Genomic DNA, 48499 nt, shown 5'->3' with positions numbered 1-48499 from the left:
AGCCCGCGAGGCTACAGATTTCACGTCTGGATGGCCGACTGCGACCACCATGCGATCACCAATGCGGAATTCGTGACCTGACCTGCGACTTCCGGTGAGCACCCGCTACTGGGCGGGGAGCAGATGGACTGCTCCAGGTGTGCATCCCAGGGCGGCGTCCACTGCCTTCGACAGCTGGTCACGCAGAGGCCCGCTCGTGATGAGGGTGACGGCGTCGGACAGGGCCGGCAGAGCGTCCCGCAGGAGGCGGCCCTGGTCGGTCAGGTAGTTGCGCAGAAAGCCCTGCGCCGGAGAAGGAGCAGTGTCAACCACCTGGGCGCTGTAGATGGCGGTGAGGGAAAACGCCCAGCAGGCGTGGAGGAATCCGAATGCGGGACGTATTGTCTTCCGCCATGGCGAATAGAAGGCCGCATTCTCCGGAAATGACACCGATGCCGCAGTCAGGGCGTCGTTGAACCAATGGTGTCCGGCCTCGTGAATAAGGTCCCGCGCGAGAACCTCCGGGGAGTCCACATGGTCGGTGAACACCGTGCCGGGAAGGCGCGTGATGCTCCAGCTGAAAAGGGTGTCGCGCATTTCACGTCGTTCGAGGAGGCAGATGATCGGCGCGTACTGGTCCAACAGGTCACCGAAGCCGTGTTTGTGGGAAGAGCCCAATGCCGCCGCGAGGAGTGCGTGCTTGTCGGGCGCTGCGGGTGAGGTCTGCGGGTTGATCAGGTAGTAGGCGGTGTCCGAGAGCGGTGACTGCAGGAGCTGCTCGTGTGGCGGGTTGAGGAGCAGGTGGGCTGCGCCGGAGGTGTCTGTGGCGGTGAGGTAGCCGAGATCGCGCAGTTCGGTGCGCCGGTACCAGGAGAGCAGTTCGGCATCGCGGTTGTGGGCGGCCTGCTCTGCTCCTTCGAGCAGGTGGTGGGCTACCGCGTGAGTGATGGCGGGCCCTGTCGGGTCCTGGCCGGTGAGGCTGCTGCCGAGGACCTCGGCGATGCGCTGGGTCCGGGCTACCCGTCGCTCGTCGAGGCTGGGCAGGTGGAAGAGCTGGTAGGTCACGGGGTCGGTCATGTTTGCATCTCCTCGGGAGGCGGTGCGTCCGGCGCGGAGCACCGGGTCGTGCCGGACGCACCGGGTCCTTGATGTGCCTACTGCTCGACGTCCGCGGCGGGTGCCTCGGCGATCGCGGCCGATCGGGAGGTGTTCCAGCCGTGGGCGGACGAGTTGGAGGTGTGGGCCGTGATCCCCACGGGGCCGTCGTCGTGCAGGGCTTCGACGGCGCTGACGAATTCGCTGAACGGGTCGTTGTACTCCATGGGTCCTCCATGCAGGTGGATGTGTGGTGGGCGAGGCCGGTGCTTCGGCGGAGGCCCGCGGCTCCGGCGGACCGGGAGGTTCACCGGGAGCCGTGTGCTGCGGGGGTGTCTGCGGTGAGCAGGGTGAGGAATTTCCGTACCCTGCCGGCCTTCACGGGCTCGGTGCCGTGGACGAGCTGGCTGCCAAAGAGGCACAGGGTGCCGACGGCGGGCTGCACGGTCCAGCGGGTGCGCTTCATCGAGGTGAACCAGGCGGAGGAGCCGTCGGTGCCCTCCGAGATGAAGCGCATGCGGGGCGCGTAGCCCGCGGGAGCGTCCAGGGTCGGCGAGGTCCAGGGTGCGTCGCTCCCGCTGGTCTCGACGTAGAAAGCGCCGCTGCTGTCGGGCGCGTCTGCGATCGTGACGCTCGCCGCGGCGATCTGGCGCGGCCAGGCAGCGGGGTCGGGTGCGATGCCGTCGGCGTGGGCGCTGATGTACTGGCCGGCCTGGTACTCCAGGAAGATCCAGGGACGGTGGCCCTCGATCGACGGCATGCCGCGCGTGATCGCGGGGTGGCTGCGCATCATGGCGGCGTCCAGGATGGTCCGGGCCGGGGCCGGTACGTCGGTCATCTCCACACGTCCGGCGGGTTCGTAGAGTGCGCGTGCCTGATTCGCTGTCAGGCCGGGGACTTCGTGGATGGTGGAGGTGCGGGCGAGGTCGAAGGACTCGCGCCCTTGGAGCGCGAGGGTTGCGTCCATGAGTTCGTTGAGCTGGCGTACCTCGTCGGCGTCGAGGAAGTCCTCGACGGTGTGGATGCTCAGTGTCTCGGCGATGTGGATCACCGACGGACCTCCAACGGTTCGAGGGTGCGCGGGCGGGAGGACGGTGGCGGGCAGGCGCAGTGCAACAGGTCGCCGCCGGCCGGGCGGTGGGCGAGGCGCTCGGCGAGTTCGGCGAGGAGCCGGCCGCCGGCGGGGAGGTCGGCGAGGTAGTCGTCGGGGCGGCTTCCGGGTGAGGGCATGAGGCGCACGTCGAGGACCGGGTAGCGGTTTTGGCTGTTGGAACAGGTCAGCAGGCTGCGGCCGACGTCGAGTGTGCAGTGCGCAGGGAGCACCGCGTCGGCGAGTGCGGCGAGGTGGCACAGGCGGGCGGCGATCTCGGCGGCCTCGGTCCGGTCGCGCGGCAGGATACCGATGGCCAGCTCGCGCTGGGGCGCGTCGGGCGTGGCGGGGTGGCCCTGGCAGCTGTCGTACGTGATGTAGCCCCAGCTTTCGGTGACGGCTTGGACGAGTGGGAAGACGGCTGGCTCTATGCCGTCGCGCCACTGTGGGTGCCTGGGGTCGAGGTCGTCCGCTTCGTGGATGCCGGGGAGTCCTACGGTGTTGATGTTGCCGAGCGGGCTGGTGTGGAGGCGGGCCGGGTGCCGGGCAGCGGTTGGGTCGTCCCAGCGGTTCAGGAAAGCGGTGACGTCGTGCATCTGGTTCGGGTGGCGCGGGTGCCAGCGCAGGCGCGTACACCGGATGCCCTCGGGGTGCTCGGGTTGTGCGAGCAGGGCGGCGATGCCGTCGATGAGGCGCATGCGGTGGTCGCAGTAGGCGTCTGCTCGGCCGACCTGCGTGTGGCGCAGGCGGATGGCCATGCACCCTCCGCCGCAGGTCTCGCGGTAGTCGCAGGAGACGCATGGTGAGGTGAGGGTGTGGGCCTGGGCGAGCAGCGGCGAGCGGCCCTGGGCGCGGCGAACCGCCTGTTGCGAGCGGATGAGCGGCAACCGGGCCAACTGCGCCTGCGGCCAGGGGAGTTCGTCGCAGCTGCCGAGGCGTCCGTCGGGGTAGAGCGTGAACACGTGATCGCACTTGAGGTCGTCGAAGTGGCAGGAGCCGGTGCGAAGGCCGCGGAGGCGGCGGATCACGGAGACGACCGGATCCAGTTTGACCGTGCGGAACCAGCCGGCGCGGACCCATTGGACGGCGGCGGCGAGGGTGAAGTCCGTGTACTGCTCGGGGGTGATGGCCCAGGCCGGGCCGGCGGGGCCGAGAGCCTCTGCCTGCAGGGTGCGGCTGGGGCCGGGCCGCCTGGATGCGGCCTTGGTTGGTGCGAGGACGGAGCTGTCGAAGCAGGGGACAAGGTTGACAGCGGTCACGGCAGGGAAGGCGGCGAGGTGGTCGATGACCTCCTCGGCCCGGCCGAGAATCTCCGTAGTGACGACGCAGACCAGCGAGGCGGTCCGGCCGCGGCGCTCCAGCAGCCGCAGCGCGTCGACGATCCTGGGGTAGACGGGAAGGCCGTCGTAGCCGACCCGCCACCTGTTTCCGCGCGCGTCGCCGTCGAGGGAGATGCTGATCTCGAGCCCGGGAAGGTGCTCGTCGAAGAGGTCGAGCCAGGAGTCGTCGAGGAGCAGGCCGTTGGTCTGGAGGCTGACCCGGACCACGTTCGGGTTCGCCGCGAGTGCACGCAGGACGTCGGCGACGGCGTCCTGGCCGGCGGTGAGCGGCTCGCCGCCGTGCAGTTCGACCGCGAGCGGGCGGCCGGCGAAGATCGCCGACAGGTGGTGAACGTCGGCGGCGTCGACGCGGCGTCCACCAGGGGCTTCCTTCCGCTTCTCGAAGCAGTACAGGCAGTCGATGTCGCAGGTTTCGCCGCGCAGTTTGAGGATCACCGATACGGCCGAGGTGACGTCGGCCGTATCGAGGCGCGCGTACAGGGAGTCGAGGTCGTTCGAGGTCGGGGCGGTGGACAAGGCTCACCTCCAGAGGTGCCTCGCGGTGGTCAGGTGGGTTCGCGCTCCAGGCGCTCGGCCCAGGCGAGCAGAGCCGCACCGGTGAGCGGTACGCGGTCGTCGGCACGGCGCAGGAACCAGCCGTCGCTGTAACGCTGGGCCAGCCACGCCGGACCGTCGACCTGTGCCTCGACCGGCACCTCGGCCGATGTGCTTCTGCTGCCGTTGACGAGATGGCAGGACAGCAGGGCGTCGGTCAGGCGCCGCTGGAGCGGGCGGAACCATTCCCAGGTGGTGTCGTGCCACAGTCCGGTCGGAGGCTCGGTGGCCGAGGGCCGGCTGACCATGAGCGGCAGCCACTTCTCCCCGAGCAGGGGCTGGCCGGCTGCGGCGCACTCCGCGGAGGCGAGCGTCAGCACGAGACGATCCAGCACCAGGTCCGCCGAGGCGTACTGCTCGTCGGCGACCAGGCCGAGGAGGTCCTCGGTGAGGCTTGCCACCGTCTCGGCGCGGTCGGCCACAGCCCAGGCACGGTAGACCTCGGCCTCGTCGGAGTCCACGACCGGGATCCACTGGCCTGCCTCGTAGTCCTTCGCGGTGCGCAGGCCGGTCAGCTTGGGCAGCTCCCTACGGACCCGGCGGAATAGGGCGAGATCGTCGGCGCGGATCTCGAAGCCGCGCAGAAGCTCACGCAGGCTGGTCATCTGGTCGGGCGTGGAGACCTGGAGGTCGACCCGCACGCCGTCGCTGAGCCACGAACGGGGCTCGGGCAACGCTCCGTTGCCCACGAGGCGAAGGTCGACGTCACTGGTGGCATGGGCGAGTCCGCATGCCAGGGCTCCTTCGAGCCAAACCGTCGCGCCCGGATGAGCGGCAAGGAGCTCTTCGGCTGCCTGCCCCGCGATGCGCAGTCGGCGTCGAGCCGAGTCCCCGATCACCGGACCTCCAGGAGGGGCGCGTGCTCCGGGGCCGCACTGGAGCCTGTTGTGATCGAGATGATGAGTTGAGTGAGCCAGGTGTCCAGGGCCTGGCGGACATCGGTGCGTTGGGCCCCGATGTGCGGTGTGACCAGCAGGTTCCGCGGGCCGATCGCGGCGTTCACCTGCTCGAGGTGTTCGGGGTCGATCGCGTCGAGGGCCAGGCCGCCGATGCGGCCGTCATCGAGCGCGTGCAGGAACACTCCCGCGTCGAGTGTCTCGATCCGGCCGGCGCAGATCACCAGCGGCCGGCGCTCGGCGACCTCGGTGAGGAACGCCTCGTCGAACAGCCTCCGCGTGTCGGCCCGCAGCGGCACGGCGAGGACGTGGACATCGGCCCGTTCGCGCAGGGCCTGAGCGGGCAGCTGCGGCAGCTCGGGCGGGTTGGACGGCCACTGCGCGAAGACGATCTGGCGGGCGAAGGGTGCAAGGAGGCTGGCGGCCGACCGTCCGACGGGGCCGGCTCCCCAGACGGCGACGTCCAGCTCCGACAGTGCCCTTCCGAGGCAGGCGTCCTTCATGTGCCGGCCGCGGGCGAGGGCGTTGTGGCCCAGGGGAATGCGGCGGGCCAGGTTGAGTGCGGCGACCAGGCACCACTCGGCCACGGCGGTGGCGCTCGCGTGCGCGTTGCGGTGCAAGGTGATGCCGCGGCGGGCGAGTTCGTGGAGATCGATGTTGTCGGTGCCGGAGCCGACGCGGATGACGTGCCGGAGGATCGGCAGCCGGTCGAGCTGTTCGCGGCCCAGTCGGGCTCCCGAGCGCAGGGCGACGACGGTGGTCCGGTGCGCATGGTCGGGTAGGGAGTCGAAGTCGGGGACTTCGGTGATCTCGACGCCGGGAAGTGCCAGGCGCAGAGCGCTCGGGTCGGCCGCGCCCTTGGCGACGAGGACGGTGGCTGTCATCGCCCGGCGCTCTCTCGGGCGGGTGCCATGATCCGGCCGAAGGCGAGGTCTCCGTCGCCGATGACGACCTCGACGGGGGTCGGTGTACCGAAGAAGTCGTCACAGGCGCGCTTGACGCCGGGCAGGCCGTCCCACGCCCTGGGGTTGGCGGTGGTGTCGGCGTAGTCGTCGAGAAGGAGAACGCCGCCGGGGGCGAGGCGCGGTACGCAGCCGCGCAGGCCGGTGAGGGTGGAGGCGTAGAAGTCGCCGTCCAGGTAGGCGAGGGCGATGGCACCGGGCAGGGCGGTGGGGATGGTCTGTTCGAACCAGCCGGGGTGGATCGTCGGTGGCGTGCGGTTCCAGCGGGCGTGGGTGTCGAGGACGGCTTGCGGTGTGGAGCGCAGTTCGCCCTCGGCGAGGTGGTCGGAGTCCTGGATGCCGGGGGCGGGCATGCCGGCGAAGGAGTCGAAGACGTGGATCTCGCGCCGCAGGTCGCCGAGCGTGTCCAGGACGCATCGCATCCACAGGGCCATCGCGCCGCGGTAGCAGCCGAGTTCCACGATCGGCCCGTCGACGCCGCGGTGGACCAGGCCGTTCAGTTCACCTTCGATGACGTTGAGCCGGTCGGCGCAGATCGTGTTCGCGTGTTCGGTGAGGAGCCATTCGCGTACGTCGTCCATCGGGGTCACCACCTGTCGATGAACGGGTCGCGGAGCCGACCGTGCAGGGCGGCGACCAGCGGCTCGCCGATGCGGGGCAGCAGGTACACCTCGGTGAGCCTGTCGACGGGCGTCCACTCGAAGCCGACCTGGATCGGGTCGGGCGGGTCCTGGAACCGCGGAGTGGTGGTGTTGCCCAGCGGGCGGGCGAGGAAGGTGAACTGGGTCTTGTGCACGGTCCCGAACTCGTTGTTCCACGCGGCCGGCACGTACTCGGTCACCAGCAGGAGCCGGTCGGCGGCCACCGCGAGGCCGGTTTCCTGTGCGACCTTGCGGTGAACCGCCGCGCGCAGGTTCTCGCCTTCCTGTGCCTTGCCGCCGGGCAGGTTGTAGTGGAATCCGGAGTGGTCGTCGTAGGAGAGGAGCAGGACCTGGTCGTCGTGCAGGATCGCGGCCTTCACCGACACGCTGATGCGCGGAAGGGTCATCGCGGGGCTCCCTCGGGGCGTGGGGTCAGATGCAGGACAGCGCGTCCGGTTCGCCGATGCGCAGCAGGTCGCCGACGGCCGCGAGCGGGGCCTCGGCGCTGGGGCGGAAGGTGCCCTCGCGGGTGAACTGGCGGGCCGCGGCGCGCATGCCGGCCAGAGCGGCCCGGCTGAACTGGTTGGCGTAGATGCACAGCCGATAGCCGGCTTCGCCCAGTTCCGCGGTGGTGAGCTGCGGGAAGGCGGTGGGGACGGTGACGAGCGGAGCCGGATAGCTCCAGCGGGCCGCGACCTCGCGGGGCTGGTCGCCGCTCTGGTCCTTGGAGTGGATCAGAACGGCCTCCGCGCCGGCCTCGACGAAGCGCGCCGAGCGGCTCATGGCGAGCTCCAGGCTCATCCCGGCGATCAACGACTCGGTCCGGGAGATGACGACCAGGGCGTCGCCGACCGTCTTGCGGATGCGCGCGATCTGCTGGACGACGAGGTCCGCCGAAGCCAGCTGCTGGGAGGAGTGTGCGGCGAAGCTGTTGCACTTGGGGTAGGCGCTGTCCTCCAGGCAGATCGCGGCGGCCCCGGTCCTGACCAGATCGGCCGCGATGCGGGCGGCGCCGTCGACGGTGCCGCCCGCGTTGTCGACGTCGACGATCACCGGGCGCTCTGTGACGCGGCCGAGTGCGGTGACCACGTCGCCGAGGTCGCGTGCGCTGAGCACGTTGGCGTCGGGCAGGCCGAGGGCGGCGGACACTTCCAGACCGCTCACCCACAGGGCGTCGAAGCCCTCCTCCACGGCCAGGCGGGCAGCCATGGCGTTCACAGCCCCTGCCGCGAGCAGCGGCCGGGCCGACGCCGGCGCGGTGAGCGCCAGGCGTAGCCGGGCGGTGGCGTCGGATATGGGCATCAGCTCTCCAACTCGTTGTCGGTCGCAAGACCGGGGATCAGTCCGAGGTGCTCGAGTGCGCTCCACGCGGAGCCGAGGACCTGGGCCGGCGTGGCGGAGGCGTCCAGGCGGACCACGGTGCCGAGCAGCGGAAACGACTGAGGAGAAGCGGTCACGTCCGCGTAGACCTCGTGCACCGCGGACTGCACGTGGTGCACGTCCCAGTCCGCCCGCACAGCGTCACCGGAGCGGCCCTTGGCCCGCTGCATGGAGTCGACCGCAGGGAGCTCGAGCACGAGCGTCACGTCCGGGCCCTCCGACAGGTGGTCGGCCAGCGCCTTGTAGGTGTCCTGGGCGCGGGCGCCGTGCTTGACGGCGAAGAACGCCAGCTCGCTCAGCACCCAGCGGTCCGCGATGACCGGCCGGGCACGCCGCTGCGGCTCCACCAGCTGCCGGAGCGTCGCGTTCTTGTCTGCGGCGATGGCCGACAGGTAGGCGGCGGCGTTCTCCGCCGACGGACGGTACTTGCCGGCGACGATCTGCCCGGCGTGCTCGGCCGACAGGAAGTTCGTGGTCAGCAGGCACAGCGGAGTGATGTCGAACAGGCCCTGCCACAGCCGGAACAGCCCCTTGCGGAGCGTGGTCTTCCCCGTGCCGTCCAGGCCCTCGATGGCAATGAAGGGGTAACGGTGCATCATCACTCGACCTGCCCTGCTCCCGTGCCGCCCGCGTACTTGGTGAACTGGCCTCGCCAGACGACGGTCGTGGCCACGAGGTCGACCAGGCGCAACTCACCCAACTCCTCCAGCAGGGCCGGCAGCGTGCGCTCGATCTCGATGCCCGCCGAGACGGCCTCGCAGTAGGCACCCCGGGCCGACACGTCGTCCCGCGTCTGCAAGGCGGAGGCCAGCAGACGGTCCGCCATGCCGTAGGCCACCGCGCCGGCAGCGCTGTCCAGCACCTGGGCGCGGATCGCCTCCGGATTCGGCTCCAACGTCAGATGCCGCACACCGCGGTGCCTGATGATCGCGAAGAACCCGACCCACCACGCACTCGCCTCGCACACCGCTCTCAGCGCCTCGGCCCACGGCTGTGCCGCGCCCTCGGCCACCAGCCGCTGCCTGGCCTGCTCCGCTGCGCCGAGGATCCGGCCGGAGTCCGGGTCGGCGTCCACGCCGTGGAGCTGCGGAAGCGACCACCAGTACGTCAGACCGGCGCCCGCCAGCACCTCCTGCGCCTGCGGCCCGGGGACGTGGCTGGGACGGGCGGCGAGAGCGGCCACCGGCACGCCGCCGAGGTCGGGCAGGCTCCCCGAGCTCTGTACGAGCTCCCGCCACTCCTGAACGTGCAGGTGCAGCCTCTGGATCAGCAACCCGTCCGCCAGAGTCCGCCACGCCGCTCGAAGAGAGGGCACGGCGGACTCCCCTGCGGGGCTCATCGTTCTCATCACCTGAAGGTCCTTCCTGGCACACGGCCTGTGACGGAGAGGATCACCGAGCGGGCCTGCGTGCGATCCCTCCATGGTGGCGAAGACGTCGGGCTGCGCTTATGGGCGTTTATGCGAGTCGCCCCATGCCGCCGACCTGACGGGTAATCACAGGGAAGAATGCGACGGTGGACAGCAGTCAGCAGCGGCGGTGCACTTCCTGCGGCAACGCCTTGAGCCGCTACAACGCCGAAACCAGGTGCGGCCCCTGCCGTCGCGGGTTACACGTTGCGCCCGAGTTCTGGCAGGACCCGCAGGTGCGGCAAGCCCTGGCGGCATGGGACCTCGGAGCAGTCAGCCGCCTCGTCCGCTCCCACACCGGCTTGTCGCAGACGGCCTTCGCCCGGATCGTCAACAGCGACCAGTCGGAGATCAGCCGATTGGAGCGCGGGCGACGGGCCGTCAAAGACCGCAAGAGGATGACGCAGTGGGCCCAGGCCCTCAACTTTCCCGAGCAGCTGGCCGGCGCGCTCCCCAGCAGCCTCGACGCACCCACCGCACCCACCCTTCGAGCGCCCTCCCCGCCGCTCATCCCCGAACCGGCCGGCCCGCGGCAGCTGCACCTCTCCGTGGGCCAGAACCTGAGCGGCGGTTTTCTGCCCGCCCTGGTACTCGACGCCGACACCTTCCGCGGCAACGAGCTCCACATCAGCCGCAGCCCGGAACTGGACGCCTGGGCGGGCACACCCACCCGCGCCCTCGTGATCGCCACACGCACCATCGACGGAAGCATCCGGCAGTTCGCCGTCGACGCCCGCTACGGAACCCGGACCAAGGACAGTGCAGACGACCGGGGCCGCATCCTGCGAATCCCGTCCGCGTACGAGCTCGACGACCTCACGTACGGGATCCTGTGGGCCGTGGCTGGATTCGATGCCGCCCTCCTCGGCGACGACACCGACCTGCACACCCTCCTGCCCCTGACGAACGGCGCCGATCTCGACCCGCTGGCCGCCGCGGTTCAGGACGAGGATCTGACGGCCGGCTCCCTCATGTTCATCGGCTCCCAAGCCAGCGCCGGCTACATCCTCGACAACCGCGCCGCCCTCGGAGAGTCGCCGATCTTCTGGACCCGCGAGCGGACCGGCGAGGAAGCCGCCACCTGGCTCCTGTTCACGCACAAACTCGCCTACCTCCGCCACACCGCCCCAGGCACGCCGCAGGCGACGACCGCGACCGGCCGCGCCTTCTGCATTCCGTCGGAGGCGGTCACCCGTTCCCCCGCCCACGAGCGGATCCTGCTCCTCCTGGCCATCGCCCTGATGGAATCGCTCGGCATCACCACCTGGATCACCGACAACCCCGACCTCGCGGAGACCGACGGCTTCGTCCTGCTCCCGAGACAGCGCGCCGTCATCGCCAGCTGGGTACGCGCCGAGGCCGTCTCCAAACTCGGCCTCACCACACGACCGGCAGATCTGCACGCCTTCGCCGACGCCGTCGGACACGCCGCCGCACACTCTGTGACCGCGGCCGGCCTCGCCCGCGACCGCCTCGCCGCCACCGCCGACTATCTCGGCCTTGACTGGGCCTGGCTCACCCGACGCTGTCACCAACTCGCCCTGGCGGGAACACGCGCCCTCGCCCGCCCTCGCAGCCGGCTTCTGGGTCTGGCGGGTCTGGACGCCGCATGCCGCTTCGTCGCCTCCCACCGCACCACCTGAACCGGTAGATTGCCCGAAGGCCGCGCGGTGGCACCCCCTCGCGGAAAGCCCGCAGACAGGGAGACAACGGCGTTGCACAAAAGGACAGTTGCGGTCTTCTCGCTCGGCGGGACCATCGCCATGACCGCAGACCCGGCCACCGGCGGAGTCGTCCCTGCCCTGTCCGCGCAGGAACTCCTCGATGCCGTCCCCGCCTTGCAGAGCCTCGACGTCGACCTGCAGGTCCACGACTTCCGCCGGCTGCCCGGCGCCTCCCTCGGCTTCGACGACCTCGCCGCACTGTCCGATGCCGTCGCCGACGCCTTCGGGGCCGGCTGCGACGGAGCGGTGGTCACCCAGGGCACCGACACGATCGAGGAGACCGCCTACCTCCTCGACCTCCTGCACGCGGGCAGCCGGCCGATCGTCGTCACCGGGGCCATGCGCAACCCCACCCAGCCCGGGGCGGACGGCCCGGCGAACATCCACGCCGCCGTCATCGCCGCCGCAGCCCCCGAACTGCACGGCGCCGGCACCGTGGTCGTCCTCGGCGACGAGATCCACGCGGCCCGCACCGTCCGCAAGTCCCACAGCACCAGCCCCGCCGCGTTCACCTCCCCGGCCACCGGCCCCCTGGGGCGCCTCTACGAGGGCCGCGTCCACCTCCACCACCCGCTCGCCGCCCGCACCACGTTCCCCGGACCGCTCACCGAGCCGATGCCGCGCGTCGGCCTGTACACCGCGACCCTCGGCGACGACGGCACCCTGCTCGCCGCCATGGCCGAGGCGTGCGACGGACTCGTCGTCGCCGCGTTCGGCGCCGGCCACGTTCCCCAGAACTTCGTGGCCACTCTGGAGGCGGCCGCCGCCCGGATCCCCGTCGTCCTCACCAGCCGCATTGGCAACGGGCCGGTCCTGGAAGCGACCTACAGCTTCCCCGGCTCGGAGAAGGACCTGCTCGGCCGCGGACTGATCAGTGGCGGCCACCTCGACGCTTACAAGGCCCGGCTGCTCCTGCATGTCCTCCTCACCCAGGGGCGCAAGAGCGATGAGATCGCTGCGGCCTTCAAGACCGTGGCCCTCCGATCCCGCGTTCCGCAACAGCCCCTGACCCAGTGAGGACCTGCTCATGCGTGCCAGTGAACTGACCCTCGGCCGGACGTTCGGCGTCACCTTCGAACACGGTGAGGACTTCTTCGACGCCCTCACGGCCTTCTGCAAGGACAACGACGTCCGGCAGGGCTATATCCCCATGTTCATCGGCGCGTTCTCCGAAGCCGAGATCGTCGGCACCTGCAACGGCCTGACCCACCCCGAACAGCCGCTCTGGGACCGCACCCGCGTCGAATTCGTCGAAGCCCTCGGCGGCGGCACCCTCGCCCACGATCCCGCCACCGGCCTGATCCTCCCGCACATCCACCTCGCCGCCGGCCTCAAGGGCGAAGACGCCGACGGACGCACCAGCCACCTGCTCAACGCCCGCGTCCAGTTCCTCAGCGAGCTCCTCATCATGGAGGTCACCGGGCCCACCATGACCCGCCCCCGCAACCCCGACCTCTATGACGTGCCGCTCCTCACCTTCGGCCCCACTGCCTGAGCCGGCCCAACCAGGCGTGGCCCGGCAGCACCAACTTCAGAGCGCCCATCAACCACGCCCGCTGGTCGGCATCGAGACGGGGAAGCATCCGGTCGAAGTCGAGCTGGTCCTTCTCCCGTACGTTCTTCGCCTTGTAGAACAGCTGCACCTCGGGGCTCAGGTACGCAACACCGGCCGACGTCACCCGGCCGAGCTGCGCGAGAGGGCGCCGAACACGAGCGTCCCGACGCGAGACCCACTCCTCGCCGTCGGCTTCGTCGAACATGAGCTGGATAGACCATGGTTCGTCGGGTGCGCGGCGGCACCACACGTCGTGCACCCGGGCCGGAAGAATTTCGCCCGGCGGCCAGGGACGCAGCAAACCCGCTCCGGGTGGGTCTGCCATGAAGAGGTCCCATCCGTCGAAGAAGCGGCGGACCTCTTGCTGATCGCGGTGAAGCACCAGCACGTCGAGGTCGCCGTGCTCGCGATACGGCTCGCCAACGGCCAGTTCGATCGCGTAGCCGCTGGCGATCCACCAGGGGAAGTCCGCCCCGGCCAACAATCTGGCTACCTCGTGCGGTGCCAGCGGAGCCCACGGGCCCTGCGCCGGCACGGTCGCGTTCTCGTCGATCACAGCATCCATCCTGGTGCCTCCCGAGCGGCGGCAGCGGTAAATCGGTCCGTTTCCCGGGGCCCCACATGGGACGATCGGCGCGCGGCGCCGAATGCCGACCCGGCGCGGTAGCCGCGCGACTCCCGCAGCCCGTCTGCGGATCCGCTCTCTCACAGAAGTGGTCCCTTCTTCCATGGCTACGGTCCTCTCCATCGCCGACGCGCTGCGCGAGCGCTTCGCGCAGGCGATCTCCACTGCGTTCCCCGACGCCGCGGACAGCGACCCCCAGCTGCGACGAAGCGACCGCGCCGACTTCCAGGCCAACGGCATCATGAGCCTCGCCAAGCCCCTGCGGGCCAACCCGCGCGAGGTAGCCGCGCGCGTCCTGGAGAACCTGGCCGCGGACGAGGTGATCGCGAACCTGGAGGTCTCGGGCCCGGGCTTCATCAACGTCTCGATCGCGGATGCCGCGATCCTGGAGCGGCTGGCCGCCCGCGCGGCGGACGCCCGGCTGGGCGTCGGCAGCAGCGCTGCACCTGGCGTCACGGTGATCGACTACAGCCAGCCGAACATCGCCAAGGAGATGCACGTCGGCCACCTGCGCTCGACGATCATCGGCGATGCCCTGGTACGGACCCTGGCCTTCTCCGGGGAGACGGTCATCAAGCGCAACCACCTCGGAGACTGGGGCACCCAGTTCGGCATGCTCATCCAGTACCTCCTCGAGCACCCGACAGGGCTCGACGACGGCACCGAACCGGACGACTCCGGGCCGTCGATGTCCAGGCTGAGCCGCCTGTACAAGGCATCGCGCGCCAAGTTCGACAGCGACGCCGACTTCGCCGACCGCGCCCGGCGGCGCGTCGTCGACCTGCAGGCCGGCCACGCCGAGACCGTCGCCGCCTGGCAGGGCATGGTCGACGAGTCGAAGGCCTACTTCGAAGCGGTCTACGCACGCCTCGGCGTCCTCCTCGAAGGCGCCGACGCCATCGGCGAGAGCTACTACAACCCGATGCTCGCCGACGTGTGCGCCGACCTCGAAGCCTCCGGCGTGGCCGTTCGCTCCGACGGCGCCCTGTGCGTCTTCTTCGACGACGTCAAGGGCCCCGACGGGGAGCCGACCCCGCTCATCGTCCAGAAGAGCGACGGCGGTTACGGCTACGCCACTACCGACCTCGCCGCCATCCGCGACCGCGTCGGCGTGCTCGGCGCCGACCAGCTCCTCTATGTCGTCGACAGCCGCCAGGCCCTTCACTTCCAGATGGTCTTCGCCACCGCCCGCCGCGCCGGCTGGCTCCCCGACAATGTCCGCGCGCTGCACCTCGGCTTCGGCACCGTCCTCGGCAAGGACGGCAAGCCCTTCAAGACCCGCTCCGGCGAGACCGTCCGCCTCATGGACCTCCTCCACGAAGCCGTCGACCGGGCCCACACCGTCGTTGCCGAGAAGAGCCCCCAGCTCCCCGCCGAAGAACTCGAAGACCGGGCCACGCAGGTCGGCATCGGCGCCGTCAAGTACGCCGACCTCTCGACCTCCCGCACCCGCGACTACATCTTCGACGCCGACCGCATGGTCTCCCTCAATGGCGACACCGGCACCTACCTCCAGTACGCCTACGCCCGCATCCAGTCCATCCTGCGCAAGGCCCCCGACGGCGTCACCCCGACCGCCCACCAGGACCTCGCCCTCGAGCCGGCCGAACGTGCCCTAGGCCTCCTCCTCGACGAGTTCGGCGCCACGATCGACCTCGTCGCCGAGACCTTCGAACCCCACCGTCTCTGCGCCTACCTTCACAGCCTCGCGGCGGCGTACACCGCGTTCTACGAGCACTGCCCCGTCCTCAAGGCCCCCAGCCGCGAGGTCATGGAGACCCGGCTGCTGCTGTGCCAGCTCACCGGCCAGACCCTCCGCCAGGGCATGGACCTCCTCGGCATCGGAACGCCCGAGCGGCTGTAGCTGAGGAAGGCCTTCGAGTGGGCCGGCTGTGATCGGCTTGCTCGAAGGCCTTTCGTCCAGTGCCGGGCGAGGTCCGCTGTCTGTACGGGGCGAGCAGCTTCCCGGGATGGCGCGGCGTTACTGACCTCGGCTCGTCAGGGTGAGGGTGGGGTGTCGAGGGTCAGGCCGGTGCCGGCTATGAAGCCGTCGAGGGTGTCGGGGCGGTACTGCAGGCGTTTGAGCCGGTTGCGGACGAGGGCTTCGAGTCGGTCAAGGGCCATGACGGCGAGGTTGGCGAGGCTGTGCTTGACGTGTGCCCAGACCCATTCGACGGGGTTGAGGTCGGGCGAGTAGGCGGGCAGCAGGAACACCGTCAGCCAGGCGCGCTGGTCGACCAACTCGCGCATGGCGCGGGAGACATGGGTGTTCAGGCGGTCCCAGACCAGCACGATCGGCGCCTTGACGAGCTGGTGGACGCCGTCGACCAGGGCGATGAAGTCGCGCTCGCCCATGCTGCGACGCTGGCCCTTGCCTGCGGGGTGGGCGACCAGGCGGTGGCACAACCGGGTGCGCGAGCCCGGCCGCACCGCGATCAGCCCCGCCACTGACAAACGTCCCGAGCGGCGCCCGCTGACGGTCACGACCGGAGTGCGGCCCCGTCGGCCCCAGGTGCGTCCTCGGGGCGGTCGGCGGGTGAAGCCTGCCTCGTCCTCGAAGCAGATGTATCCCCCGCAGGCCGCCCGAGCCGGGGACCTGCGGGCTGAAGCCGAGGCGGTGCATCAGCCTGGTGGCGCCCGAGACGCTGTAGGTGACGTGGAACTTCCGCCCGATGAGCGTGACCACCCGTGCGGCCGTCCAGACCTGGTCCTCCACCCAGCCGTGCGCGGCCGGACCCTCGTCCAGATACGCGGCGAGCTCGGCCAGACAGCGCGGCGACAGGCGGCACCGCGATCCAGCCGGGCCACGCGATGCCAGCGCCTGCACGCCACCGGCGCGCCACAACTGGTGCCACTGATAGGCGGACTTCACACTCACCCTCAGGCGACGGGCCACCTCCGCCGGCTTGACCTCCTGCTCGAACAACTCGGCAGCCTGCACCCGCACCGACTCCCGACGCAGCCGTCCCGCGGCGGTCAGCCCGCCACCATCCGCATATCTCACACACCACCGGTACAGCCACCGCTTCAGACCCATCAGGCACTTCGCACAGATTCACCCTGACGCGCCGAAGTCAGTATCCCGTGGAGCGCATCAAGGTGACGCTGCGGCCCCTGTTCTCGATGCCGACGTAGGCGTTGACGAGGAAGGGGGCCAGCTTCGGGGTTGCCTTGTCAGCGCCGGTGCGTGCGTCGAGGATGACATTGCCGTTGGTCGTCCGGCCGTACACCGCTCCGTGCCACACGGCGGTGACCTCCGGCACGAGTCGTCCTCCTTGGGTCTCCGTGATCGACCAGAGCCATTTCATCGACGTCGCGTCCAAGGCCGCGATCGAGCGCGTCTGGCCGAACAGCTGGTCGTTGCAGACGATGATGGATGTCCCGTCGAAGTCGCAGTGCCAGGGGTGAACGTACGCCCCAGGCCCGGGGTGAGCGCGGACCGTTCCGTCGCGGGCGTCAACGATCGCGAATCCGTCGGAGGCGGACATCGCGAGCAGGCCGGGGCCGGCGGAGGAAGCCACCGCCCGGCTTTCCGTGTGAAGGGCCGTCCACCGGGGGCTGCCGTCTGATGCGCCGTAGCCTGCGAGCTGACGCTCTCCGTAGGTCGGAGCCTCGGCACCGGCCACGATGCCGTCGACGAGCTGCATCGCGTGGAACCCCGCCCTGGTCCATTTCAGCTGCCCGGATCCCGCGTCGACCACGTAGGTCGTCTCGTCATCGGACACGACTACGCTCTGGTCGTCCACCGCCACCACCTGCGCGGCCCTGACGCCGTCGGCGAGCAGCGATTCGTCGCGGGTCACGGCCTGCTGACTCAGTGGCGTTTCCACAAGGTCGACCTGTGCGCTCCAGACGGTCTTGCCCGTCGTGGCGTCGGCGGCCAGGATCTCGATCACGTTCCGGCCCCTGCTGGTCCCGGTGCCCGGGAGGTAGCGGGAGAAGGCCACGAGCACGGCGTCGACGCCGTGGAAGTGGGCGGGCAGCGGCGCGGCCGTCTCGGCACCGAAGCCGCTCTTCGAGGCGGGAATGGTGCTGACCGCACTCCACAGCGTGTTCCTGGTGACGACATCGACAGCTTTCAGCCCGTCCTCGGTGGTCACGAAGGCGGTCGTGTCCTTCAGCGCGATCGCCGGACGCTGCCGCTCGGGGCTCGATGTCGAGGGCTGCACCCCTTCGTCTAGTGCGTCTCCTGTGCCCGGACCATCGCCGAAGTCGAATGCCATCGGCGGATCGAAAGCCTGGAGATGCCGGGAAGCAGCAGGAACAGCCCCCTCCGCGGACAGAGGAGCTGAACTGCTGCAGGCAGACAACGAGCCGACCAGTGCCAAGACAAGGCCGGCAGCACCGACCCATCGGTACTCCCGGCGAGCTGCGAAGATCACCATTCCCCCTTTGCCTGATCACCGAAGCAGTGCAGACTGTACCTGACAGTGATCGGCTGGCTCCGGACTGCGCCATGCCCCGGGACGACCCAGGGCGACAGCCCGCCGTCCACGAGCCGATTGATCACGAGAAGGACTACACCCCTCCACGTGTCGGCCCCGAACGATAGGGTCACCGCCGTGGAGCAGGCCGTGGTTCGTCCACGGCCGGGCGTAAGGACCAGGGAGGGCACAGGGGTGTCGGCAGCAGGCAAGGACGACAGCTCGGGGGCCCGTCGGCCGAAGCCTGCACCGCCTCGCGTGCAGCGCTGGTTCCAGGAACGCCCCTCCCCGTTCCCGCACGAGCAGGAGGCGCTCGACCACGTCAAGGCGCTGATGCCGCAGGCGGAGCCCTTCCGGGCCTGGGCGACTTTCTCCTTCACGGCCGCCTCGGGCCGCACCAACGAGTGCGACCTGTTCATCCTCGTGCCGCGCGGCCTGTTCCTGGTCGAGCTCAAGGCGCACCCGGGGCGTCTCGTCAACAACGGCAGCACCTGGAACTTCCACGGCCCCGACCGGGTCCGCACGATCAACAATCCCCTGCACCTGACCGACCTCAAGACCAAGGAACTGCGGGCACGGCTGACCTGGGCCGCACAGACCTCCCACGCAGGCGTTCGCATCCCGTTCATCTCACCGGCGGTGTTCCTGTCCGCGCCGAGCCTGCGATCCGAGCTCGACACCGTCCAGCAGACCAACGTCTACGGCCGCGACGACGGCACCAGCGGCCTGCCCCGCATCTGGCAGGACTTCCTCGGCCTGCCACCGCAGCGGGACTCCGAGGCCGCCCGGCGCGAGCGCCTCGACCTGGCACGTGCACTGCCCGACCTCATGAAGAGGATCGGCGTGCGGGCATCCACTGCCCACCTGAACTTCGGCGACGGCTGGAACCTCGCCGGACGCCCCCTCGACGGCGGCCCCACCTGGGAAGACCGCCTCGCCATCCGCGAGCAGCCCATCCGCGAGGAAGGCCGCGTCCGGGTCTACCTGGTGAGCCTCCAGGCAACCGCGGAGACCCGGAACTCGGTCGAACGAGCAGCCCGGCGCGAGTACCAGGTCCTTCAGGGCATCAGCCACCGCGGCATCGCCCAGGCCCGGGAGTTCCGCGACCACCAGGGCGGCCCGGCCATCCTCTTCAACCACCGCGCCTCCGACCTGCGCCTGGACGCCTACCTGGCCACCCACGGCACCTCGCTGACCCACGAGACCCGACTCGAACTCGTGCGCCAGATCGCCGACGCGCTGCGCTACGCCCACCAGCGCTCGCTCTACCACCGCGCTCTCGCAGCCCGGTCGGTGTACGTCTCCTCCAAGCCCGACGGGTCCAGCCCGGTCGTGCGCATCATCGACTGGCAGGTCGCCGCCCGCGACTTCGACAGTTCCTCGCACCCTTCTCTCGGAAACCCGAGCGCGGGCGGCGACCACGTCGAGAACGCCGCCCAGGTCTACCTGGCGCCGGAGTTCGACATGGAATTCGCCGACCCGGTCGACCTGGACATCTTCGGCCTCGGCGCCCTCGCCCATCTGATCCTCAGCGGCGAACCGCCGGCCGAGCGCCGCAGCGCCATGATCGAGCGCCTGACGAACGACGGGGGGCTGCGCCCCTCGGCGGTCTCGGACGCCGTGTCGGAAGAGCTCGACGGCCTCGTGTATCAGGCGACCAGGGCAGATGTCGCCGAACGGCTCGACTCGGTGGACCGGTTCCTGGACGAGCTCGACCGGATCGAGCACGCAGCGGCCACGGAAGCGCTGACACCCGTTGGCGTGGACCCGCTCATTGCGATGGCGGGGCAGAGCGTCGACGCGGAGTGGAGCGTCGAGAAGGTCCTCGGCACCGGGGCCACGGCCAGGGCTCTGCTCGTGCAGCGCGAAGTAGAAGATCTCGGCGGCACGATCCGGGTCGAACGGCGCGTACTCAAGGTCTCCCTGGACGAGACCCGCGACGACCGCCTGGAGTCCGAGGCGGACGTGCTGGCCAAGGTCGGTGGGGGCGCCGTGGTGCGGCTTCTCGCCGGCCCACGCAAGATCCACGACCGGACGGTACTGGACCTCGAGTACGCGGGCGAGCGCTCGCTCGGAGCCCGGCTGCGCGGAGACGGGCGCCTGACGTACCACGAGCTGGAGCGCTTCGGCCGTGACCTCTTCACCGCCCTCGACCAGCTGGCCGGCAAGGGGGTGTGGCACCGAGACCTCAAGCCCGACAACTTCGGCGTGCTCCAAAGGGCCGACCGCTCCTGGCAGCTGGTGCTGTTCGACTTCTCCCTCGCGGAGGCCTCGGAACGGGACGTGAAGGCCGGCACCCGCGGCTACCTCGACCCGTTCCTGGACACACCGCGCCGACCGGTCTTCGACCACCACGCCGAGTACTACGCCGCAGCGGTCACCCTGCACGAGATGGCCTCCGGAGAGCGCCCCCGCTGGGGCGACGAGATGACCGATCCCCGCACCACCGACGACGAATACCCGGTGATCGCGGAGGAAGTCTTCGAGCCTGCCCTGAAGGAGGGACTGACGGCGTTCTTCCGGCGGGCGCTGCATCGCGACGCCGACCGCCGCTTCGACACCCTGCGGCAGATGCACGAAGCATGGGAGTCCGTGTTCGCCAAGGCCGATGCAATGGCGCCCGACGACGAGGACGACGAGACGGAGGACCTGCAGGCCGCTCGCGACCGCGTCGCCGCGCAGGCCGAACCGGACACCCTGCTCAAGGACGCCGGTCTCTCGCCGCGGGCCCAGTCCGTCGCGAACTCGTTCGGCGCGACCACGGTCGGGGAGCTTCTCAACGTACCGCTGCACCAGATCGCCCGGGCACGTGGCGCGGGCGCGGTGATCCGCAAGGAGCTCAACCGTCGGCACAAGCAGTGGACGGCGAAGCTCCGCAAGACCGCTGCACCTGCCGCACAGCCCGCAGGCAAGTCGGAGAGCTCGGCCACGGCCCCGAAGATCGACCTGGCAGAGCTGCCGGCGGACATGGCTGCCCGAGCCAGCATCGATGAGATCGCCGCCCACCTCGACCCGGGCCCGAACAGCAAGGGCTCGCGCAAGCGCGAGATCATCAGGCTCACACTCGGCCTGCCCGGCGTGGACGGAGCGCTCTCCACACTGCCGGTCTGGTGCTCCCAGACGGACATCGCCAAGGCGATCGACATCTCGCAGGCGACCGTCTCGCGCAGCCACGTCGCCGCGATCCAGTCCTGGGCAGCTGATCCTTTCCTCACGGGTCTCCGGGAGGAAATCCTCGCGTTCGTCGCCGGATCAGGCCGCGTGGTCACCGCGCAGGAAGCCGCAACCGACCTGCGAATCCGCAAGGGCGTACGGGAACAGGACCCGCAGCGTGCCGAGGCGCTGGCGCTCGCCGTAGTACGCGCGGCCGTGGAGGCAGAGGCCTGGCCGCAGAACAAGGCCGACGACGACCAGCCGCGACTCGCGGTGCTCCGACGCAGCGGCCGAGTCTTCATCGCGTGCGAGTCCCTGTCCGGGACCAACGACCCCAGCGCTCCCGAACTCGCCGACTACGCCCGGGCACTCGGACAACAAGCGGATCGACTCGCCCAGACCGAACCCCTGCCGGACCGCGCCGTCGTGATCCGCGACCTTCGGTCCGTACCAGTGCCGGCCGGCATGACTCCCGTGTCGGACGGGCGCCTGGTGGCACTCGCCTCGGCAGCCGCGCAGGACGCCCTGTACTCACCACGCCTCGAGCTCTACCCGAGGGGCCTCGGCCTCGCGCAGGCCATCCGCATCTCGCAGGCCGCCGCCGGGATCAGGCGCGACCGGGGCGCGACCGCGGAGGAGCTCCTCGCCAAGGTGCGGCTGCGCTTCCCCGATCTGGATCTGGGTGAACCGACAGCAGTCGAGCTGGAAGAGGCGCTGGCCGAGGCGCTTCAGCACGCCGGATTCGTCCTCGAATACGACACGGAAACCAAGCGCTTCCGCGCGCCGGTCCCGGAAGGCGTTCGCTCCATGACCGCCTCGGCGACCGCGACCACGCTGTTCCCGAGCGCGGTCGGCGTAGCCGCAGCGTCGGCGGCAGCCGGCCGAGACCCGAAGGCGCTCCTCGGGGCCAAGCTGGACGACGCCCTGCGCCGCGGAGGCTTCCTGGCCCTGACCCTGCGAGGCAAGCATCTCCCCGGGACTGCGGACCTCATCGCCGATGCATATGGCGTGGAGCCGGTATCGCTGAGCGGGCTCTTCCTCCGCGAGTTCCGCGCGCTGGCCGCCGAGCACGGGACGGACTGGGGACGTGTCCTGACCATCGATACCAAGTTCACCGAGTCCGGCGAGCTGCCGCGAGGGCTGGCGTCGTACGTGAAGGGCACTTGGACCCGCGTCGGTGAACGCCTGCGCGAGCGACTGGGGACTGCCGGGCCGATGCACGTGCTGTTCCTGCACGACGCCGGGCTGGCTGCTCGCTACCAGGACGCCGGTGGACGGGAACTGCTGGTCACGCTGCAGAACGCTGCTCGCAGGGAGTTCGATGCCCCGCACGGCCTGTGGCTGCTTTGCCCGCAGGAGGCGCCGCACGAGACCCCGCAGCTGGACGGGATGATCGTCGAGGTGCTCGGTGAGGCGGAGCGGGCCGTGCTGATCAAGGACTTCCTGGACGAGCTCCGAGCACGGAGCGCCGCCGCCTGACAAGACGTGCCTGCGGCGGACATCGAGCTTCGAAACGGCTGATCGTTCGGGTGCGCCGAACTGGCAAAATGGGGAACCGCACGGTCCGCCGGGACCGACGGATGGACGGACAAGGGACGGGCGCTGTGACCGGTCGGGGAGTGGACCAGAACGAGCTGCTGAAGGACCTGCGTAAGCAGGTAGCAGCTCTGGAGGACGACCTGCGAGAGCGCAGCCAGGACGTACCGGAGTTCGCGGAGAAGCTGGACGACGAGTACCAGCGCGCTCGGGTGGCTGAGCGCACCGCAGCCACGTACGAGAGCTGGCGCGAGGAGCGCATCACCCAGGCCGCCGTCGCCTGGGTCCTTGGCACGGTGTTCGTCCGCTTCTGCGAGGACAACGGACTGATCGAATGGCCGTGGCTCGCCGGCCCCGGGGAACGGCTGGAGATCGCGGAGGAGCGCCACGAGGCCTATTTCCGCGAGAACCCGGAACAGAACGACCGCGACTGGCTCATCGCCGCGTTCGACCACCTCGCAGCGGCGAACGAGACAGCGGGCGGCCTCTTCGACCGCAACCACAACCCCCTGTGGGGGCTCACACCGAGCTATGAAGCGGCGCGGGCGCTGCTGGCCTTCTGGCGGCGCAGGGACAAGAACGGCGAGGCGGTCCACCTCTTCGAGAGCACGGACTGGGACACCCGGTTCCTCGGTGACCTCTACCAGAACCTCAGCGAGCACGCGCGGAAGACGTACGCGCTGTTGCAGACTCCCGAGTTCGTGGAGGAGTTCATCCTTGACCTCACGCTGGAGCCAGCGGTGGAGGAGTTCGGGCTCTGGCCCGAGCTGACCATTCGCGAGGGTGGCTCGAGTGTTGAGCGGCGAGGGCTGCGGACTATCGACCCGGCGTGCGGTAGCGGGCACTTCCTGTTGGGGATCTTCCAGCGGCTGTTGACACGGTACCGGGAAGAAGCCGGGCCGGGCGTCGACGACTGGACGAACGTGCGAGCCGCTCTTGAGGCAGTGCACGGGTGCGACAAGAACCCATTCGCGGTGAGTATCGCCCGTTTCCGGCTGCTGGTTGCGGCGCTGAAGGAAGCTGGAGTAGGGCGCCTGGACCAGGCACCCAAGTTCCCAATCAACGTCGCAGTTGGTGACTCGCTGCTGCACGGACGGGGCGTCGGCAAGCGCAAGCAGAAGGGCAAGTCGGAAGATGACCTGTTCTCGGCTATGGGGATGGCCGACGACGGGGACGAGGAGGAATCGGAGGGCGCGTTCGCGTACTCGACGGAGGACGTGAACGAGTTCGTCCGGAGCTGCGACCTCCTAGGGAGGCACTCGTACCATGCGGTGGTGGCGAATCCGCCGTATATCACGGTAAAGGATAAGCGGGAGAACGAAAACTATAGGGGTGCATACGACGCTTGCTCTGGCGTTTATGCACTTTCGGTGCCGTTTGCTCAGCGGATTTTTGAGCTTGCGACTCGAGAGCAGCAAGGATTCACCGGGCAGATCACCGCCAATTCATTCATGAAAAGGGAATTTGGCAAGAAGCTCATCGAAGACTTCTTTCGGACCGTGAAGCTGACGCACGTTATTGACACGTCCGGGGCTTTTATTCCTGGGCACGGTACACCTACAGTGATTCTCGCTGGGCGGAACACCGAACGAGGATGGCCTGATCCGATTCGAGCCGTCCTGGGCGTCCGCGGGGAGCCGGGGCAACCGGAGATTGCAGCGGAGGGATTCGTCTGGCGTGCCATTGTGGAGCAGGTGGCGAAGCCGAGAAGCGAGTCTGCGTGGGTTTCAGTCACTGACATAGCGAGGGGGGAGCTTTCTGGGCACCCGTGGTCGCTCAGTGGAGGAGGGGCGGCTGATCTGCTGGCTCGGGTCGCCAAGAACCGGACACCGCTCGCCAAGAAGATCGAATTGCCGGTAGGGCGCGCAATTCGTGCTGGTGCCGATGAAGCCTTTATCAGGCCGCTGCGTGCGACTCTCCGGACGCGAGCGGACCGGCGTGCAATCGTTCCGCTGGCGGTCGGCGAACAGGTCAGGGACTGGACGGGTGAGTTCACTGAGGGTATCTGGTACCCCTACCATTCGAGCATTTCCAATGCAATGGGTCTAGAGCAAGAATTGTGGCCGTGGCGTACTCTGCTGTCGGCGCGTAAGACCTTCCAGGGTGATATGGCAGCAGCGGGCTTGCGCTGGTGGGACTACATGCAGCACACGGCCTCTGCCTATCGAACGCCACTCTCGATCACATTCGGTGAGGTGGCAACGCACAATCACTTCGCTCTGGACCGCGGAGGAAGCGTATTTAAGCAGACCGCACCAGTGATCAAATTGCCGGAAGGGTCCACAGAAGAGGAGCATTTGGCGCTACTTGGGCTACTGAACTCCTCGACGGCGTGCTTTTGGCTGAAGCAGGTCTGTCACGATAAGGGTGCGCAGGGAGTCGGTGAAGGCTTCAAATCCCACGCATGGGAACGCTTCTACCAATTCAACGGCACCAAGCTGCAGCAGTTTCCCGTTCCAGCGGACCTGCCTCTTATGCTCGGCCGCGCCCTCGATACACTTGCAAAGGATCTCCTCTCGAGCGAGCCCGCTGTCGTGGCAGCCGAGTCAGCTGCGCCGACTCGTGCTGCTCTCGACTCCGCACGAGTTTCTTATTCCTCTGCTCGCCGTCGGATGATCGCCTTGCAGGAGGAGCTGGACTGGCACGTATACGGTTCATACGGCCTCCTGAGAGAGGACGAGGTTGCCGCTCTTACTGCCTCAAATCTCGACGATGTGCCCGAGCTGTCACTCGGCGAGCGCGCATTTGAAATCGTTTTGGCCAGGAGGGTGGCGGCTGGCGAGGCTGATACTGCGTGGTTCGACCGGCATTGTTCCGTCCCTGTCACCGGCATTCCAGTCGACTGGCCGGAATGGTACCAGAAAATTGTGCAGCGGCGAATCGACATCATCGAGAAGCGTCGCGACATTGCGCTGATCGAGCGACCGGAGTGCAAGCGTCGTTGGTCATCGCCCACGTGGGAGAAGAGGGAAGCTGAGGCACTCCGCGCCTGGCTGCTGGACCGCTGTGAACGTGGGGACCTGTGGTTCCATACTCGTGATGGCATGCGCCAACCTCGCACCCTTACGCTGATGCAGCTCGCTGACCTATTTACCGACGACGCTGAGGTCCAGGCTGTCGCCGAGCTGTACGCGGCAGATCACCTCGGCAAGCCGGACCTCAGGCTCGCCGAGGTATTGCGCGACGTCCTTGCCGACGAGTTTGTTCCTTACCTATCCGCCTTGCGCTACAAGGACTCTGGACTCCGCAAGCGCGAGCAGTGGGAGAAGGCCTGGGAGCAGCAGCGTGAGGAGGACCTGACTGGGCAGCAACTGAATATCGCCGTGCCGCCGAAGTACGCCAGCGTGGACTTCCTCAAGCAGTCGTACTGGTCAAACCGCGGCAAGCTTGATGTGCCGAAGGAGCGGTTCATCTCCTATCCGGATGCTGGGCCGGAGGCTGACCCCAAGCTGGTTCTCGGCTGGGCTGGCTGGGACCACCGCGACCAGGCGCAGGCCATCATTAACCTGGTGGCCGACCGTATTGAGCGGGATAACTGGCAGGGTGAACAGCTGATTCCGCTCCTCGCCGGGATGGTGGAGTTGCTGCCCTGGCTGAAGCAGTGGCACGGCGAGTTCGATGCCGAGTGGGACGGCAATCCTGCGACCGACTGCCAGGAGTGGCTGGAAGCCCAACAGCGCGAGCATGGCATCGCAATGGACGCACTCCTCGCCTGGCGTCCGTCGGCACCAAAGCACGGCAAGGCTGCAGCCAAGTAGCGTACGGTCGCCACACGCACGATCGCACCGATATGAATTCCACGACGAAGGGAACCGCGACCCGCGATGTCCAGCACTGAGCTCTTCCTCCGGGACGTCCTGGACATCCCCGACGCGGTCCTCGCCGGGAAGTTCAAGGTCGAGCTGTCCGGCGGGTTCGAGGAGACCCAGCGCCTGGTCGACGAGTACGTCGTCACCGATCAGCTGAAGGAAGCCTTCGGCAAGGCGCTCACGCTCGTCCGCAGCTCGGTCCGCGACGGCTCTTCCAACGCCGCGTACCTGCACGGATCGTTCGGCTCCGGTAAGAGCCACTTCATGTCTGTGCTCCACGCAGTGCTCAACAACGAGCCGGCGGCCCGCTCCAAGCCGCGTCTGCAGGAGGTCATCGCCGAGCACGACGACTGGCTCCGCGACCGCCGATTCCTCATGGTGCCGTATCACCTGGTCGGTGCAGCGGACCTGGACTCGGCGCTCCTCGGCGGCTACGTCCGGGCGATCCGCCGGCTGGATCCGAACGCGCCGACGCCGCCGGTCTACCGGGCTGACGCGATGCTGGACGATGCCCGCTACAACCGCAGCATCGAAGGCGACGAGCTGTTCATCCGCAAGCTCGGGGACCGTGCTGTCGGCGACAGCACGGCCCATCCCGGTGCCGCGGACGAGGACGACCTGGTACCGCTGGAGGAAGCCGAGGCGCCCGCTACCGGCTGGACCAGCGACGACTTGGACCGTGCGTTCGCAGCTCCGCAGGGCGATCCGCTGCGCGAGGCATTGGTCTCCGCGCTGCTCAGCGGTCCGATGAAGTCCTATGCACGTGGTGCCAGCGGCGATGCGAATGCCTTCATCCCGTTGGAGGACGGCCTGTCCGTCATCAGTCGGCACGCGAAGTCGCTCGGCTACGACGGCATCGTGCTGTTCCTCGACGAGTTGGTCCTCTGGCTCCAGGCCAGGATGAGCGACCAGGACTTCGTGAAGACCGAGGTCGGCAAGCTCGTCAAGATCATCGAGTCGGGGGTGGCGGACCGGCCGGTGCCGATCATCTCCTTCGTCTCGCGCCAGAGGAATCTCTCCCAGCTCGTGGGCGAGGACGTCACGGGCGCTGAGGTGAAGAACCTGGAGTCCCAGGTCGGTTACCTCGCGCAGCGTTTCGACGTGATCAGCCTGGAGGACCGGAACCTCCCGGCGATCATCAAGGAGCGCGTGCTGAAGCCCCGCTCCCCGGAAATGCGGGCCGCTCTGGATTCGGCGTTCGCCGACTTCGAGCAGGCCAACGCACGGGTCAAGGACGCGCTGCTCGACTCCCAGGGCGCCACGCAGGCCGACTGGTCCGACTTCCGCGACGTGTACCCGCTGACGCCGGCGCTGCTGAACGTCCTGGTCGCCCTGTCCGGTGCACTGCAGCGTGAGCGAACCGGTCTCAAGCTGCTCCAGGATCTGCTGTGGCGCCGTCGCGAGGACATGAAGGTCGGCCAGATCATCCCGCTCGGCGACTTGTGGGACGTCCTCTCCGGCGGCATGGGCGACGCCTTCACCGAGAAGCTCCGCAAGGAGGGCGAGCAGGCCAACCGGTTCTACGACAAGGTCCGCCTCTGGATGCTGGAGCGCTACCAGGGCGAGGAGAGCCCCGAGTTCCGGGCCACCGACCGGCTCGTGAAGACGCTCCTGTTGGCCTACCTGACGCCCGAGGTCCCGGCCTTGGCCCGGTTGACCGCGCGCCGGCTCGCCGACCTCAACCACGGTTCCGTCAAGCGCACCCGGACCATCACTGACGACAAGGTGGCTTTGGCACGCCTGGAGGAGCTGCAGGGCGAGTTCGGCGGAGAGCTGCGTTCGGACGGCGGCAACGACCCGGTGTTCGCACTCCACTTGTCCGACCTCGACGTCGAACCGCTGCTGGACGCTGTCGGAGAGGTCGACCGGGTCAGCGCGCGGCGCGTGTGGATCAAGGAGGCTCTCTGGGGCGCGTTCGGCATCAAGGACACCGAGGGCTTCGTCTGCGAGCACGAGGTCGTGTGGCGCGGTACCAAGCGCACCGCCGAGTTCGTGTTCGGCAACGTCCGCGACGCCCAGGAGATCCCGGACGACCACTTCATCCCCTCGGTGGACGGCCGGGTGCGCTTTGTCTTCGACTACCCGTTCGATGTCGCTGGCCAGTACCCGAGCAATGACGCCGCGCGGGTCCGTCAGCTGCTGCGGGACGAACGGCACCACCAGCCCACCGTGGTGTGGCTGCCGGCGCACCTCTCGCGTCAGCGGGCCGGCCAGCTCGGACGCCTCCTGAAGATCAACTACTTGCTGGAGCGGGAGCGGCTCGACGACCTCGCGGTCAACTACTCCAGCGAGGATCGCATCCGCATGCGCCACCAGCTGCAGGCGCAGCGCGACAACCTCACCTCCCAGCTCACCGTCACGCTGGCCCAGCTGTACGGGATCAGCCGCCTGGACGAGGCCAACGCCGGCGCCCCGGTCGGGGAGGACGGCCACTTGTTGTCGATGCTGCCGGGCCATCGGCCCCGGCTGGAGGCCGCCGCCGGCTTCGAGGGCAACATGCTCCGCATCGCCGACGGGGTGTTCCAGGAGCTGTACCCGAAGCACCCCAACTTCGATCCGTCCGGCAACCGCAAGGCGATCACCCCGGCCGAGCTGAAGACCGTGCTCGGCTGGATCACCAAGGCCATGGAGGACGGCTCCGGGCGCGTTGAACTCGACCGCGGGCAGATGGCCGTCGTCAAGAAGATCGTGCACCCGCTGGAGCTCGGAGAGGTCCACGACGGTCCGCTCACCCTCAGCACCGAGTGGCGCCGGCGGATCGACCAGTACGCCGCCCAGCAGCAGATCACCGGCGAGTACAAGGTGGAGGACATCCGCCAGTGGATCGCCAAGCTGGGATGGACCGGCTTGGACAAGCAGGTCAGCAGCCTGCTGATCGCCACCTACGCGCTGCTGGCCGACCGGTCCTGGGTCTACAACGGGAAGCCCGAACCGACGGCCCCGCCGCTCCAGTCGATCGGTGCCGGCCACGTCCTGCGAGCCCAGGAGAAGCCCAGCGAGGCCGAGTTCGCCACGGCGCGGGAGCGTGCGGCTGCCCTGTTCGGCGTCACTGGTGTGCCGCCGGTGCTGTTCGCCCGCAACGTCGCCAAGCTCGCGGCTGAGGTGCGTGCGAAGGCGAAGGAAATGGAGAAGTACGTCGACGGGGTGCGCAGCTCCCTCGGCAAGCCGCAGCACGCCGAGGCGCTGGGCCTGACCGACCCGCGTGCGCCCCGTCTGCTGGCGGCTCGGCACGCCGCAGACCTCGTCCAGCGGCTGACGCGGCACCAGGACGACACCCCGCTGGTGAAGGAACTTGCCGCGGTCGCGTACGACATCACCGACGAAGAGCTCGGGGCTGCCCTCGGCTCGGCCAAGACGGTGCTCGACGCGCTCGACCGTACGCAGTGGGACCTGCTGGAGAGTGTGCGCGAGTACACGGGGCGGACCGACGGGATCGGTGACCGCGCGCAGCGGTTGATCGCCGAGGTCCAGCGGGCCGCTCACGAGGACGAGTTCGCCCGTCGGCTCGCGCCCGTCCTGGACGGGATCCAGCCGCAGGCGCTGGCACTCATCAGGGACGCTGCCCGGCTGGCCGCCGTGGCCGCACCAGTGGCACCTCCGGCCGCGCCGCCGTTGACCCCGTCCGCGCCCCAGGAAGCGCCGACCGAGGCAGGGCAGGTCAGTCTGACGGTTCACGGCCAGCCGCCACTGCCGACGTCCCCCGAGGCGCCGAGCACTCCTGCCGCCCCCGCCGGCACGACCACTCCTGCCGCTTCCGGGGATGGCGTGCCGCGTCGCTCCACGCGCAGGGTCGCGGCCCGCGCCGGAGACACCGCGTTCGAGCGTGCGCTCGCAGATCTGCTCGGCGAGATCCGGCAGTTCGCCGCCACCAACCCCGACACCGAGATCGAGATCGGGTGGAAGCCCGCGGACGAGCCCGGAACGGGCGGTAGCGCCAGCGAAGGGACGGCGGACTGATGTCGGCTCAGCCGCCCCTGGTCAACCGCCGGGTCATCGAGGCGCTCTTGCGCCTGGAGCTCCCCAACGAGCCGGAGCGCCGCCTCGTCCTGGTCCACGGCCGCTACGACACCACTGCCGCAGCCGAGTTCACCACGTCCGTGGCCGACGACAAGCGCCGGATCGAGGTCGTGGAGGAGCACTCCGTCCTCGGCATCTCCGACGCCTGGCACCGCTACCAGGAGGAAGCCCCTGCTTCGGGCGCGGTGCTGGTGGTCGCCACCACGGTCGAGGACGAGCAGCTCGGCTGGGACGTCCTCGGCCACGCCCTGCGCCGCCAGGTCCTCAGCGTCGATCGGGCGGAGATCGTCAGGCTGCGGTTCGGCGCCACCGGCCTCGACCCGCGCATCCGCGCGGAATCCTGGCTCGTGAACGCGCTCCTCGATGCGGAGCCCCACAGCGGCTGGCCGCGGCTCGGCTCCGTGCTCACCCTGAACGCGGCGATGCGCGCACTCGTCGAGGCCAGACTGTCGATCAGCCAGGCATCCCCCGACACGGCCGGCGGCCGAGGCGAAGCACGGCGTGAGACTCCGCTCGACGCGGACACCCTGCTGGCATGGTCGCGCAGCCCGCTCGGACCCGCCGCGTACGCGGCACTGGCCACGGACGAGCAGCAGGGCATCAAGGCCTGGTTGGCCAAGGTAGCCGGAAGCGCGGCATCCCTGCTGCTCGACCTGTGCGCCGCAGGCCGAGGCCAGGACGCCATGGCCCTCGGCGTTGTGGGCTCCGCAGTGGCCGGCCCTGCGACGTCGGCCGAGACCGGCCTCGCCCTCGGCGGACTTTTCGGCACCATCCGGATCAAGCCCGCCGACCTGCGTGCCTTCACCCTCGCCGTCGAAGGAACACTGATCCGCTGGCTGCTGCAGGCCGAGCAGGCCGGCCCGGAGCAGCACGCGGCCCGTAACCGGGCCCTGGACGTCCTCGAACAGGCCGATCGGCAGGCCCAGGACGCCGGCCTGACCGAAGCCCTCGCAGGCAACGCCTACCTTCCCTCCGGATTCCAGGCACGCCTCACCGCACTGGCGTCCGTCCTCGACCCGTCCGGTGCCCGCGCACACGATCTCGCCGCAACCGAGGCAGCGCTCGAGGACCTGCGCCGTCATCATCTCGCGGGCCTGCTGCGCGCACGTGTCCGTACCGCCGAGGCCGCAGTGCGCCTCGCCCGCTGGCTGGCCGGAGCGCACCCGACGGTCAGCTCTGTCGCGGGTGCCGTCGAGCACCACCTCGCCGAATGGGGCTGGGTGGATGCCGCCCTCACCGTCCTGTGGGCCGGCGACGCCGAAGCCCACGAACCGGTCATCGCCGCCTACCACAGCATCTACCACGCTGCTCGCGGGCGGCGCGCAGTGATCGACGAGATCTTCGCCCGCTACCTGCGCGACTGGACGCGCACCGCCTCCAGCCAAACTTCGGGCGGCGCGCTCCTGGTGGAGAACGTCCTCGACACCATCGCGGTCAAGCTCGCCGGCAAGTCGGGCCGGGCACCCCTGATCCTGCTGGTCGACGGCATGAGCAGCGAGGTCGCGGTCGGCTTCGGCGAAGAGCTCGCCCGCCGCGGCTGGCTGGAGACCGGCCCCACCCGGGGCCGGCGCACGGCCGCAGTCGCCGCGATCCCCTCACTCACCCGCATCAGCCGGGCCTCGCTCCTCACCGGCAGCCTCACCCAGGGCGGCCAGTCCGTGGAGAAGCCCGGCTTCGAGGCGTTCTGGTCCCGGCAGCGCCGGTCAGGTGTCCTCTTCCATAAGGCGGACATAGGAGGGGCAGCCGGGCAGCGGCTCTCCGACACGCTGCAGCGCGAACTGGCCGGCGAAGCGGTCGTCGGCGTCGTGCTGAACACCGTCGACGACTCACTCGATCACGCGGCCCAGGGGGACCGCACCCGCTGGCGCCTGTCCGACGTGACCTACCTGGGGGAGCTCCTCGCCGCCGCCCGCCTCTACGGCCGCCCCGTCGTCATCGTCGCCGACCACGGCCACGTCCTCGAACGGGGCGAGGGACTCGACGCCCCGACAGCCACTGGCAATACGGGTGCCGCGCGCTGGCGCCTCGGCGAGCCGGACGCCGGTGAGGTCCTGCTGACCGGACCCCGCGTTCTGGAAGGCGATGGCCGCATCGTCGCGCCCTGGCGCGAGGACATCCGCTACACGCCCCGCAAGGCGGGCTACCACGGCGGTGCCTCCCTCGCCGAGATGACCGTGCCGGTCCTCGCGCTGCTGCCCGCAGACACGGACCCGCCCAAGGACTGGCACCTCCTCGCCCCCGAGGACGTCACCCCGCGCTGGTGGAACGCAGGCGGCCCCGCCGCCGAGACGGCACGCGCCGCCGAGCAGACCGACCAGCCGTCGACGACAGCCGACCACACCAGCAGGCGGGAAGCCGCGGACGAGACAGCCGAAGCCGCCCCGGCGAGCAGCGCCGCGGACCGCTCTTCCTTCGGTGCGAAGCTGGTGGCCACCGAGACCTTCCGCTTCCAGCGAAGGTTTGTCCGCAAGCCACCCGAGCCCGAGGTCATGGCAGCCGTCGTCGACGCGCTGGTCGAGGCCGACGGCGTCCTGTCCCTCACAGCCGTCGCCGCGGCAGCCGGCAAGGCAGGACGCAACGCCGACGGCTTCGCCGCCACACTGCAACGACTCATGAACGTAGAGGGCTACCCCGTGCTGGAATTCAGCGACAACGGAACCAGGTTGCGGCTCAACGTGCCGCTCGCCGCCGAACAGTTCCAGGTGGACAGCTGATGAGCACCAACCGGCCCCCCTCCGGGAGCCAGCCCGCATCCGTGAGCGCGGCCCGCCGCCGCGACGTGGTCGATGCCCTGCGCCGCGGCACAGTACCCCAGTTCGGCCTCGACCTGTTCGCCGTCGGCCTCGACCGCTTCGAACGCGCCCTCGACGACGACCTGACCGTCGTCACCCGGGGCGGCGCCGCGTTCCACGCCGTTCGCGGCGACTACGGCTCCGGCAAGACGTTTTTCGCCCGCTGGCTGGCCGAGCGGGCCAAGCGCATGGGCCTGGCCACAGCCGAGATCCAGATCTCCGAGACCGAGACTCCACTGCACAAACTGGAGACGGTCTACCGGCGCCTGACCGAACGTCTGTCCACCGCGAGCCACGCCCCCAGCGCCCTGCGTGCCATCGTCGACTCCTGGTTCTACACCCTCGAAGAGGAAGTCCTCGACGCCGACGACGTGTCGGAGGACGACACCGAAGCCCTCGGCAAGGCCGTTGACGCCCTCATGGAGTCCCGTCTCGCCGAGGTCGCCCGTACCACCCCCGCGTTCGCAGCAGCCCTGCGCGGATACCGCCACGCCAAGGCCGCAGGCGACGCCGCTACCGCCGAAGCGCTCATCGCCTGGCTCGGCGGCCAGAAATCCGTCGCGGCCGGTGCCCGCCGGACCGCAGGCGTCCGCGGAGACCTGGACCACTTCGCCGCCCTCGGCTTCCTCCAGGGCCTGCTGACCGTCCTGCGGGACTGCGGACACCCCGGGCTGCTGCTCGTCCTCGACGAGATCGAGACCCTCCAGCGCGTGCGGGGCGACGTCCGGGAAAAGGGCCTCAACGCCCTTCGGCAACTCCTGGACGAGATCGACGCCGGCCGCTTCCCCGGCCTGTTCCTCGTGATCACCGGCACACCCGCGTTCTACGACGGACAGCAGGGCGTACAACGCCTTCCCCCGCTGGCCCAGCGCCTGGCCACCGACTTCACGACCGACCCCCGCTTCGACTCACCCCGCGCGGTCCAACTCCGCCTCGCCGGCTTCGACCTGGAGCGCCTCGGCGAACTCGGCCGCAGCGTCCGAGACCTCTACGCAGGTGCTGCCCGCAACCCGGACCGGATCACCGAACTCGTCGACAACGCCTACATCGCCGAACTCGCCACCGCCGTCACCGGAGGACTCGGCGGCCAGGTCGGCATCGCACCGCGCGTCTTCCTGCGCAAACTCGTCGCCGACGTCCTCGACCGGGTCGACGAGTTCGACGACTTCGACCCACGCCGGCACTACGCCCTCACCCTGTCCTCGGCCGAGCTGAGCGAAGCCGAACGCAGCGCAGCCTCCGCGGGCGACATCGAGCTCGACCTGTGAGCGACACCCCGGCACTCCCTGGCCCCGAGTCAGGGAAGGCTGCGCTGTCCCGGCTCCAGCCCGCCCTCGTCCACCACATCGTCAACTCCCTCGGCTGGCGCGAACTGCGCCCCCTCCAGCAGGAGGCCATCACCCCGCTGATCGACGGCTCCGACGCGGTCCTGCTCGCCCCCACCGCCGGCGGCAAGACCGAAGCCGCATCGTTCCCCCTGCTGTCCGCCATGGAGCAGCACCGCTGGACCGGCCTGTCGGTGCTGTACGTGTGCCCGCTCAAGGCCCTGCTGAACAACCTCCTGCCGCGCCTCGAAACCTATGCCGGATGGCTCGGCCGGCGCGTGGCGCTCTGGCACGGCGACATCCCCCCGACTGCACGCCGGCGCATCCTCGCCGACCCGCCGGACATCCTGCTCACCACGCCCGAGTCCATCGAGGCCATGCTGGTGAGCACCAAGGTCGACCAGCACCGCCTCTTCGCCGACCTGCGGACCATCGTGGTCGACGAGGTCCATGCCTTCGCAGGCGACGACCGGGGCTGGCACCTGCTCGCCGTCCTCGAACGCCTCCAACACCTGGCCGGACGGCCGATCCAGCGCATCGGGCTGTCCGCCACCGTCGGCAACCCGCATGACCTCCTCCACTGGCTGCAGGGTTCGGGCCGTGGCCAGCGCCCCGCCCAGGTCGTCGCACCTGGCGTCGACCTCGCCCCACGGGCCGTCGCCGACGCCACGAAGGTGACACCACCGGGAGACATCGAACTCGACTACGTCGGATCGACCGCCAACGCGGCCAAGGTCATCGCCGCTCTCCACCGAGGCGAGAAGCGTCTGGTCTTCTGCGACTCCCGGCAGCTCGTCGAGGAACTCGGCGCCGCACTCCGCGCCGCAGGCGTAACGACCTTCCTCTCCCACGCCTCCCTGTCCCTCGACGAACGCCGCCGCGCCGAAGCCGCCTTCGCCGAGGCCCGCGACTGCGTCATCGTCTCCACCAGCACCCTCGAACTCGGCATCGATGTCGGTGACCTCGACCGCGTCATCCAGATCGACGCCCCCACCACCGTCGCCTCCTTCCTCCAACGCATTGGCCGCACCGGCCGCCGTGCCGGATCCAGCCGCAACTGCCTCTTCCTCGCCCGCAGCCACGAGGCGCTCTTGAGCGCCTCGGCCCTCCTCGTCCTGTGGGGCCGCGGCTACGTCGAACCGGTTGCCGCACCGCCCGAGCCCCGGCACATCGTCGCGCAGCAGCTCCTCGCCCTCAGCCTCCAAGAGCACAAGATCGCCCAGGGGCTGTGGGACGAGGGATGGAACGGCCTGCCCCCCTTCGACCGCGGCGCCGAACCCATCCTGCGGCATCTGGTCGACCACGGATTCCTCGACCAGGACGGCGAGCTGCTGTTCATCGGCCCGGCTGCCGAGGAGAAGTTCGGCCGACGCCACTTCATGGGCATTACCGCCGTCTTCACCGCACCACCCGAATTCACCGTCCTCGCCGGCCGCCAGGAGATCGGCCGCACCGACCCCATGCTCCTCACCGAGAAGATCGACGGCCCCCGGGTCCTCCTGCTCGGCGGTCGGAGCTGGAAGGTCACCTGGATCGACTGGACCAGGCGCCGCTGCTACGTCGAACCCTCCGACCTCGCCGGCCGCGCCCGCTGGTTCGGTACCGGCTACAGCGGCACCTCCTACGCCCTCAACCAGGCCGCACGCGACGTCCTGCTCGGAACCGACCCACAGGTCAAACTCACCCGCCGAGCCACCCAGCAACTCGCCCACGTCCGAGAGCACAACGTCGACACCGTCCACCCCGGCGGCACCGTCATCACCCGAGCCGGCGACGACATCCGCTGGTGGACCTGGGCCGGCTACCGCGCCAACGCCACCCTCACCGCCACCCTCGCGGGAGTAACCGACGAGCGCCAGCGCTTCTCCGACGAATACCTGCGCCTACGCACCGACCTAACACCTCAGATGTGGAAGGCCAGCACGGCGGACGCCGTCTCACGCCTGTGCCTGCCCGACATCGACGTGAAAGCCATGCGCGGGCTGAAGTTCCACGAGGCCCTCCCGGAACGACTGGCTATGGCCACACTCGCCACCAGGCTCGCAGACCTCGATTCGGCAACGACCATTCTGGCCGAGCCAGTCCGGTTCACGATCAGAACAGAGTGACACTACCTGCCCTGCTGTGGGCGCCGAGGACCGCAGGACAGCAACCACGCGATGGCCACCGGATCGAGCAGACCCGCTGTCCCGCACGACCTGGAGCAGGACGAACGCTCCCGGAGCCTGGCAGAGTTCGAGCGCAGCTGAACACGCTTCTCCACATTAGGTCATGAGACATGTCGGTCGTGTGGAAACTGAATTCATCGACGGTCACCGCGATGAAGGGACACCACATGACCGACAATGTCGCCAGCATCGAGCAGCGCGCCTCCGAGAACCGCCCGCGCCCGACGGAGCCGCAGGACTGCGAGCGGACCGAGGTGCTGCGCGCGCACGACGCCTGGGCGCTGCCGGTGGAGGTCCTCCTGGATCTTCTGAACGCCACCGTTCGCAAGGCGGAGATGCCGTACGACGCGCTCGGGGCGATGCTCGGCGATCCGTCGAGCGGCTTGCGCATCTACGTCCGGCCCGGTCTGAGCGACTACGAGGTCTCGCGACTCGTCCGTAAGCTCATCGGGCACTATCTCGGCAAGCCCGGCACCGGTATGTGTACCGCCACGCCGGCGTTCGAGTCCGACAGCGAGTTCAAAATCCTCAGCATCCCCGGAAAGCCCGCGGACACGGCGGACGGCGCGGTTGTCGACGCCGAGCGGCGAACCGTACCGGACATCGCGTCGCTGTACGAAGGAAGCGACTGGGCGCCGATGCATGGCTGGTGCACCGACGAGGAAGTGATCGGCGCCTTGAAGGCGCTCATCGTTGATCACCTCCATGGTCTGGCCGAGGACCTGCCCGAGGATGCGTCTGAGTGGCCCGAGGGCATCGGAGCCACGGTCGCCTTCGGGTACAAGGACGGCGAGCGCTGTCCGCTCGTCTTTGTCGACCCGAACCTGCCGAGCGGGCTGCGCGCCGACCTGTGGGGATTCTGCGTCGCGCTCGCCTCCGGAGGAGATCTCGGTGGCGCAGAGCCGAACGAGGACGGCATCTTCTTCGTCGGGACTCAGCGATCGCCAGTGACCGGGCCCGGAGTCGGGTTGCTGGCAGCCCTGACGTTGCAGAGGGTGGGCCGGCGTCCTGGCGACTGCGGGTTCCAGCTGGGAAGCGAACCGGCGATGTCGTCGGAGCAGCTGCCGGACGCCGCCTGAAGACCGCCGCTGTCGGAGCGCCGAGGCCGCACGGCACCGGTGCTCTGCGGCGGGAGGGGCCCCGGTAGCCGCCTCCGCTGCCCCTCCCGCGTCGCCCCCCTGGGAGACAGGCCTCCTTCGGTGTCTCCGTGAGGCGGCCCGAGACCTGCGAGTGAAATCGGCCAACTGACCTGTCAGTTGGGTGATATCTCGGCACATCACCTGCGTCGGCGGTTACGGTACGGATCATGCGCCGACGCGGACGGAGGGGTGCATGCCTCTGGTGTGTCGGAGGGCTGTGCCACCGTGGAGCGGGGCGGCGACGAGGGAAGGGGAAGTGGCCTGGATGGCAGAGCGCGAGGGTCCGAGCGAGACAGCGTCGACATCATTCGACCTCGACTCGCTGGCGGTGGGAGACCGACTCAGGCTCTTCAACTTCACCCAACGCGACGATTCGACGGCCTACTTGTGGGTCTTGAGGGCGATGAACGTCCTGCGTGCGGTTCACCAGGTACAGGTTCACACCGCTGACGTGGCCCGAGCGCTTGCCGAACTCGGCGAGGCGCACGCGGATGTGCCGGCCCCCGGCGATCTGAACCTGCGGAACATGCTGGATGTTCTCTCGGGAGAGCAGGACCGGGGACGGGAAGGCGACAAGGTCCTTCACCGGGTCGAGGACGCATCCCGCGCCGGAACGCTTGCCGCGTACCGAAACCGGCAGTCGGTCTACCAGTTCACGGAGATCGGGTACCGGGCCTACACCGCCGTGGAGGCGGTGATCGGGGCCCGAGTGGAGGACGCCAACCTGTCGCGGCTCGTCTTCGCCGACATCCTCGCCGACCTGACGGCCTTGGCGGCGGCGAACCGCAGCGCGGACCGGGAGGAGATCTACCGCAAGCTCTCCCGGCTGGACGCGGTCCTGGAGGACATGACCCAGCGCTCCGCCCGGTTCTACCTCACGCTGAACGACGTGGCCCGCACCACCGACATCTCGCCGGAGACGTTCCTGCGCCACAAGCACACCCTTCTCGCTCACATGAGTGACTTCTCGGCGGAGCTCGAGCGCTACACCCCGCGCCTGCTCGACGCGGTCCGCGACGTTGAGGACAGCGGGGTTGAAACGATGCTCGACCGCGTCGCCGACGTCGACGGCCGGCCCATGATGAGCCTGGCCGCTCGCAGGGAGGACTGGCGGCGGCGCTGGACGGGGCTGCGTCAGTGGTTCGTCGCCGAGTATCCCGTCGAACCGAAGGCCGTCCAGCTGCAGAGCGCCACCCGCGACGCGATCTCGGGTGTCATCGCCCTTCTGCGGCAGGTCACTGAGTCCCGGCGTACTGGTGTCAGCCGCACCACCCAGCTTCGCCACCTTGCGGCCTGGGTTGCCGGAGCCCCGGACCAGCAGGCGGCGAACGCACTGATGGCCGCAGCGTTCGACCTACGGTCCGTGCGTCACCTGGCCGGTGCCCACGACGATGACGACCAGATCTCCAGCCGCTCCACCTGGTGGGACGCTCCCGGTGTCGAGATCAGTGTCAGCCTGTTCAAGCACGGCAAGCGGCCCGCCCCGGGTGGGCCGCAACCGGTGCGGACCGGTCGAGGGACCCGCGCACCGCTGCGGCAGAAGCATCTTCAGAGCCGCGCCGCGGAGAGGGCTGCCGCGAGCGGGCTGCTCAAGCAAGGCGCACACGACAGGATTCTGGACGAAGCCGAGACGCGGGCGGTACTGAAACTGCTCACCCGCGCTCTGGAGAGCCGCACCGTGGTCGCTGGCCGCCTTCATCCGTCCATCGGCACCAGCGACGTCATGATGCTGCGCCTGATCCCCGACCAGAGAGGCAGTCGACTGCGGACCGTCAACGGAACGCTGCACCTCCCCGGGTTCCACCTGGAGATCACCTCGGCCCGCCGAAGCACCCGCACCCGGGAGCCCAGCTGATGACAACACATCGCGTCGCCGCGACCGTCGAGACGGCCCAGCTCGGCTCCTACCAGCAGGCAGCGCGTCTGATGCTGCTGTACAGCATCGTGACCGACAGCTATCCACGGAAGGGCGCACTGGCCTCCGTACTTCCCTGGGCCGACGAGCTGGCGAAGGACTTCCGCTCCCTGCTGGGCTACACCCTGCACACCACCTCTCACCACGCCCGGCTGACCCGCCGCCTCGACAGCCTCGACGGCAGCCAGGACTTCACCGCAGTCAGTAGCAAGCGGCCATTCGACCGGCGCCGCCTCGCATACCTCTGCCTGGTCCTCGCCTGCCTGCACCGCTCGCGCATCGAGATCAACCTCGCCGATCTCGTGCGGGAACTCACCCCGCACGCCAACACCATCGAGCACCTGGGCTTCGACCCGACCGCCCCGGGCCACAAGGACGCCGTCGTCGACGTCATCGACTGGCTCGTCCACCGCGGGGCCCTGCGCCTGTCCGACGGCTCCACCCAGCACTGGGCCCGCGACCACGAACGCGGCGACGCGCTCTACGACATCGACCAGAGCTTGTGCGCTGCGCTCTTCAAGCCCGGCAAGCCCCTTCAGCACCTCACCAGCGTGGCCGGCCTCCTCGAAACAGCACCGACCGGTACCGGCCGCGACGCCCGCCGACGCTACGCCGCCCAGCGAGCCCGCCGAGCCGTCATCGAGCACCCGGTCGTCTACTACGCCGACACCGACCCCGAGACGGCCAGCGCCCTGCGCCAGTCCGCACTGGTGGAGGACCTCACACGGTTCACCGGCCTGAAGATCGAACGCCGTGCCGAAGGCATCATGCTGGTCGACAACACCGGACACTTCACCGACAAGCGCTTCCCCGGACGCGGCGGCGCGATCAACCGCACCGCCGGCCTGCTCCTCGCCAAGATCGCCGACCTGCAAGAAGACCCCGCCCAAGCGGGCAGGCTCAGCCGGCTTCCCGCGCCCGACCCCGTCGACGAACACCACGTTCTCATCGCCCACATCGACGTCGCCCTGCCTCACACAGCCACCCTGACCGCCCTTGCCGACGAAGCACCCGCCCCCGGACCGCACCCACCCGTGGCCGGCCACGTCGACGACCTGCAGCAGCCACACCCGCCGGCGACCGCCACACTCATCGAACAGGCCCGGCTGGACGAGATGATCGCCGAACTCTACGAGGAGTTCGGTCCGTCCTCGTTCACCATCAAGTGGCAGGCCGACCCCGCAGGCCTCCTCCACGAAGCGATCACTCTCCTTCAGGACCTGCTCCTGGTCCACCGCGTCCCCGGCGGAATCCTCATCCGCCCGGCGGCAGGCCGCTACCGCAACATCACCGCAGCCCTCCCCAGCCCGAGCGTCGACGGCCAGTTCGCCTTCGACTTCAGCGCACCCGAGGACGTCACCCGATGACCACCGGCGACACCGCCATCCGCTTCAAGCCGTCCCGCGCCGGCATCATCGGCCTGTGGGACTACGACGACGAGGAGTTCGTCTTCGCCGACGGCCGCCTCGTGCTGCGCGGCCACAACGGATCCGGCAAAACCAAAGCCCTCGAAGTCCTCTTCCCCCTCGTCCTGGACGGCAGCATCGACGCCCGGCGCCTCGACCCGTTCAGCGGCGAAGAACGCACCATGAAGTCCAACCTGCTCTACCGCGGCCAAGAGTCCAACTTCGGCTACGTCTGGATGGAATTCACCCGCTCCAACCCCGAAGGGCGACTCCTCGAAGCTGTCACCATCGGCATCGGCCTCCTCGCCCACAAGGCGAAAGAACGCCCCGGCCGCGTCTTCTTCGTCACCGACGGCCGCGTCGGCGTCGACTTCGGCCTCCTCACCGCCGACTCCCGCCCGCTCCGCAAGACGGAGTTGGAAAAGCTCATCGGCAAGGACGCCCTCCACACCACCAGCACCGCCTACCGAGACGCCATCGACGACCGCCTGTTCGGACTCGGCCGCGAACGCTACGCCCAGCTCATCAACCTCCTCCTTCAGCTGCGCCGCCCACTGCTCGCCAAAGACCTGGACCCCGACAAACTCTCCGCCACCCTCACCGCGGGCCTGCGCCCGCTCGATGAGCACCTGATCAAGCAAGCCGCCGGCGACTTCGAGAACCTGGCCGAGATCCAGGATGTCCTCGACGCACTGATCGGCGCAGATACGGCCGTCCAGGACTTCCTGCGCGAGTACACCGCCTACATGCGCGTCCACGCCCGTCACCGGGTCGACCAGATCACCGAGCGGCTCCTCTCCACGGCCGGGCACTGCCAGAAGATCACCGACGCCGCCCAGCAGCGACAGGACGCCACCGCGGCCCTGGCAAAGGCCAAGGCCGCACGGAACACGGCAGCGGAGCAGGAGAAGAAGACCCAGGCCCAACTGGACGGCCTCAAGAACCACGAGGCGATCAAGGGCGAACGGGACCTCGACGAGTTACGGGCCCGCGTCAGTACGGAACGCCGGACCATCCGGGACACCGAGACCACCCTCACGCGGGCCCAGGAGCACGTGGCAAAGCTCGGAGGAGAAGCCGACCGCCTCGCCGGAAGGCTGACCACAGCGGAGAAGTCCGCAGAGCGGTACGTCGCCGCACTGCTCGACCACGCCCGCCATGCGGGCATCCGGATCGACGACGACCCGCTCGACCTGGCTGAGGACGTCAAGACCCAGGCCGCCGCCCGAGCCACCACCCGGCGCCACGACATCCACGCCGTCCAAGGCCACCTGAACCGCTACCAGGACGCGGCCGGCGCGCAGAACACCGCCCAAGGCGCCGTCGACAAGGCCGAGGCCGAGCTCGCCGAGCGCGACCTTGAAAGCGACCGAGCGGCTCGAACGCTGGCCGACACACGAGCACAGGCCGACGCCGAGCTGGCAGCGTTCACCAACCGCTGGACCGGAACCGACCCCCACGCCGTCCTCGGACCCGACGACACCGCCCTGCTCGCCCAGGCCCTGGCAACGGCAGACGCCCCTGGCGCGACCTCCCTGCAGGAGGCATTCCACAACGCCACCGACGAGCGCCGCACCCAGGCCCGCCGACACCAGGACGCACTCCAACTCCAGCACGACGAGACCAGCACCACGCTGGAGACGACACGTGCCGAGCGCGCGAGCGTGGCCGCGCAGCGCGACGACGCCCCGCCGCCCAGCGACCTGCGCCCCGCCGACCGCACCGACCGCCCCGGCGCGCCGCTGTGGCAGCTCGTCCGCTTCGCCGACCACCTGACCCCCGACCACACGGCTGCACTCGAAGGCGCCCTGTACGGCGCGGGCCTCCTCACGGCATGGGTACACCCGCACCCCAGCGCCACATCCCAGGCCATCGCCGACCAGGAGGCCGACGGCTTCCTGCACCCGCTTCCCCCCGAGCAACGCCCCGCTGGCCGCACCCTCGCCGACGTCCTCATCCCCGAGGAACAGGAACACGTCGAGGCGCAAGCCATCAACGACGTCCTCACCTCCATCGCCCTCACCGACGACCTCGCCACCCCAGGCCCGCACACCGACCAGGACCCCGGTGCAATCGTCAGCACCCGCGGCCAGTTCTCCCTCGGAGTCCACCGCGGCGCCCACCCCAAGCACCAGCCCGAGTACATCGGAGCGACAGCACGCGCCGCCCGCCGCCGCGAGCGCCTCAACGCCTATGACACCGCCATCGCCGGCCTCGAAAGCACACTGGAGACACTGACCACCGACCTCCAGCACGCGGTCGGCAACCTCGCGGCCTTCGCCACCGCCCGGGCCCAACTGCCGAGCACCACCGGCATCGTCACCGCCGCCCAACAGGTGGTCATCGCCGCCAACAAGGCAGCCGACGCCCGGACCCGGCTCACCACCGCCGGCAAAGCGCTCGACAACGCCATCGCGGAAGCCCACGAGCGCAAGCGCCAACTCCACAAGAGCGCAGCAGCCCTCACCCTTCCCGCCGACACCGAAGGCCTCAAGGCCGTCGACCTCGCACTCCGCGACTTCACCACCGCCGCAGCCGACCTGGAGACAACCAGGATCACCATCAACGACCTGCGCAAGGACCTCACCGACCGACGCGACACCGTCGACGAGCAGACCGCCGCCTGCCAGGAACAGGCCGAGGCCCTGGAAGAGCGACGCATCGACTACACGGCACTCGCCGAGCGCCTCCGCAAGCAGGAAGAGACCCTCGGCGCACCGCTGCGCCGGATCCACGAAGAGATCAACACCTTGAAGCGTCAGCTCGAGGATGCTCAGCTGGCCTACCGGCTGGCCGACACGGACCACTCGGCCCAGCAGCTCGCACTCGCCGGCGCCGACAAGGCCCTCCAGTACCTCCACGAGGCCCTCGCCACGGCACTGGCCGAACAACTGCGCACGGCAGCCGCCCTCCAGCCGTACAGCAGGCCCGACCTGCTCCGCGTCCTGGGCGCGAACGCCGACAGCAACTGGAATCCCACCGAGCTGTGGCCGACAGCCGGCCAAGCCGCAGAGGATCTGATGGCGCGACTCACCTCCCCGAGCGCCGACCTCACCCCCGAGGCCGCAGCCCGCGGTGCCCTCCCCGATATCACCCGTGCCCTCTATGACGCCCTCGCCGAAGCCACCCGCGGCCGGGCAGCCACCGACAGCATCATCAAGACCACCACGACCAAGCTGTCCACCGCCCTGAGCACACTCGAGAGCGCCCTGACGTCTTCCGACCAGGGATACCACTTCGAATGGGAGCCCGACGGCGACATCATCCTCGCCCGTGTCCGAGACAACGACGGTCCCGCACCCATCGTCGAGTTCGCTGTCCGCCTGGCCGAACAAGTCGCCGACCAGAAGGTGCTCCTGGAAGAACGCGAGCGAACCGTGCTGGAGGACACGCTCCTCACCGGCCTCGCCCAACAAGTCCACTCCCGGACCATCGAAGCACGCGACCTGGTCAGGGAAATGGACTCCGACACCCGGGCCAAGCCCATGTCCTCCGGCACCAGGGTCGGAATCCGCTGGGTGCAGTCGGACAACCTGACCGACTCCCAGCGCGCCGTCAACAAGCTCCTGGAGAAGGACGCCAGAACACTGGGGCCCGTAGGGCTCGCCGAACTCCGCTCCCATCTGCGCAGCCAGATCCGGACCGCACAGGCTCGCGACCGCCGCAAGACCTACCAGCAGATCATCTCCCAGGTCCTCGACTACCGATCCTGGCGCCGGTTCGAGCTGCTCCTGTCCCGTCCGGGAGGAAAGGAGGAAAAGCTCACCCGCTCCAAGCACAGCGAAATGTCCGGTGGTGAGAAATCCGCCTCCATCCACCTGCCGCTCTTCGCGGCCGCCAACGCCCAGTACGGATCGGCCCACCCCACATGCCCTCGCCTGATCGCGCTGGACGAGGCATTCGCAGGGATTGACGAGCGCTACCGCCCCGACCTCCTCGCCCTGACCGTCAAGTTCGACCTCGACCTCTTCATGACCGGCCACGACCTGTGGATCACCTACCCGTCGGTCCCGCGCATCTCGCACTACGACATGCTCCACGACGAAGCCACCCACACCGTCTCCGCCATGCTCATGCTCTGGGACGGAGAACAGATCCACGACGACCTCGGCTATCCGGGATCCGACGAACTGGCCGCGGACATCCTCGGGTTCACACCCCGGCGCCACGCACCGGTCAGCGACGGCCTCCTCGGCGACATCAACCCCGACAGCGACCTCGACGACCTCACCGACGGACAGGACGACGAGGAATGACGGCACCGACGGACCCGCGAAGCCTCTACGGCGGCCCCCAGTACCAACGGCTGCTGGCAGCAGCGCGCCGATCACTCGAACGCACAGGAGGTCGGCTCGACGGCTCGGTGAGCATCACCGCGCCCACCGACGCCGAACGCGAGGCACTGATCGGCATCACAGGCGCCTACCGGCCACCGGGCACCGCGCGGATCACGGTGAAGGTCGCCGACCTCGAAGCGGCTGTCCAGGCCGCCACCGGAACACCACTGGCAGCCCTTCTCACACTGCTCGGAGGGCCGCTCGTCGACCGCCCGGGACGGAAGGAAGCACAGGCCCGGACACGAGCACAGCTGACAACCACCGCCGAAGCAAGCCCGCTCCACGCACACTCGTGGTACCGGGACTGGCTTGCCGCCATCACAACAGACGGCACCCTCACCAGCCTCATCAACAAGAACGACAGCACCTCACTGACCCGCGCCATCCGCGTCCTCGAACACCTGTACACGCGCCCAGGTGACGCACCACCGCTCTTGCTTCCAGTGCTTGCGGAAGCGACCACCGGAGACACCAAAGCCCTCAACCACGGCAGCGGCGCCCTTCCCACCTTGGTGCTCCGCGCCCTGGCCCAAGCCCGCAACACCACCCTTGCGAACGGCGCCGAAGCGCGCCGCGAACTCTGGGATTCTTTCGACGTGATCGTCGATGACCTCGCCAGCCGCGTCCTGGTGCTCAACCTGCCCGCCCACGGCGAGGGCTTGGGCGAATGGCTCACCGGCGCCGCCCGCTACGGCACGCCCTTCCACATCTCCCTCCACCAGCTCGTCACGCTGCCGATCTCCCTCGACCAGCCCACCGTCTACGCCTGCGAGAACCCCGCCGTCCTACGCCGCGCCGCCGGAGAACTCGGCCCGAAGAGCCCACCGCTCGTCTGCGCCGAAGGCCGCCCCTCAACCGCCTTCCACCGCCTCACCCGCGCAATCCGCCAAGGCGGAGGAACACTCCACTATCACGGTGACTTCGACTGGTCCGGCATCGACATGACCAACCAGCTCATCAGCCGCTACCAGGCCCGCCCCTGGCACATGACCGCTGCCGACTACCTGGCCGGCACCTCCGCCACCAACGAGGAGGACCAGATCCCCCTCAACGGCAAGCCCTACCCGACCCCATGGGATCCGCAGCTCGCCGAAGCCATGCACCACACCAACCGGGCCCTCTACGAAGAAGCAGTCGCAGACACCCTCCTCGACGACCTCATGAAGCATCCGTCCAACCGCCAAGGTGCCTCGTAGCGAAGCCAGTTGGGCAATCCAGCACCCACACCTTGCGACGAACGGCCAACTCGTTTGGTGGGTCGGGCCTTTCGGTGAGGCTCGCGCAGCACGAACGAGCCCTGCGCTGCCGAACCCCCGACCCAGGAACGGAACAGCATTGGAGCGTCAGCCAGTTGATGCTCCTGGCAAGCCCGATCCTGCACCCGAACCCGGTTGTCGGTCCCCGGGTGCACACTGGAAACTCCCACTCGTGGTTGATGGCAGAGATGAGACGCCATGAACGATTACGACGGTGAACTCCCCAAACGCAACCCGGTCCTGAGCATCGCACTCAACCGCTTGCTCGACCTCGACCGAGAAGACCTCGGTGTCCCCGAGACCCCCCTTCTCTGGGAGAGGCTCTACGCCGACAAACGGCCGGTCCCTGAACGCGGCCTGCTCTGCCCCACCTGCCTCGACGCCCGCCCCGACCAGCCGGAATGGATGTACCTGTCGCTGCGTCAGGGCCGCCGCATCGCCTCCCACTACAACCCGAGTCGCCGCGCACACGACGAACCGGAAAGCGACCAGCACAAGGCATACAAGGAGCGATACGCCCGAGCCGCAGAGGCCGACGGCCACGGCGTCGAGATCGAAGCCCGCGCAGCCGACGGCAGGCGCCGCACCGACGTTCTCGTCACCGGCACCGGCGGCCAACTGTTCGGGTTCGAGCCCCAGTTGTCGTACATCACCGTCCAGGCCGTGCGCCACCGAGACAAGATCGCCAAGGAAGACGGCATCACCGCGGTGTGGCACACCGTCGACCCGAAGGCGCCCCTCATCGACCAGGTCCACTGGGCGCGTACCGACAACCTTCCGGCCCGAGCCATCCGCGAGGACCGCGACCTGCTCGTCCGAGGCGGCGTACGCACCCTCAACCTGAAGAAGTGCGACCACACCAACCCGCTTCCGTGCCCCGTCAAGAAGATCGGCCGCTGCTACCAGTGGCACCCGACCTGGGACGTCCAGGTGCCGCAGATCGACGACATGGTCCGCCGCATCGCCGGCGGCCTCTACGTCCCGATCACCCTCAAGACCACAACCGGCGGCCTGCTTCGCTTCTGGGCGCCGGAGAAGGACCGGAAGGTGTTCGTCTCGAACGGCGGGACACTGGTCAACACGGAGAAAGAGCCAGCGGTTCCGCGCCAGCGGAAGACCTCGACGGGTCTGCGCGACGTGGAGTGCGTCCGGGTACGGGAAGACCGGCGCAGGCCGGACTTCGAACCCATGCCGCCGAAGGACACCGGCGAAGCGTACTGCGCAGCCGTAACCGTGCGCGTGCCAGCCCTGGCAGCACCGGTGATCGGACCAGTGCGGGCCGGCTACTGTTCCGCGGGCAGGACCCCATGCGGCGCGTCTGGTGCCCGGCTCTATCCCGGCGGCTGGTTCTGCGACTCCCACCGACCAGGCATTCGGCACTGACTGGCGGTTGCCGGACCCTGCTCTCGCAGCGAAGCACCGGGCAGTTTCCGAACGCGGGGATGCCCTGGGCAGCGGCATGGTTTGGGAGTACCACGCGCTCCGGTCAGTATTGCGGTACTCCAAGGACCCGGATCTATGCGGCCAGGCAGGTGTTGGGGATTTCCGCGGAGGCGATGCCGGCGTGCTGGGCATCGGCGTGGTCGAGGGCAAGAGCGAGCGCTTTGACGGCTTCGTCTGCGGAGTCCTTGAGGAGGTGCCCGTAGAGATCGACGGTGATGGCGAGATTGGCGTGGCGCAGTGTCTTGGAGACGACGGCAAGAGGGATGCCGGCGGCGATCATGATGCTGGCAGCGGTGTGGCGCAGGTCGTGCAGACCGATCTTCGGCAGGTCGAGTTCGGCAGTGCGTTTGCGGAGCTGGTCGAGGACCCACTGGGGTCGAAGGGGCTCTCCGTCCGGGCGGGTGAAGACCAGCCCTTCCAAGCGGCTGTCGGGATGGGCGGCCATCTGGGTGGCGGCTTGGCGGTGGAGGGCGGCCATGACTCTGGGGGA

General features: G+C 69.1%; 31 protein-coding genes and 1 pseudogene. 16 read left to right on the top strand and 16 right to left on the bottom strand.

Annotation, left to right across the window (positions count from 1 at the left end; all coding sequences use genetic code 11):
• Window positions 1-105: 105 nt before the first annotated feature.
• From OO57_RS29885 to OO57_RS44905, 11 genes are all read right to left on the bottom strand, one after another.
• Complete coding sequence (locus OO57_RS29885) at window positions 106-1056, bottom strand: aKG-HExxH-type peptide beta-hydroxylase (RefSeq protein WP_051778423.1); 951 nt, start codon at window positions 1054-1056, stop codon at window positions 106-108.
• Between the two features lie 77 nt (window positions 1057-1133).
• Window positions 1134-1301 (bottom strand): hypothetical protein, encoded by a 168-nt coding sequence (locus OO57_RS44230; RefSeq protein ID WP_158715273.1) that lies wholly within the window; start codon window positions 1299-1301, stop codon window positions 1134-1136.
• A gap of 80 nt (window positions 1302-1381) precedes the next feature.
• Window positions 1382-2125, bottom strand: a complete 744-nt coding sequence (locus OO57_RS29880) for a hypothetical protein (protein ID WP_033255823.1) — start codon at window positions 2123-2125, stop codon at window positions 1382-1384.
• Window positions 2122-4020 carry a radical SAM/SPASM domain-containing protein gene (locus OO57_RS29875; protein ID WP_051778422.1) on the bottom strand — a complete coding sequence of 633 codons (1899 nt, stop codon included), beginning with the start codon at window positions 4018-4020 and terminating at the stop codon, window positions 2122-2124. The genes OO57_RS29880 and OO57_RS29875 overlap by 4 nt, the downstream gene beginning before the upstream one ends.
• Before the next feature lie 29 nt (window positions 4021-4049).
• Window positions 4050-4937 (bottom strand): hypothetical protein, encoded by an 888-nt coding sequence (locus tag OO57_RS29870; protein WP_158715272.1) that lies wholly within the window; start codon window positions 4935-4937, stop codon window positions 4050-4052.
• Window positions 4934-5878 (bottom strand): NAD(P)-dependent oxidoreductase, encoded by a 945-nt coding sequence (locus OO57_RS29865; RefSeq protein WP_051778420.1) that lies wholly within the window; start codon window positions 5876-5878, stop codon window positions 4934-4936. The genes OO57_RS29870 and OO57_RS29865 overlap by 4 nt, the downstream gene beginning before the upstream one ends.
• Window positions 5875-6537, bottom strand: a complete 663-nt coding sequence (locus OO57_RS29860) for a TylF/MycF/NovP-related O-methyltransferase (RefSeq protein WP_033255822.1) — start codon at window positions 6535-6537, stop codon at window positions 5875-5877. The genes OO57_RS29865 and OO57_RS29860 overlap by 4 nt, the downstream gene beginning before the upstream one ends.
• Before the next feature lie 5 nt (window positions 6538-6542).
• Complete coding sequence (locus tag OO57_RS29855; RefSeq protein ID WP_033255821.1) at window positions 6543-7004, bottom strand: NUDIX domain-containing protein; 462 nt, start codon at window positions 7002-7004, stop codon at window positions 6543-6545.
• Window positions 7005-7029: 25 nt separating this feature from the next.
• Window positions 7030-7899, bottom strand: a complete 870-nt coding sequence (locus tag OO57_RS29850; RefSeq protein ID WP_033255820.1) for an isocitrate lyase/phosphoenolpyruvate mutase family protein — start codon at window positions 7897-7899, stop codon at window positions 7030-7032.
• Window positions 7899-8576: a thymidylate kinase gene (locus tag OO57_RS29845; RefSeq protein ID WP_199811354.1), complete on the bottom strand. Its 678-nt coding sequence runs from the start codon at window positions 8574-8576 to the stop codon at window positions 7899-7901. The genes OO57_RS29850 and OO57_RS29845 overlap by 1 nt, the downstream gene beginning before the upstream one ends.
• Window positions 8576-9250, bottom strand: a complete 675-nt coding sequence (locus tag OO57_RS44905) for a hypothetical protein (RefSeq protein WP_199811353.1) — start codon at window positions 9248-9250, stop codon at window positions 8576-8578. Before OO57_RS44905 ends, OO57_RS29845 begins: the two co-directional genes overlap by 1 nt.
• 242 nt (window positions 9251-9492) lie before the next feature.
• On the opposite strand from OO57_RS44905, the gene OO57_RS29835 reads away from it, so the two are divergent.
• From OO57_RS29835 to OO57_RS29825, 3 genes are read left to right on the top strand one after another with little or no spacing between them, the layout of a single operon-like run.
• Window positions 9493-11028: a helix-turn-helix domain-containing protein gene (locus OO57_RS29835; RefSeq protein WP_158715271.1), complete on the top strand. Its 1536-nt coding sequence runs from the start codon at window positions 9493-9495 to the stop codon at window positions 11026-11028.
• Window positions 11029-11055: 27 nt separating this feature from the next.
• Window positions 11056-12126, top strand: coding sequence for an asparaginase (locus tag OO57_RS29830; RefSeq protein WP_324606806.1), 1071 nt, complete (start codon window positions 11056-11058; stop codon window positions 12124-12126).
• A 10-nt stretch (window positions 12127-12136) separates the two neighbouring features.
• On the top strand, window positions 12137-12604 hold the full coding sequence (locus OO57_RS29825) for a PPC domain-containing DNA-binding protein (protein ID WP_033255819.1): 468 nt from the start codon (window positions 12137-12139) through the stop codon (window positions 12602-12604).
• On the opposite strand, the gene OO57_RS29820 is transcribed toward OO57_RS29825, so the two are convergent.
• The gene (locus OO57_RS29820; protein WP_418909921.1) at window positions 12582-13220 is read right to left on the bottom strand and encodes a nucleotidyltransferase domain-containing protein; all 639 of its coding nucleotides are present in this window, start codon (window positions 13218-13220) and stop codon (window positions 12582-12584) included. The genes OO57_RS29825 and OO57_RS29820 overlap by 23 nt on opposite strands.
• Before the next feature lie 172 nt (window positions 13221-13392).
• Here OO57_RS29820 and argS point away from each other — a divergent pair, with 172 nt between their 5' ends.
• Window positions 13393-15153, top strand: a complete 1761-nt coding sequence (argS, locus tag OO57_RS29815; RefSeq protein WP_033255818.1) for an arginine--tRNA ligase — start codon at window positions 13393-13395, stop codon at window positions 15151-15153.
• A 134-nt stretch (window positions 15154-15287) separates the two neighbouring features.
• Here the strand turns inward: argS and OO57_RS29810 are convergent, their stop codons facing one another.
• From OO57_RS29810 to OO57_RS29805, 3 genes and pseudogenes are all read right to left on the bottom strand, one after another.
• Entirely contained in the window at window positions 15288-15854 is a 567-nt protein-coding gene (locus OO57_RS29810) for a transposase (protein WP_081974058.1), read from the bottom strand.
• A gap of 82 nt (window positions 15855-15936) precedes the next feature.
• Window positions 15937-16326, bottom strand: a pseudogene (locus OO57_RS47455) (helix-turn-helix domain-containing protein); the annotation flags it as partial.
• 37 nt (window positions 16327-16363) lie between these two features.
• Complete coding sequence (locus OO57_RS29805) at window positions 16364-17512, bottom strand: PQQ-binding-like beta-propeller repeat protein (protein WP_158715270.1); 1149 nt, start codon at window positions 17510-17512, stop codon at window positions 16364-16366.
• A 459-nt stretch (window positions 17513-17971) separates the two neighbouring features.
• Here OO57_RS29805 and pglW point away from each other — a divergent pair, with 459 nt between their 5' ends.
• The 12 genes from pglW (at window position 17972) to OO57_RS29745 (ending at window position 47949) form a co-directional block, all read left to right on the top strand.
• Entirely contained in the window at window positions 17972-22345 is a 4374-nt protein-coding gene (gene pglW / locus OO57_RS29800) for a BREX system serine/threonine kinase PglW (protein ID WP_234337559.1), read from the top strand.
• A gap of 140 nt (window positions 22346-22485) precedes the next feature.
• On the top strand, window positions 22486-26160 hold the full coding sequence (pglX, locus tag OO57_RS29795; RefSeq protein ID WP_324606805.1) for a BREX-2 system adenine-specific DNA-methyltransferase PglX: 3675 nt from the start codon (window positions 22486-22488) through the stop codon (window positions 26158-26160).
• A 66-nt stretch (window positions 26161-26226) separates the two neighbouring features.
• Window positions 26227-30168 carry a DUF6079 family protein gene (locus OO57_RS29790; protein WP_051778415.1) on the top strand — a complete coding sequence of 1314 codons (3942 nt, stop codon included), beginning with the start codon at window positions 26227-26229 and terminating at the stop codon, window positions 30166-30168.
• A complete protein-coding gene (gene pglZ / locus OO57_RS29785; RefSeq protein WP_033255814.1) occupies window positions 30168-32942 on the top strand; it encodes a BREX-2 system phosphatase PglZ in 2775 nt (924 codons plus the stop codon). Before OO57_RS29790 ends, pglZ begins: the two co-directional genes overlap by 1 nt.
• The gene (gene brxD, locus OO57_RS29780) at window positions 32942-34288 is read left to right on the top strand and encodes a BREX system ATP-binding protein BrxD (protein ID WP_051778414.1); all 1347 of its coding nucleotides are present in this window, start codon (window positions 32942-32944) and stop codon (window positions 34286-34288) included. The genes pglZ and brxD overlap by 1 nt, the downstream gene beginning before the upstream one ends.
• Window positions 34285-36453: a DEAD/DEAH box helicase gene (locus tag OO57_RS29775; protein ID WP_051778413.1), complete on the top strand. Its 2169-nt coding sequence runs from the start codon at window positions 34285-34287 to the stop codon at window positions 36451-36453. The genes brxD and OO57_RS29775 overlap by 4 nt, the downstream gene beginning before the upstream one ends.
• Window positions 36454-36623: 170 nt before the next feature.
• Window positions 36624-37592, top strand: coding sequence for a hypothetical protein (locus tag OO57_RS29770; protein ID WP_158715269.1), 969 nt, complete (start codon window positions 36624-36626; stop codon window positions 37590-37592).
• Window positions 37593-37917: 325 nt separating this feature from the next.
• Entirely contained in the window at window positions 37918-39507 is a 1590-nt protein-coding gene (locus tag OO57_RS29765; protein ID WP_033255825.1) for a TIGR02677 family protein, read from the top strand.
• Complete coding sequence (locus OO57_RS29760) at window positions 39507-40934, top strand: DUF2398 family protein (RefSeq protein WP_033255813.1); 1428 nt, start codon at window positions 39507-39509, stop codon at window positions 40932-40934. The genes OO57_RS29765 and OO57_RS29760 overlap by 1 nt, the downstream gene beginning before the upstream one ends.
• Window positions 40931-45229 carry a TIGR02680 family protein gene (locus tag OO57_RS29755; protein ID WP_033255812.1) on the top strand — a complete coding sequence of 1433 codons (4299 nt, stop codon included), beginning with the start codon at window positions 40931-40933 and terminating at the stop codon, window positions 45227-45229. Before OO57_RS29760 ends, OO57_RS29755 begins: the two co-directional genes overlap by 4 nt.
• Entirely contained in the window at window positions 45226-46506 is a 1281-nt protein-coding gene (locus OO57_RS29750) for a TIGR02679 family protein (RefSeq protein WP_033255811.1), read from the top strand. The genes OO57_RS29755 and OO57_RS29750 overlap by 4 nt, the downstream gene beginning before the upstream one ends.
• A 258-nt stretch (window positions 46507-46764) precedes the next feature.
• Complete coding sequence (locus OO57_RS29745; protein WP_033255810.1) at window positions 46765-47949, top strand: hypothetical protein; 1185 nt, start codon at window positions 46765-46767, stop codon at window positions 47947-47949.
• Between the two features lie 133 nt (window positions 47950-48082).
• Here OO57_RS29745 and OO57_RS39945 read toward each other — a convergent pair.
• Window positions 48083-48499 (bottom strand): tyrosine-type recombinase/integrase (locus OO57_RS39945; protein ID WP_199811352.1); only part of this gene is annotated, 417 nt, incomplete at its 5' end.

The organism is Kitasatospora phosalacinea, assembly GCF_000717185.1.
Taxonomy (GTDB): domain Bacteria; phylum Actinomycetota; class Actinomycetes; order Streptomycetales; family Streptomycetaceae; genus Kitasatospora; species Kitasatospora phosalacinea_A.
The sequence above is the reverse complement of the archived record's forward strand: the minus strand, read 5'-3'. Positions and strand labels throughout refer to the sequence as shown.

What these genes read in the sequence shown, in the direction of transcription:
- OO57_RS29885 (WP_051778423.1), bottom strand. Translation starts at nt 1,056, where the DNA reads ATGACCGACCCCGTGACCTACCAGCTCTTCCACCTGCCCAGCCTCGAC.
- OO57_RS44230 (WP_158715273.1), bottom strand. Translation starts at nt 1,301, where the DNA reads ATGGAGTACAACGACCCGTTCAGCGAATTCGTCAGCGCCGTCGAAGCC.
- OO57_RS29865 (WP_051778420.1), bottom strand. Translation starts at nt 5,878, where the DNA reads ATGACAGCCACCGTCCTCGTCGCCAAGGGCGCGGCCGACCCGAGCGCT.
- OO57_RS29860 (WP_033255822.1), bottom strand. Translation starts at nt 6,537, where the DNA reads ATGGACGACGTACGCGAATGGCTCCTCACCGAACACGCGAACACGATC.
- OO57_RS29855 (WP_033255821.1), bottom strand. Translation starts at nt 7,004, where the DNA reads ATGACCCTTCCGCGCATCAGCGTGTCGGTGAAGGCCGCGATCCTGCAC.
- OO57_RS29850 (WP_033255820.1), bottom strand. Translation starts at nt 7,899, where the DNA reads ATGCCCATATCCGACGCCACCGCCCGGCTACGCCTGGCGCTCACCGCG.
- OO57_RS29845 (WP_199811354.1), bottom strand. Translation starts at nt 8,576, where the DNA reads ATGATGCACCGTTACCCCTTCATTGCCATCGAGGGCCTGGACGGCACG.
- OO57_RS29825 (WP_033255819.1), top strand. Translation starts at nt 12,137, where the DNA reads ATGCGTGCCAGTGAACTGACCCTCGGCCGGACGTTCGGCGTCACCTTC.
- argS (WP_033255818.1), top strand. Translation starts at nt 13,393, where the DNA reads ATGGCTACGGTCCTCTCCATCGCCGACGCGCTGCGCGAGCGCTTCGCG.
- OO57_RS29805 (WP_158715270.1), bottom strand. Translation starts at nt 17,512, where the DNA reads ATGGCATTCGACTTCGGCGATGGTCCGGGCACAGGAGACGCACTAGAC.
- OO57_RS29790 (WP_051778415.1), top strand. Translation starts at nt 26,227, where the DNA reads ATGTCCAGCACTGAGCTCTTCCTCCGGGACGTCCTGGACATCCCCGAC.
- pglZ (WP_033255814.1), top strand. Translation starts at nt 30,168, where the DNA reads ATGTCGGCTCAGCCGCCCCTGGTCAACCGCCGGGTCATCGAGGCGCTC.
- brxD (WP_051778414.1), top strand. Translation starts at nt 32,942, where the DNA reads ATGAGCACCAACCGGCCCCCCTCCGGGAGCCAGCCCGCATCCGTGAGC.
- OO57_RS29770 (WP_158715269.1), top strand. Translation starts at nt 36,624, where the DNA reads ATGTCGGTCGTGTGGAAACTGAATTCATCGACGGTCACCGCGATGAAG.
- OO57_RS29765 (WP_033255825.1), top strand. Translation starts at nt 37,918, where the DNA reads ATGGCAGAGCGCGAGGGTCCGAGCGAGACAGCGTCGACATCATTCGAC.
- OO57_RS29760 (WP_033255813.1), top strand. Translation starts at nt 39,507, where the DNA reads ATGACAACACATCGCGTCGCCGCGACCGTCGAGACGGCCCAGCTCGGC.
- OO57_RS29755 (WP_033255812.1), top strand. Translation starts at nt 40,931, where the DNA reads ATGACCACCGGCGACACCGCCATCCGCTTCAAGCCGTCCCGCGCCGGC.
- OO57_RS29750 (WP_033255811.1), top strand. Translation starts at nt 45,226, where the DNA reads ATGACGGCACCGACGGACCCGCGAAGCCTCTACGGCGGCCCCCAGTAC.
- OO57_RS29745 (WP_033255810.1), top strand. Translation starts at nt 46,765, where the DNA reads ATGAACGATTACGACGGTGAACTCCCCAAACGCAACCCGGTCCTGAGC.